Origin of the sequence: Amycolatopsis sp. lyj-108 (genome assembly GCF_046549005.1) — a bacterium.
Classification (GTDB): Bacteria; Actinomycetota; Actinomycetes; order Mycobacteriales; family Pseudonocardiaceae; genus Amycolatopsis.
In genome coordinates, this window is the sequence record NZ_JAJPWQ010000016.1 from 228,687 (window position 1) to 283,105 (window position 54,419).

Here is a 54,419-nt window from a genome sequence, read left to right on the forward strand (position 1 = left end):
CGGTTCGGTTCACCAGAGCCGCCAGCTCCGCGTACGTGACCTCCTCGTCGCCGCACAGCAACGCCGTCCGCTCGCCGGGGAGACGGTCCACGAAATGGGTCGCCAGGTTGAAGGTCATACCAGCTCCCGGATCGCTTCGACCAGGATGTCGGTGAGCACCGAAAAGGTCTTCTCGCCTTCTTCGGCGCTCGCCTGGGCAGGGGTGCCGCAGTAGGCCTCGGTCATCCCGGCCGAGGCGAAGTCCGTGACCCCGCCGCGCGCCAGGTCGACGTGGACCGCGGGCAGTGCGCGCTGGACGGCGGCGTCGACGAGGTCCGGCCGGTCGGCGAGCACCAGCGACGTCTCGTACTGCCCGGCGTGGCACTCGCCCGAGCGGAATTCGTCGGTGAGCCGGGTGGCGTACCGGCGGCGGACCAGGTCGACGAAGCCGGCGCCGCCGGCCTCTGCCACGCGCCGCAGCATGGCCAGATGCGCCGGTTCGAAATGGTTGTTGACCAGCAGGATCCGGGAGAGACCCTGCTCGGCGAGCGCCCCGCAGATCTCGGTCAACAGCGCGTACAGGGTCTCTTCGCCGATCGAGATGCCGCCCGCGAACCCGGCCGCGAACCGGGTCACGCCGTAGGGCACCTCGGGGAGGATCAGCACGCGGACGCCGGGGTCACCCGCCAGCCGGGCGGCGGCGCGCTCGCACATCCCCCGTGAGATCAGGGGGTCGGTGCCCAGCGGCGCGTGCGGCCCGTGTGGTTCGACCGCGCCCACCGGCAGCAGCAGCACGGGGACGCGCGCATCGGACGCGAGCGCGGCCACCTGACGCGAGCTCAACTCCGCGAAGTACGTCACCCGAATCAAGCTACACCGCAGCGGCCTGAGGTGTATAGAGTTGCGCGCATGCCCGAATCGGCCACACCGCACGGCGAGCCAGGCCCCCAGGAACTGGTGATGACGCTGCTCGGCACCTACGTGTCGCCGCGCGAGAGCCGTCGTGTCTGGTCCGGCGGCCTGGTCGCCGTGCTCGCCGGGCTCGGCTTCTCCGACGGCGCCGCGCGGATCGCGCTGGCCAGGCTCGCCCGCCGCGACCTGCTCGCGAGACACAAGGCCGGCAGGCTCACCCACTACTCGCTGACCCGCCGCACGATCGCGCTCCTGGAGGACGGCGACCGCCGGATCTTCTCCCTCGGCAGGCGCGAACGCGAGGTCGGGGAGTGGACCGTGCTGTGGCAGAGCATCCCCGAAAGCCGCCGCCAAGCCCGGGAACGGCTGGTGCGCCGTCTGCGCTTCCTCGGTTTCGGGCCGGTGCAGGACGGCACCTGGATCGCTCCGCACGACCGCGAGGCCGAGGTGCTCGCCCTGCTGGCGGAACTGGACGTCTCCGAGTACGCCGGGCTGATGCTCGGGAAACCGTCGGCGGGCCTCGACGTCCGGCGGTTCGCCGGCCGGGCGTGGAACCTCGACGGCCTCGCCGCGCGATACGACGCGTTCGTCCGGGATTTCGGCGGGTACCCGGGTGACCTGCCCGACGCGGAGGCGTTCGCCGTCCGGACCTGGCTGACGCACACCTTCCGCGCCTTCCCGTCGCTCGATCCGGAACTCCCGGTCGAGCTGGTACCCGCTCCGCCGAGCCGGGCGGCCGCGGTCGAACTGTTCCACGATCTTTACCAGGCACTGGCCCCGGCCGCGCAACGCCATTTCGATGAGGTGACAGAAAAATGAACGACACTCAGGCCGCATTGAGTTACACGTCCTACCTTTCGCTGGACGAATTGCTGGACGCGCAGCATCCCCGCTCCGACGAACACGACGAGTTGCTCTTCATCGTTATCCACCAAGTGTATGAACTTTGGTTCAAACAAGTTCTCCACGAGGCGCTTTACCTGCAGGAGCAGCTCGAGGCGGGTAATACCGCTCACTCCGTCCGCACACTGCGGCGAATCCTGACTATCTTCAAGGTGGTGGTCGCGCAGATAGATGTGCTCGAGACAATGACTCCGAGCCAGTTCACCAGTTTCCGTGCGCGACTCGACGCTTCGAGCGGGTTCCAGTCGGCTCAATTCCGCGTTCTGGAGGCCGTTCTCGGCCGCCGGGACGAGCGGGTGTTCGCGCATTACCCCGAAGGTGGTGAACAGCGCGCCCAGATCTCCGACGCGATGTCACGGCCGTCGCTCTTCGATTCCTTCGTCACCTACCTCGCGGTGAAGGAGTACGACGTCCCGACCGGGCGCGATGTCACCAAGCCACTCGAACCCTCTCCGGCGCTCCAAGAGGTTCTGTTGCGGGTCTACCGCGATGACACCGGGCCGTCCGTCGTGGCGGAGCACCTGGTCGATCTGGACGAAGGGATGCAGGAGTGGCGGTATCGGCACGTGAAGATGGTCGAGCGGACCATCGGAGACAAGACCGGGACGGGGGGTTCGTCGGGCGCGCACTACCTGCGTTCGACGCTTTTCTCCCCGATGTTCCCGGACCTCTGGGCGGTGCGGAGCAGGCTTTGACGAACCTCGACGAACTCCGCCGCGACCCCAACGCGCTCGCGGCGCACTACACGGAATTCGGCGTGGCGGACCGGATCCTGTTGACCGGGCACTCGCATCAGGCCTGGCCCGACGTCGCGCGGGAGGGCCTTCTCGATGCCTTCGCCGACGCGGCCGAAGAGGTCGACACGAAGTGGGACCGGGCCTTCGCGAAGGCCGACGAGATGCGGGCCGGGTTCCGGGCACTGCTCGGTGACCCGCACGGCGCCATCGCGCTCGGCGCCAGCACCCACGATCTGGTGATCCGGTTCCTTTCGGCGATGGATCTCCCACGCCGTCCGCGCCTGGTCACCACCGACGGGGAGTTCCACACGCTGCGCCGTCAGCTGGCACGGCTGGCCGAGGAAGGCGTCGAGGTCGTCCGCGTCCCGTCGACGCCGGTCAACACGCTGGCCGAACGCGTCGCGGCCGAGGTCACCGAAGACACCGCCGCCGTGCTCGTCTCGGCCGTGCTGTTCGAGACCTCCCGGCTCGTGCCGGGCCTCGCGCATCTCGCCGACGTCTGCCTTTCGAAGTCGGTGAACCTCGTCGTCGACGCCTACCACGCGCTCGGCGTCGTCCCGTTCTCGCTGCACGACCTCGGGCTCACCAACGCCTGGGTCCTCGGCGGCGGCTACAAGTACCTCCAGCTCGGTGAGGGCAACTGCTTCCTGCGGATGCCCGCGCACGCGCAGGAACTGCGGCCGGTCGTCACCGGCTGGTACGCCGAATTCGGCGCGCTCGCGGACGAGCGCCGTCCCGGCCAGGTCGCCTACGCCTACGGATCGGACAGGTTCGCCGGAGCGACCTATGACCCGACGAGCCACTACCGGGGTGCTCGCGTCTTCCGGTTCTTCGCCGAGCAGGGGCTCACGCCGGAGTTCCTGCGGGAGGTCTCGCGGCACCAGGTCGGTTTCCTCGCCGAGGGCTTCGACAAGCTCAGGTTGCCCGAAAAGGTCATCACGCGTGACCGCGAGACACCGCTGGACCGGATCGGCGGTTTCCTGTCACTGAAGTGCGCCGACGCGAGTGCGCTGCAGACCGCCCTCGCCGGACGCGGCGTCCGGACCGACAGCCGCGGCCCGTACCTGAGGTTCGGACCGGCGCCGTACCTGTCCGATCGCCAGCTCGACTCCGCGCTCCACGTCCTCCGAGAGGTCGTCAACGGCTGAGACGGCTCTGCCCCGGTTTGGCGAACGGACCGGGGCGATCTAGGTTTGCGATGTGGCACCGTCGCCGCCGGACGACCTTCGTCGGGGACTGTGCCTTGTTGCAGGAACTTCGCACGTGAGCCACAAGCCGCGTGCACTCCAGGACAAGGAGTCACCACAGTGACCGAAGTGTTCGGCCAGGGTACCGGCCATGAACAGGTCGTCTTCTGCCAAGACCAGGCCACCGGCCTGAAGGCCATCATCGGGATCTACTCGACGGCGCTGGGTCCGTCGCTCGGCGGAACCCGGTTCTACCCCTACGAGTCCGAGGAAGCCGCGCTCGCGGACGTCCTCGCGCTGTCGAAGGGAATGGCCTACAAGAACGCGCTCGCCGGGCTCGACCTCGGCGGCGGCAAGGCCGTCATCATCGGCGATCCCCAAAAACACAAGACCGAAGCGCTGCTTCGCGCCTTCGGCCGGTTCGTCCAGTCGCTGGGCGGCCGCTACATCACCGCCTGCGACGTCGGCACCTACGTGCAGGACATGGACATCGTCGCCCGCGAATCGGAGTTCGTCACGGGCCGCTCGCCGGAGAACGGCGGCGCCGGCGACTCCTCGGTGCTCACCGCCTTCGGCACCTACCAGGGCATGCGCGCCTCCGCGGACGCCGTCTGGGGCGTTCCGGACCTCGCGGGCCGCAAGGTCGGCGTCGCCGGGGTCGGCAAGGTCGGGCACATCCTGGTCGGGCACCTGATCGAGGCGGGCGCGCAGGTGGTCATCACCGACGTGTCGCCCGCGGCGATCGAACGCACCCGCGCGGCGTACCCCGGGGTCGAGGTCGTCGAAGACCTCGACACGCTGATCCGCACCGAACTCGACGTCTTCGCGCCGTGCGCGCTGGGCGGCGTGCTCAACGACGAGACGGTCGGGCTGCTGCGCAGCAAGATCGTCTGCGGCGCGGCCAACAACCAGCTCGCGCACCCGGGCATCGGCAAGCAACTCGACGACCGCGGCATCCTCTTCGCGCCGGACTACCTGGTCAACGCCGGTGGCGTGATCCAGGTCGACGACGAGCGGCACGGCTTCGACTTCGCGCGGGCCAAGCGCAAGACGACCGCCATCTTCGACACCACGAAGGCGGTGTTCGCGCTGGCCAAGGCCGACGGGGTCCCGCCGTCGACGGCGGCCGACCGGCTGGCCGAGCGCCGGATGGCCGAGGTCGGCGGACTGCGGTCGATCCTGACGGTGTAGCTCGCTGGAAACGCCATGAAAGGTCCTTTCCTTGCAAAATTTGCAAGGAAAGGACCTTTCATGGCACTGGGGACTTGGCCGCAGGGGTGCCCGGAGAGGGCCGGTGCGCCGCACAGGGCCGAAGGATCGGAAGCGGCGAAAGCCACTTTCGGGACACCAGGTGTCCCGAAAGTGGCTTTCGCGTCAGGTGCGTCCAGAGGCGCGGGAACTCAGCCGCTCTTGCGACGGAAGGTGCGCTTGTTCGCGGCCGGGCCGTGGGCGTGCAGGTTCTTGCCGCCGGCGTTCTCGTGTGCCGAGCCCGAACGGGCCTGGGCCTGCTTGCGCTCCAGGGCCTCGCGGAACTTGCGCTTGGTGTCGTCCTCTTCGCCATCCGCTGGGGACGGTGCCGGTTCAGTCATTACTACCTCCGAGGTGACGACATGTGACGTTCTCACCCTGTCAGGAACCATCCGGATTGGCGAGTCGATTTACGTCACCTGGGCGGCGTGGGCAGCCGGACCGGGCCGCCGAACCGGACCCGGTCGCGCAGCAGCGGCCGCCAGCAGTGGTCGCACAGCAGGATCGGCTTCAGCCGGTTGCCGCAGTCCACGTGCTCCAGCGTGATGTCCGGTTCCTGGCCCGGCACCTCGAAGCCCCGCGACCACTCGGCGATGAACGCCAGTGCGGGGAAGAACGCGAGCCCTTTCGCCGTCAACCGGTAGTCGTGCGCGTCGGTGCGGGTCTTCGCGGTGCCGGTCCGCAGCACGCCGACGTCCACGAGTTTCGACAGCCGTCCCGAAAGCACGCTCGGGCCGATGCCGAGTTCGCGTTCGAACTCCGAGAAGTGCCGTGCCCCGAGCAGCGCGCTCACCACGAGCCCGGTCGACCACCGGTCGCCGAGGAGTTCCATGGTGTCGGGGAAGAACATCAGCGGATCGCCCGCGAGAGACTCGGCGTCCTTGCGGCGGAAGCGTTTCGTCGCCGTCGCTTCGACGACGCCGGTGTCGTCGAGCCGTCGCGCGCGGACGTCGCGGGCGTCGACCCGGCGTTCGCAGGAGGCGCAGCCGAGCGGCGCCGAAGTGGGCAGTTCGCAGTCGAGGTGGATCAGCGTCGGCAGTACGGCACGCCGTCCCTCGACCCATTCCCGTTCCCACGCCCAGATCGAGATCAGCAGCGGCCACAGCGCGAGGCCGCGTTCGGTGAGCCGGTACTCGTGCCGGGTGCGGCGCGCGTCCCGGTACGGCGTGCGGACGAGCATGCCGCCGTCGACCATTTCGCGCAGCCGCCCGGACAACGCGGTGGGGGAGATGCCGAGCCGCAGCCGGAGTTCCTCGTACCGGCGGAAGCGCAGGAAGAGGCTCTGCAGGATCAGCAAGGTCCACTGGTCGCCGAGCAGTTCGAGCGCCCGGCGCAACGGATCGCCCGCCGGCCGGACGCGGTGCGCCGTCGCCTCTGTCACGTACGTGCCTCTCCGGTGATGTCGCTGTCAGCGTACTACTGACTACAGCAGCAGAAGTCTATTGACAGCTGACTACAGAAATCATAGTGTCTCGGCAATCGGTCAACGCGAACCAGCCGGGGAGAACCGATGACCAGTACCTCCGAGCAGCCGGTCCTGGTGGCAGCCGCCGCCGGAGAACCCGAGGTCAACCCGTACCTGCTGGGCGTCTACGCCCCGGTCGGCGAAGAGCTCGACGCGAGTGATCTCGAGGTCATCGGCAAGATCCCCGCGGACCTGAACGGTGTGTACCTGCGCAACGGCCCCAATCCGCGATTCGCGCCGGAGGGCCGTTACCACTGGTTCGACGGCGACGGCATGATCCACGCCGTCCACCTGGAGAACGGCAAGGCCCGCTACCGCAACCGCTGGATCCGCACCAAGGCGTTCGAGGCCGAATCCGAAGCGGGTAAGGCGCTCTGGAAGGGCGTCATGGAGTCGCCCAAGGGCAACCCGTTCGGCAACTCGCACGGCCTGAACGTCAAGGACAGCGCCAACACCGACCTGATCTTCCATCGCGGCAAGGTGCTCTCCACCTGGTACATGTGCGGCGAGCCGTACGCGGTCGACCCGTTGTCGCTGGAGACGCTGGGCGCGGAGGACTTCCTCGGCACGCTGGTCGGCGACATGATGGCGCATCCGAAGGTCGACGAGCGCACCGGCGAGATGTTCTGGTTCGACTACGGGCCGCGGCCGCCGTACCTGCGCTACGGCGTGATCAGCGCCGACGGCAGGGTCGCGAGCACGACCGAGATCGAACTCCCCGGTCCGCGCCTGCCGCACGACATGGCGATCACCGAGAACTACGCGATCCTGATGGACTTGCCGCTGGTGCAGGACATGGAGGCGGCGCGCAACGGCCGTCACAAGCTGGTGTTCGACCGGTCGCTGCCGAGCCGGTTCGGGGTTCTGCCTCGCTACGGTAACGGTAGCCAGATCCGCTGGTTCGAAGCCAGCCCGTGCTACATCTACCACGTCGTGAACGCCTGGGAGCAGGGCGAGGAAATCGTCCTCGACGTCTGCCGCGTCCAGCGGCCGCATGACCAATTGGCCGCCCCGGCGGCCGACGCACGCACCCCGCTCGCCAAGATGCTGTCGTACCTGCGGCTGGACGCCTCACCGCACCGCTACCGGTTCAACCTGCGGACCGGGCGGTGCCTGGAGGACCAGCTCGACGACGACAACACCGAGTTTCCGTCCGTCGACTCGAGGGTGGTCGGCGGCCGGAATCGCTTTTCCTACGCGGTGCACATCTCGCCGGATTCGACGCTCAAGTTCGACGGCCTGGTGTGCTACGACAATCGTGCCGGCGCCAAGACCGAATATCGCTTCGGTCCGGGCCGGTGGGGCAGTGAGGCGCCGTTCGCACCCCGCGACGGCGCGGCCGCCGATTCCGCTGACGGCTATCTGGTGACCTTCGTCCAGGACGAGCGCGAGGGGCGCTCGGAACTGGACGTCTTCGACGCCGCCGATCTCGCTGCCGGACCCGTGGCCAGGGTCCTTTTGCCCCAGCGTGTCCCGCTCGGTTTTCACGCGACCTGGGTCCGGGCGGACCAGCTGGAACCTTCCGGTAGCCGATGATCCCCTTCGCATCCGCCCACCGGAGGGGAGTGGGCAGGTGCGCGCACGCCGGGAAGCCGTGTCCGAGTCGCCCCTTCCAGGGGGTGGGGCGACTCGGACACGGCCTTTCGCACGGCACGCCGCACCGCCCCGGCGAGCGCGCCGATCGCGGTCGCGGCGGCGAACACGATCGCGGCGACACCGGTCTCGGTGGTGAATTGAAGCTCGCCCATCGTGCCGACGACGAATCCCGAATGGACACTCCAGGCGATCAGCGCCGTCCCGGCCGCCGCCGCGCGACTGGTCACGGCGCCGGTGACGAGCACGACGAAACCCAAGGCCACCAAGGAAAAGGCGTGATGTCGCGCGGAACCGAGTAGTCCGGCCACCGACGCCGCGACGACGACGGAGACACAACCGAACGGGAAGCCGAAGCACTCGGTTTTCCTCATCCGCCCAGTCAACTCCGCGTCACCGGACGTGCCGTCCGCGTGAACGGGTTCCCTACGCGTCGGCCGGGATTCTTGACGCCATAGTGAGGAGAAGGTCAAAGGTGTCGTGAGGCCGGTGGCCCTGGTCTGGGGCAAGCCCTCGTGAGTGGCGATTCGGGTTAGAACCCGAAACGCCACTCACGACCCCGGCACCGACCACGCCACCTTTGCCTTACCCCTCAAGCCTTCCGCGCGTGCGCGATGATCGCGTCGGCGATCGCGGGCCACAACTGCCGCGGCAGTTCGTGTCCCATTCCGGGGAACAGCAGCAGTTCGGCGTCCGGGATCGCTTCCGAGGTCGCCTTCCCGCCGCTGACGTTGATCAGCGGGTCGCTCTCGCCGTGGATGACGAGCGTCGGGACGTGGACCTCGCGCAGCTTCGCCGTGCGGTCACCCGAAGCGACGACGGCGGCCGCCTGCCGCAACGCGCCCGCGGGGTGATTGGCCCGGTCATAGTTGCGGGCTGCCTTCATCCGCAGGAATTCGTCGTCGGACGGGTGCCCGGGCGAGCCCACGAGTTTGAACCATTCGACGCCGTCCTCGATCGCCTGTTCCCGGGTAGCGGCCGGCGGGCGCGTCAGCCCGGCGAGCGCGGCGGGCTCCGGATGCCCGACCGAGGGATCCCCGGTGGTCGACATGATCGAGGTGAGGCTCAGCAGCCGTTCCGGTGCGTCGATCGCGAGCTGCTGCACGATCATCCCGCCCATCGAGGCGCCGACGACGTGCGCCCGCCCGAAGCCGAGCGCGTCGAACAGCCCGGTGACGTCGGCGGCGAGATCGGACAGCAGGTACGGCGCGGAGGTCAGGTCGCCCGCGGCGAGCGCGGCCAGATCCGGCGCGGGGAGATCGTCGAGATAGGACGAGAGGCCGATGTCGCGGTTGTCGAACCGGACGACGTGGAACCCGCCCTCGGCGAGCAGTTCGCAGAAGCCGGCTTCCCACGTCACCATCTGGGCGCCGAGACCCATCACCAGGACGAGTGGCGGATCCGCGGGGGAGCCGAAGGTGTCGTACTCGAGTTCGAGACCGTTCACACGCGCGCGGGGCATGCCACGATCCTGCCGGAACCCCCACCATCGGACCAGGCGAGGACGGATACGGTAGCCCGCATGCCGACTTTCTCCGAAGACGCGGGTTCCCGGCCGAGGTCGCGCGCGGCTTCCGGACGGCAGGCGGTCACCAAGGACCGCATCGTCGACGCGGCACTGGAGCTTTCGGCCGAGTCCGGCCTGGAGAACTGGACGCTGCGGCAGCTCGCGGCCGCCGTCGACGCCTACCCCGCGGTGGTCTACCACCACGTGGGCGACCGCGACACCGTCGTCGTCGCGGTGCTGGACCGGGTGGTCGGCGAACTGACCTTGCCCGATGAGACGTGGGCGTGGCGGGACTGGTTCGACGAGTTCCTGCCGACCGTGCGGAAAGTGTTGCGCCGCTATCCCGGTTCGGCGCGGCGGCTGGCCCTGTTCGGGCCGTCGGTCGCCGCCGCCGTGCCGACCATGAACGCCGGCATCGGCCGTCTGCTCGCGGCGGGCTTCGGCGCCGAGGCGCCGTTCGCCTACAACCTGCTGCTCGCCACCGCCTGCCAGTTCGTCGCGATGGAGGACGACCGCGAGAGCGCGATGGCGCTCCAGCTCGACCGGTCCGAGGGTTACGCGGCGTACCGCACCCGCGACGATCTGCCGGGCATGGCGGCGCTGGGCGAGTCGATTTCGGCGCTGGTCGCGGATCCCGATCTGGCGGCGGGTTACTACGAGCGGCTCTACGGTTACGCCGTGCAGCGCTGTCTTGATGGGCTCGAACATCGGCTCACCCAGTTGAACGCTCTCGGAAGTTTGACAGAGCCGTGACAGCGAATCGGCGTAGTGTGGAGGAATACCGGTGCTCGTCACCGGTCCCGAAGCCCCTGGCACCAACCTCCCCCTCGAGGTGCCGGGGGCTTCTTTAGCGCCTACCCGTGCCGCGGGGCGGCGCGCTGGATCTCGGGGAAGACCTCGCCGACCAGCGTGACCAGTGACTTGCTGAGCAGTGTGTGCACCTGCGCGCGGTTGAGCGAACCGCGGACGAGCCATTCGCGGCCCGCCGCCTTGACCATCCCGCCGAACGCGCGGACCAGCGCGTTCAGTTCCTGCCCGTGTTCACTTTCGCGGGAGAGGCCGACGGCTTCGAGCACCCGGTCGGCCGATTCGCGATCGGCCTCTTCGAGGATCCGTTCGACCTCGAGGTCCCGGCCGATGCCCTCCGGCGCGATCGCGGCCAGCCACATCTTCTCCTGACTGGTGACCATGTCCAGGAACCAGTCGATGGCGACGTCGGCGCGCAGTTCGAGCGGGCCCTCCGGCAGGATGTCGACGGCGAGCCTCGGCACGGTCAGCGCGCGGCGGATGATCTCCAGGTACAGCTCGCGTTTGGTGCCGAAGTAATGGTTGATCAACCCCCTGGCGACCCCGGCCGCCGCCGCGATGTCCGAAGTGGACACTTCCGAGTAGGGACGGTCCGCGAAAAGGCGGGCCGCGCAGGCGAAGATCTGTTCCTTGCGTTCGTCCGGTTCCAGTCTCCGCCATCTCGGCGCCGGCTCGGTGGTCATGCGGTCAATCTTCCCACGATCGATTCAGCGCGGCCGGACAACGGCCTTATTGCTGTGACATTCAAAAGCAAAGTGTCAGTTAATCCGGCGTGTACCGTCTGTTGGCCCGCTGGTCTTTACCGTCTTCATTCAGGTGGCATGCCGTGCGCGCTGTCGGGGCGCGTTTGCCTCCTACCGGCCCGGCCTGGCGAGTAACCCCCCCTAGCTCGCCAGGCCCGGGCCTTCTTATCGCGACGGGCGTTCCGCGGGCAGGAGCAGCGTGAACGTCGCCGGCGACGGACTGGTCAGCCGCAGCCGCCCGCCTTCCGCCTCGGCGAGGCTCCGCGCCAGCCGCAGCCCGATCCCGTGGCCTTCGCGCTCTTCGGATCGTTCCCCGGTCACGAACGGATCGTGACCGTCCGCGATCGTGCCCTCGTCGCTCACGTCGATGGCCAGTGCGTCCCCGGCGTCTCGGGCGAGGACGGTGACCGTGCCGCGTCCGTGCGTCGCCGCGTTGTCCAGCAGCACGGCGAGCACCTGCCGTACGGCCGCGTCCGCCGCCCGCGCCGGCAGGGCCTCGCGTCCGCTGATCCGCAGCGCGCGGCCGCGTCCGGCGAGCAGACCATGCCAGGTCTGGCGGACCTCTTCGAAAAGTTTGCCGAGGTCGAGCAGCGCACGCGGCGCCCTGGTCTGTTTGGCCAGCGCAAGCAGGTCGTCGATGGTGCGTTCCAGCCGGTCGGCCGACGCGATGCCGTCGCGGATCGTCGCGTAGGGGTCGCGGTCGGGGCTCTCCAGCGCCGCCTCCAGTTGCAGCCGCAGCCCGGTCAACGGCGTCCGCAGCTGGTGGGAGGCGTCGGAGGAGAAGGTCCGCTCGCGTTCGAGTGTCTCGCCGATCCGCTCGGACGTGACGTCGAGCGCTTCGGCGACCTGATCGATCTCGCGGATCCCCGTCCGGCGGGCGCGGACGGTGAAGTCGCCCTCGCCGAGGCGCTCGGCGGTCGCGGCCAGATCCTCCAGCGGCCGCGCCAGCCGGGTGGCGATCCGGCGCCCGATCAGCCAGCTCGCCCCGATCGCGAGCCCGGCGAGCACGATCATCTTGATCCAGGTCAGCCGGACCTGGGCGTCCAGTTCGGACCGGGGGTGGGCGGCGCGGACCACGCCGACCAGCGACTGCCCGCTGAGCACCGGGACGGCCAGGACGACCTCGTCTTCGCGGGTCCCGGTCGCCATGTCGGTGTAGTGCGCTTCGCGAACGTATCGGTCTTCGCTGGCCGGGCCGTTACCGGCCAGGAGCCTGCCGGTCGGGGTGTAGACCGCGACCCTGATCCCGCGGATGCGGTCCTTGTCCGGTTTGATCGGCCGGAGCTCCGGGACCCGGCCGTTGGCGAGATCGCCGGTCACGTCGAGCACGACCGTGTCGGCGACCCGCTCGAGGTCGTGAGTCGAGTTGCCCTTGTGGAACCTCGCGACCGCGATGGCCAGCGGCGCCCCGAAGAGGGTGATCGCCAGCACCGCGGCCAGCACGGTGAGGGTGACGATCCGGCGGCGCACGGACAGAGTGTGGCCGAAGAGGGAGAGGATCACCCACCCGACGCGATATTTTGCCGTCCGTTGACCTGAGTTCAAGGCGATGTTGACCCCGTTCGCTTTACCTTGGGGCCATGCGCCGACGTGCCGCCGTCATGGCAGGCCCGGGGCCCGGATCCGTCCCCCTCGTCCGGTTCGCCGTCCCGGGCGAGTGTGTGGCCGTGCTGCCCGCCGGAAGTGGCGACGCCCCCGCCGGTTCTCCCGGTGTCGGAGTGCTGCTCAGACGCGGGAACCTCTTCGGTCATCTCACCGTCGGGCAGAACGTGGTGCTGGCGGGAAGGCTCGCCGGCCGCCGCTCTCTGCGCGATGCCGGCGACCTGCTCGAACTGGTCGGACTCGCCGGCCGCGGCGACACCTATCCGGACACGCTGTCGCCGCTGGAAGGGGCGCGGGCCGGAGTCGCCGTCGCGCTGGCCGGGGCACCCGAGATCGTGGTCGCCGACGAACCGGCCGGAGAACTCGACGGGCTCGCCGCGCTCGAACTCATGGATCTGCTGTGCGCCGTGGCGGCCCGCGGGACGGCCGTCGTCGTGGCGACCCGTGACCACCAGATCGCGGCGGCCGCGCACCGGATCGTGAGAGTGGCGTGAGGCCGCCACTGGTCCGCACCGACGAGCTGGCGCACACCTATGGTTCCGGCCTGACCGCGGTGGTCGCCGTACATGGCGTCACCTGCGTGATCGGCGCGGAGACCCGCGCGGTCGTGACCGGCAGGGCCGGTGCCGGGAAGACCACGCTGCTGCACCTGCTCGCCGGGATGAAGAAGCCGACGGCGGGCACCATCGAGTGGCCCGCGTTCGAGCCGTCGCCGCCGGGGCCCGACCTGATCGGGCTGGTGCTGCAGGACGGCGGGCTGCTGCGCGATCTCGACGTCCGGCTCAACGTCGCCCTGCCGCTGGTCCTCGCCGGCCGCACCGGCACCGCGGTCCGCGACGCCGTCGACGGCGCGCTGGAGCTCGTGGGCCTCGCCGGTTTCGCCAAGAAGGCGCCTCGTGACCTGACCGGTGAGCAGATCCGGCTCGCCATCCTGGCCAGGGCGCTCGCACCCGCGCCGAAACTCATCCTCGCCGACGACCCGGCGGGCTGGCTGGACCAGCGCGCGGGGGAGCGACTCCTCGGCAGGCTCGTGCAGGCCGCGGACCGGCTGGCCGCCGGACTGCTGGTGGCCACCGCCGAACCGGCCCCGGCCGGGCTGTTCGGCGAACAGTGGGCGATGGTCGACGGGAAGCTGGTGCGGGACCGATGATGGCGGCGATGGCGTTGTGGGTCGGCGGGATCGCGCGTGTGCGCCCCGCCAGGCTCGGCGTGCCCGCGGCCGGGGTCGCGATCGTGACCACGTTGCTCGCGGTGCACGACTGGACCTGGACCCCGGCACCGCGCTGGATACCGGCGATGGTGCTCGTGGTGCTGCTGGCCACGCCCTCGGCGCGGGTGCTGCGGGCGGATCAGGACCTGCTGCGCGCCCGAGGCGCCACCGGCGGTCAGGTGTTCGGACTGGCCGCCGCCGAAGCCGCGGCGGCGGGCCTCGCCGGCGGCGTGGCCGGGGTGGCGCTGTCCCTGGCCTGTGGCTTCTCGACCGGCACCGGCGTAGCGGTCGTCCGGGAAATCGTTCTCTTGCTGGTCGCCGGGCTGCTCGTCGCGGCACTCGCCATCCTGCCCCCGGTGCTGCGCGAGTGGTACTTCGTCCCGGCCGACGGCGGGCCGCCCTGGTGGTCGCCCTACGGCCTCGACTTCATCCTGCTCGCGCTCGCCTTCTTCTGGCCGCTGTTCGGCTGGGCGGGCGGCACGATGCTGTTGTGGCGCTTGGTGGAGCTGGGGCTGCGGAAGGGGAAGCGGGTGATCGGCGGGATACTCCGGCCGCTCGTTTCGGGGCTGGCGGGCGTGATCGCGCTGTCCATTTCGTGGCGGAGCGCGCTCCTGGCGCGATCGGTGGTGCTGGTCGCGCTGGCGGTGGCCTTCGCCATTTCGACCGCCCTCACCAAGGACGGCTGCGGCGAGGCCGAGGTCGATCTGATCGCGTCGCTGATCCTCGCGGCCGCCGCGGCAGGCCCCTCGTTCGGAGCGGCGCTCAACGAACGCCGCCGCGATCTGCTGATCGTGAGCACGCTCGGCGGGAAACGGCGTCAGGTGGCGGCGTTCATCGCGGGTGACGCGCTGGTCGTCGGCGGCGGGGGCCTGATCGCCGGCCACCTGCTCGGCGTGCTGTTCGTCTTCGTCGCGCAGGTAGAGAGAACGCCTTCGCCGCACGGGTACTTCGGGTTGCTCGCGGTGGTGGTGATCGTTTCGTGCGTGGCGGCGTCGGCGCGGATCGCGCAGCTGGCCGCCCGGGACGAGGTCTCCGACCTGCGCGACTACTGAGCTTCGAAAGGCTGCTCGAGGCGGTACCCGTGGCCGCGCAACGTCGAAATCCGCGGCGCCTGCTCAGGCGTCGGCGCCGACTCGGTCAGTTTCCGGCGCAGCGCGGCGATGTGCACGTCCAGGGTCTTCGTGGAGCCGTACCAGTGCGCGTCCCACACCTCCGACATCAGGGTGTCCCGGCTGACCGCGACACCCGGCTGCTCGGCCAGCCGGGCGAGCAGGTCGAACTCCTTGGCCCGTAACGGGATCTCCCGTCCACCGACACTGACCCGCCGTCCGGCGGTGTCCACCCGCAGATGGCCGACGGCGATCGCGGGCCTGCTTTCGGGCGGAGCCGTCCCGCGCCGCAGATGCGCCCGCACCCTGGCGAGCAGTTCACCGAGGCGGATGGGTTTGGTGAGGTAGTCGTCGGCGCCTGCCTCCAGGCCGACGACGACGTCCATCTCCTCCTGCCGGGCGGTCAGGATGACCAGGACAGCGCCGGGCAGTTCCGCCCGCAGCCGTCGGCAGACCTCGACCCCGTCCAGATCCGGCAGGCCGAGGTCGAGCAGGACGAAGTCGATGTCGCCTTCCGCCGCGGCCGCGAGCGCGGTGCGGCCGTCGCGCTGCCAGGAAACCTCGTAGCCGTGCAGACGGAGCGTCGATTCGAGGACACCGCCGATCGCGTCGTCGTCTTCGACCACCAGCAATTTCGGCATGCGGGGCAGCTTAACCGTTGAACACTGTTCTTTTCGGCTGAGACGTTACGAACACCACCTCTTCCGTAACAGCGCGCTAACGGTTCCTTCGATATGTCCATAAAGGACAGAGTGCGGCCGCCGCGAGGCACAGCCAGGCGAACACGTCACCGACACGGCCGTACACGGTCTGTGTTCGCGGCTGCACCGGAAGATCCGCGACGAGCGTCTGCTGATCCGTGCGGTGGTAGTCGGCATGCCCGAGCACACGCCCTTGGCTGTCCACAGCTGTGGAATTCCCGTGGGTGGAGTGCCGGAAGAGCGCGTAACCGTTCTCCACCGCGCGGAAGGTGGCCTTTTCCGCGTGCAGCGAGCCGAATCCCGGCCAGTCATTGGCGGGGACGAGCATCAGCGAGGTTCCCTTGTCCGCGGCCTGGCGCATCAGGCCAGGGAAGTCCGCGTCGTAACAGATGACCGTCGCGAGCCGTCCGTACGGCGAATCCGAGGTGGGGACGATGCCCGGACCGGGAGTCATCGGTTCCATCGGCGTGGGATGCGTCTTGTCGTAGGTCCACGACACCTCGCCGGTCGGCCCGACGAGCACGGCCACATTGCGGATGTAAGGCGCTTGCGACGTGTAGAGCGCGTACGCGAGGCCGACGTGGATGCCCGCCTGTTTCGCTTCGACGCCGACTCGGCTCAGCAGCGCCGCCTGGTCACGTTCCAGCACCCTGGCGTGCGTTTCCGGCCAGAGCACGATCTTCGCCCCTGCCGACGCTTGCTGCCGGGTCCTGGTCACGAGATCCTCGGTGACCGGGGCGAAGGCGGCGCCGACCGCGGCCGGATCCGCCGCGCCGACTTCTTGTGCCCGCCAATACTTCACCCCGATCCGCTCCAGTGCGTCGGAACTCGACCGGTCGGCCTCGGCCGAGGGACTGATACCCGCGATCCGCACCGTCTTCGTCGTGGGAGCGTCGAACAGCAACCGCGCGCCGCCGGCGGCGAACACCAGGCCGAGCAGGCAAACGTGGACGAGGACCGTGCGCTTGGCCCGCGGCCACCCCTCCGCCCAAACCGTGTTCGCGACCGACGCGAACCACGCCAGGACGAAGGTGAGGCCGTACACGCCGGTCACCGACGCCGTCTGGAGCAGCGGCAGATTCCCGGACTGGGTGCTGCCGAGCGCGCCGAAATCCCCGAATCCGGTGATCACCGTGAAGAGGTACTCGCCCGCGACGAGCGTCACCGGGAACACCAGCGTCCTCAACACCCCCGCGCGGTCGGCGAGCAGGCGATCGGCCAGGAACGCCGCCGTCTGCACCACCGCGAGCAGGGCGAACGCGAGCAGCGCCGAGAGCACGAACAGCAGGCCGGTGACCCCGAGCCAGAAGAGTTGCCCGATCAGCAGGGACAGGCCCACCATCACGATCGCGCGCCGCACGGGCACCTGGCGGGCGTAGCGGAGCAGGAAGACCGGGAACACCCACGCCGCGAGCGGGACGTTCCAGTCGGTGTGGACGGCGAGCAGGAGCAGCGCTGTGCCCAGCCACCAGGGCAGCCGTGGTTTCATGCCACGAACGGTAGGAAACCACGGCCGCCAGGACAGCGGACCTTGGGCAGCGAGTGCCCCTTACTTTCGTCAGGAAACGTGGTCCCGGTAGGCCGTGATGGTCTCCGCGAGCACTTCGGCACCGGGACGGCGCCAGAGATCGGCGTCGAACACCTCGACCTCGATCGGCCCGGTGTACCCGGCGGCCTCGACGCAGGCCTTCAGACGCCGGTGGTCGATCGGGCCGTCACCGGGCAGCGCCCGGCCGAGCAGGGTGTCGGTCAGCGGCACCTTCTGGTCGCAGACGTGGAATCCGGCGATCCGCCCGGCCGCCGCGGCGATCGACTCTTCGATCCGCGGATCCCACCACACGTGGAACTCGTCGACGATCACGCCGACCTGTTCGGTGGGATGCTCCAGCGCGATCGCCAGTGCCTGCTCCACAGTGGACAGCACCGAACGTTCGGCGCACTGCATGGGGTGCAGTGGTTCCAGGCCGAGGCGGACCCCGCGCTCACCGGCGTACGGCGCCAGTTCGCCGACCGCGTCCGCGACCCGCTGCCGCGACGACGCCAGGTCGCCGTTCACCCCGCCCACGACCAGGACGAGGACGTCGGCGCCCAGCGCGGCGGCTTCGTCGATCGCCTCCCTGGTCTGCGCGACACCGTCCACAGGAGACCCATCCGGGGTGATCCCGGTGAAGAAACCGCCACGGCACAACGACGACACGCCGACGTCGTACTCCTTGAGCAGCCGCGCGGTCTCCTCGACGCCGGTCTCGGCGACCTTGTCCCGCCACAGACCGATCCAGCGGACACCCGCCTCGGCGCAGCCCGCGACGGCCTCCGGCAGTGACCACGCCTTGGTGGTGATCTGGTTCAGGCTCAACCGGTCCATCAGGCCACCCCCACCGCGGCGAGCAGCGGACGCATCCGCGCGACGGCGAGATCCGGGTCGGCGAGCGCCCCGGCGGCGTCGGCAAGGCGCAGCAGTTCGGCCAGATGCGTGATGGACCGGGCCGATTCGCGGCCCGCGACCATGCGGAAGTGCTCCTGGTGCCCGTTGAGGTAAGCGAGGAACACGACGCCGGTCTTGTAGTTCCTGGTGGGCGCACGGAAGATGGCGCGGCTCAGCGCCACCGTCGGGTCCAGCAGGCCGTGGAAGCCCGCCTTGTCGCCTTCGTCGAGCCGGGCGAGCGCGGCGCCGGCGACCTGCGCGACGGCGTCGAAAATGCCAAGAAGTGCTTCGCTGTGGCCCTGATCGTCCCCGGCGATCAGTTCCGGGTAGTTGAAGTCGTCGCCGGTGTAGCACTTGACGCCGTCAGGCAGCGCCCGGCGGAACTCGGTCTCGATCGACGCGTCGAGCACCGAAACCTTGACCCCGGCGATCACGCCGGCGTGCTCGGCGCAGAGCCTGCCCAGTTCCTTGGCGGCCGCGCGGACGTCACCGTGGCCCCAGTAGCCCGCCAGCGCCGGATCGAACTGCTCGCCCAGCCAGTGCAGCAGGACCGGACGGTCGGCGCCGGAGAGCAGTTTCCCGTACGCGGCATGGTAATCCGCAGGTCCGGACGCCGTCGCGGCCAACGCGCGGCTGGCCATCACGACCGGGATCGCCCCGGCCTCTCCGACCAGGTCGAGCTGCTCGCGCCAGGCGTCCACAATGGACTCGACGGTGGCCTCCCCACCGGGAAGCTGATCGGTGCCGACGCCAGCCACCCACGGCCGTCCGGCGGCGAGCGCCCCGGTGCGCCGGATGAGGTCCTTGGTGGTGTCCCAGTCCAGGCCCATGCCGCGCTGCGCGGTGTCCATCGCTTCGGCCACGCCGAGACCGCAGGACCACAGGTGCTCGCGGAAGGCGAGCGTGGTGTCCCAGTCCAGCGCCGCGCCTTCTTCGGGGTCGGCGGGGGCGAGCGGGTCGGCGACGACGTGTGCTGCCGCGTAAGCGATCCGGGAGGTCGGCGGCGAGGCCGGTTTCGCGGGCGTTTCCGCCCCTCGCGGCGTCCACTCCACCAGGCCGCCGTCGGCGGTGGGCAGGGCGATCAAGGTCATCGGGTCTCCGTGGCACGGGGGTGAGAAAGCGCTTTCTCGTGCCACGTTAAGTCACCTCGTGGGCCGCACACAAGGGTTTCAGCGAGCGGGAGCGGCGGTGCTGCGGCGCAGGACGACCTCGCCGGACATCCGCACCATCCGCGGCCGGGTGCCGGGGGCGGCCTTGAGTGCCAGGTCCATGGCCCGTTCGCCCAGCTTCTCCAGCGGCAGCGCGACCGTGCTCAGCGCCGGCGTGAGATCGCGCACTACCGGGATGTCGTCGAAACCGGCGATCGACATCTCGCCGGGGATGGAGACGCCGGCGTCGCGCAGCGCCGACATCGCGCCGATGGCCATCACGTCGGTCACCGCGAACACACAGGTCGGCCACTGTTTCCGCGGTTTGGCGAGGATCTTCTCCATCGCCTCGTAGCCGCCGTCGCGGGTGAACGCCGCCTCGGCGATGTCGTCCTCGGCCAGTTCGACGCCCCGCGCCCGCAGTTCCGCGGCGAAACCGTCGAGACGGTCTACGACGGTGGTCAGGCTCCTCGGCCCGGCGAGCGCGGCGAACCGGCGGTGCCCCATGTCCAGCAGTGCCTTCGCCAGTTCGGCGCCGCCGCCCCGGTTGTCGGGCTGGACGGTGTCCACTTTGAGCCCGCGGTGCCTGCTGACCGCGGCGACGTGCCCGCCGCCGCGCCGGTACGGTTCGAGTTCGGCGGCCATCGCCTTTTCCCACGCCTTGTCTTCGAACGCGGAACCGATCAGCAGAATGGCCGACGCGCGCTGGGCGCGCAGCGTCGAAACGTAGGCGACCTCCTTGGCCGGATCGCGGAACGTGCTCGCGAGCATCACCAGAAGATCGTTTTCACTCGCCACTCGCATGACCCCGCCGGCGATCGCGGCGAAATACGGGTCGCCGACGTCATGGCAGATCACTCCCACGGTGGGCTGTGAGCCACCGGCCAATGCCTGAGCGTGAGCATTAGGCGTATAAGACAGGTCGGCGGCCGCGGCGATCACTCGTTCGCGGAGATCTCCCCGGACGGTGGCGGTGCCGTTGAGTACGCGGGACGCGGTCGCGAGCGAGACGTCCGCGGTGCGGGCCACATCTTCCAGCGTCACGTGGGGGCGGGCCTTCATCGATCCTCCAAGCTGGCGTTTGGGGCATAGTGGCGGACATGCTCGGCCTTTACCCGGAAATCGAACCTTACGTCCAAGGGATGTTGCCTGTCGGTGACGGCAACGAGATCTATTGGGAGGAATGCGGCGACCCCGATGGCAAGCCGGTGATCTTCCTGCACGGCGGCCCCGGAAGCGGTTCGAGCGCCAGACATCGCAGACTGTTCGATCCCGCGCGGTACCGGATCGTGCTTTTCGATCAGCGCGGCTGCGGGCGCAGCACGCCGAACTGTGCCACGCCGGATGCCGATCTTTCGGTCAACACGACGTGGCATCTGGTGGCCGACATCGAGCGGTTGCGCGAGCATCTCGACATCGAACACTGGATGGTGTTCGGCGGCTCGTGGGGGAGTGTGCTCGGGCTGACCTACGCCGAAACCCACCCCGGGCGGGTCACGGAACTCGTCCTCCGCGGCGTGGCCACCTTGCGGGTGAAGGAACTGCAATGGCTCTACGGCGGGGGAGCGGCGTACCTCTTTCCCGAGGCGTGGTCGCGGTTCCTGGCGCCGGTGCCGTTTTCGCGCCGTCAGGAGAGCCTCATCGAGGTGTACCACGAACTGCTGAGCCATCCGGATCCCGCCGTGCACGGGCCCGCCGCGATCGCCTGGAGCCGTTGGGAGGGGGAGACGGTCAAACTGCGCCCGCGGGACGAGGTGATCGACGGGTTCACCGATCCCTCGTTCGCCCTCGCGATCGCGAGGATCGAGAACCACTACTTCCGGCACGGCGGCTGGCTGGCCGAGGATCAGCTGCTGCGTGACGCCGGGAAGCTCCGGGACATCCCGTGCGTTCTGGTACAGGGACGCTACGACGTGGTCACCCCGGCCATCACCGCGTGGGAGCTCAGCCAGGTGCTGCCGACCGCGGAACTGAAGATGATCGGCGACTCGGGTCACGCGTTCGACGAGCCCGGCACCCTGCACGAGTTGATCAGCGCGACCGACCGATTCGCGTCAAACTGGCAGGGCGCCGGTACACGCCAGGACGAGGAGAGGAACGCAGACATGCTTTTCGGTGACGAGCACGTCCGTCGCTACGAAGAGACCGACGGGGAGGTGGGCCACGACTGGGAGAAGGGCGCGCCCTGCCTCGTCCTCACCACCAAGGGCCGCAAGACCGGCGAGGACCGCAAGTTCGCGCTGATCTACCAGTTCGACGACGACGACAACCCGGTGATCGTGGCGTCCAAGGGCGGCGCGCCGGAGGACCCGGGCTGGTACAAGAACCTGCAGGCCAACCCCGAGGTCAAGGCCCAGGTCAAGGCGGACAAGTTCACCGCGCGGGCCCGGACCCTGGAAGGTGAGGAGCGCGCGAAGCTGTGGGAGAAGCTCGCCGCCGTCTGGCCGGACTACAACGAGTACGCGAAGAAGACCGACCGTGAGATCCCCGTGGTGGTCCTCGAGCGCGTGTGATCCGCGCCGCGTTCGCGCGTGGTTTCAGCCGAACCGGGCCTGGTTCGGCTACGAATTACGTCCATGGTGCTGAGACCCCGTGAACGCTGGACCGCGCTGAGCCCCGTTTCGGGTGACCTGCTGACGTTCCGCCAGATGATCGCCTTCGGCCGGCGCTTCGCCCGCGCCGGCCGGGGCGCCTGGTACAGCCTCGCGATCAACGTCGTCTGGCCGTTCCTGGTGCTGTTCACCCGGTTCCGGGTGCGCGGCGGTGAGCACCTGCCCGCGTCGGGTGGCTTCCTCGTCGCGTCGAACCATCTGTCCTTTGCCGACCCGACGACCGTGACCGCGTACTGCCTCGCGCACGGCCGCGTGCCGCGCTACCTGGCGAAGGCGAGCCTGTGGGACGCGCCCGTCATCGGCTCGGTCATGCGCTCCGGCAAGCACATCCCCGTCTACCGCGGGGCGGCCACCGCGTCGGACGCGTACCGCGACGCCGTCAAAGCCGTCCGTGAGGGTGAATGCGTCGCCATCTTCCCGGAAGCCACCTTCACGGATCACCCGGACGGGTGGCCCATGCGCGGCAAGACCGGGATCGCCCGGATCGCGCTGGAGACCGGGGTCCCGGTGATCCCGCTGGCGAACTGGGGCACGCACCACCTGCTGCCGTCGGACGCCGTGCTCCCGCGCGCCTTCCCACGCAAGACGGTGAACCTGGTCGCCGGTCCGCCGGTGGATCTCTCTGATCTCCTGACGCACACGCCGTCGCGCGAGGTGCTGGAGGAGGCCACGCAGCGGATCATGACCGCGGTGACCGACCTGCTGATCGAGATCCGCGGTTCCCGCCCTGAGTAGGCAGTCTCACCCTTCGGACCGTCCCGGTCAGGGGTAGGTTTCGAGGTATGAGCGCACATTATGACGTCGTTGTCCTGGGCGCCGGGGTCGGCGGTTACGTGGCCGCCATCCGGGCGTCGCAACTGGGGCTGAGCGCGGCGGTCGTGGAGGAGAAATACTGGGGCGGGGTCTGCCTCAACGTCGGGTGCATCCCGTCGAAGGCACTGCTGCGCAACGCCGAACTCGCGCACATCGTGACCAAAGAGGCGAAATCCTTCGGGATCCAGGTCGAAGGCAAGGTCAGCTTCGACTACCAGGCCGCCTTCGACCGCAGCCGCAAGGTCGCGGACGGTCGCGTCAAGGGCGTGCACTTCCTGATGAAGAAGAACAAGATCACCGAATACGACGGGCACGGCACCTTCGTCGACGCCAACACCATCGAGGTCAACGGCGAACGGATCACCTTCGACAACTGCGTGATCGCCACCGGTGCCACCGCGCGCCTGCTGCCGGGAACCACGCGCAGCGACCGTGTGGTCACCTACGAACAGCAGATCATGGAAAACGAACTGCCGGAAAGCATCATCATCGCCGGCGCGGGCGCGATCGGCGTCGAATTCGCCTACGTGCTGCACAACTACGGCGTGAAGGTGACCATCGTCGAATACCTCGACCGCATGGTCCCGCTCGAGGACGCCGAGGTCTCCGCGGAGCTCGCGCGCCGCTACCGGAAGCTCGGCATCGAGGTGCTGACCTCCACCAAGGTCGAGACGATCGACGACACCGGCGAGCAGGTCCTGGTGACCGTGTCGAAGAACGGCGAGCAACGCGTCCTGGAAGCGGACAAGGTGTTGCAGGCCATCGGTTTCCAGCCGCGGGTCGAGGGCTACGGCCTGGACAAGACCGGTGTGGAACTGACCGACCGCGGCGCCATCGCCATCGACTCGCGCGGCCGCACCAACGTCCCGCACATCTTCGCGATCGGCGACGTCACCGCGAAACTGATGCTCGCGCACGCGTCGGAGTCCATGGGCGTCGTCGCCGCCGAAACCATCGCCGGCGCCGAGACCATGGAACTCGACTTCGTGATGATCCCGCGCGCGACCTACTGCCAGCCGCAGATCGCCAGCTTCGGCTGGACCGAAGAACAAGCCCGCGAAAAGGGCTTCGACGTCCAGGTGGCGAAGTTCCCCTTCACCGCCAACGGAAAGGCACACGGCCTCGGCGAGGCCGTCGGCTTCGTGAAGATCCTGAGCGACGGTGAACACGGCGAGCTCCTGGGCGCGCACCTGATCGGCCCCGAGGTGACCGAACTGCTGCCGGAACTCACCTTGGCGCAGCAGTGGGACCTGACGGTGCACGAGATTTCGCGGAACGTGCACGCTCACCCGACTTTGGGGGAAGCGGTCAAGGAAGCCGTGCACGGTCTTGCCGGACATATGATCAACATGTAAGCGTGAACCTGCCCTGACCTGCGGGTTCGCGGGTCAGGGCAGGTGTCAGGCCGTGGCCAGGCCGTCATGCGGCTTGGTCATCAGAGGCAGGGTCGCCGAGCGTGTCGTCGAAGAAGTCGTCGACGGCCTTCCGCGTCCGGGCGTGGCTACTCGGCAGGAGATGCGTGTACACCCGGAGCGTGAAGCCGGGGTCGGTGTGGCCGAGGTACTGAGACAGCGCCTTGATCGACTCGCCAGCGTCGAGCAGGACCGAGGCGTAGAGGTGCCGCAGCGCGTGCACGCCGTCCGCCCTGGTCGGCTTCTCTACCCCGGCGTCCTTGAGCGCGGGCAGCCCAGAAGTTCACCCGGAACCGCTCCGCCCGTACCCGTTGACCATGAGCAGACGGACCGTGGTGGCGGGTCATAGCGGAGGTGGCGGCCGATCTTGCGTACCGGCGGTCCCTCGCCGAGCCATTTCCATTGGTAGAGCGTCTTTACTGGTACGCGGAGGCAGTCTGCGACGTCTTCGAATGACCACAGTGGATCGATGCTGTCCATGCCTTCCTGGTTTCCTAGGCCAGGTACCGGTTCTGCGCCTTACGAGACGAGGGAAGCGTGTGAGGACGTGTTTGTACGCCGCACGTCCCCACGCACGTTTTCCCTACGGCTGTTCAGTTCTCAGCTAGCTTCCGTCTTGTTCTTCTGGATCTGCGCGGCCACCTCCTCCGCCTTGCGCTCCTCGTAGCCCACCCAGTAACGGAGTTCGTGGTGGTGTGCGCGGTCCACATCGGACACTTCGCGATACATGCGCGCGTTGGCCTGGTGGAACTTCAGCCACGTCGTCAGGTTCGACCCCGGTTTCGGGCGACGAGCGGAGGCGACGAGGTGCGCGTCCTGAAGCGTCTGCGGCTCATTCCGGCCGGGCGTCGTCATCGCGCACCGTCGCGTGTTTGCCGAGGAACACGGCCAGTTCGTCCGCGCTGTCGCGGATTTGGCGAAGGAGCCGGATGAACTCCGGCCACTCGGCCGGATCGGACGGCGGCAGGATCGCCAGGCTGTCCGGGTCGAGGTAGATCACCAGAGCTGGGTTCGCCGGACCATTGCCCTGCATCCCCGCGACCGCCTGCCGCCCCGGCTTCCACATCGCGTTGAACGCCACGGCCCTGACTCTCCTCGCTGTAGGCGCGCATCTCCCACGACCGCGCGTTGTCCTCGAATCCCTCGGCCGCCGCCGACACCGCAGCCAGCACCCACCACGGCAACTGGCCTTGAACTGCCAGGTCTCGCCATGCCGACGCCACCGCCAAGGAAGCGACGGCCATGTCATGCGCCGCCAGGGCATCCCCGCCCTGCGCAGTTCGTTGCGTCATCGCGCTGTAGTGGCGGTAAGCGGCTTCCCAGGTTTGGACCAGGTGCGGGGATGCCACCCCCAGCGCCCCGCCCGTCATCACGCCGCCTTGGGCGTTGACTCGGCAGTGGCGGAGGCCCGGCCCGACTTCGCTCCGCCACCGGACGCCGCAGCCTTGAAGCCGGTCGCGCGGAACATGTAGGACTGGTATTTGAACTCGCCTTGACCAGCCACCTTCGGCTCAGCCGTCAGGCCCTCCAGTTCGATCGGCCGCATACCCGGCAACACCTCCGACGTCGTTGGCACCGGCTGCACATCGGCGAGCAGCGTGATCTCGAACGACGCGCGCTTAGCCTTCGTCTCGTCCGGGTCGGTCACGGTGACCTTCCATTGACGCTTGCCCGTCACTTCGTCGACCCGCTGCCGAGCCGGACGACCCGCAGCACGGTCTTCCCGCGACTGGTACTCGTTGTCCGGCGAGACTTCGCCGACCATCACGAGGCCCTGCCCGAATGCTTCGTCGAAGTCGATGGCGAAGCGATGTCCTTTGTAGATAGCCATGTCGTTAGTTCCCTTGCTTGTCTGTGTCTGTCGGCACTTCGTCGCCGTCTTTGCCCCTTGCGGCAGCCGCGCTCAGTGCGGCCTGGACCTCTGCGAGTTCTCTTCCCAGCACCGCTATCGCGTCGGAATCGACGAGCAGGACCACGGGGAACGCCTTGCCGAAACGGATCTCCGCCCGGTTGGCGTAGGTGAGCACGCGGACGCGGATCGGCAGGTCTGCCGTGACGTGGATCTGGACCGTGTCGCGCATCGGGCGCTCAGATCACGAACCGGCGAGCTGTCCACGTTCCCGAGCCGCGTGCGGACGCTGCCCGACCGGCGGTTGGAGTCGTCATGCCTGCCTCCCTCTTGGTGTCGAGGTGCTGGGGCGAGTCCCCGGCAACCTGGCACCTAATCTCCGCCAAAACGCGGGACGTGATCACCACGTGGCGGGACATCTAGGGACGTCCCTGGTACGGTCGAAGACGTCCCTACAAGTCCCTGGAGGGCTGATGCCGAACGAACGCCTGCGGGACGCCCTGCTGCGCAACGGCCTTACGCCGAAGCAGGTCGCCGACGCCACCGGGGTCGATCAGAAGACCGTGGAACGGTGGATCACCAAGGGGCGGACGCCGTACCCGAAGCATCGGCACAAGATCGCCGCGATGGCGCGCGAGTCCGAGACCTACCTCTGGCCGGACTCGGTGGCCCCGGAACGCAAGGCCGAGACGGCCGCCGCCGAGGTCGTGCGCGTGTTCCCGCACCGCAACGCCATTCCCGTCGAGCTGTGGGACCGGCTGATCAAGGAAGCGTCGGACACCGTCGAGGTGCTGGTCCACGCCGCGCTGTTCCTGGTGGAGCGCCCGCGGTTCATCAAGGACCTGACAGCAAAAGCCCAGGCCGGGGCCAAGATTCGGCTGATCTTCGGAGATCCCGAAGGGGAGAGCGTCGCTCTGCGCGGCGACGAGGAGCAGCTAGGCGACGGGACGCTTGCGGCGCGTATCCGCAACGCGCTGGCGTTCTACCGGCCGCTGATCGGGGTAGACGGGGTGGAGATGCGCTTCCACAACACGACCCTCTACAACTCGATCTTCCGCTTCGACGACGAAATGATCATCAACACGCACGTCTACGGCTTCCAGGGAGCACACGCCCCCTCCCTGCACCTCCGCCGGCTATCCGCCGGGGACCTCTTCGAGACCTACTCGGAGAGCTTCGAAGCCGTCTGGAACCTCGCCAAGCCCGCCACCTTCTAGGAGGCCACATATGGCACGCGTCGACTACTACAACGACCCGAACGCTCCGAAGGCAAACAGCATCGCGGTCGCGGTGTCCGCGTTCATCCAGGACGACGAAGGTCGGATTCTCATGATCCGGCGCACCGACAACGACCTGTACTCGATCCCCGGTGGGCAGCTCGAACTCGGCGAGACCCTGTCGCAGGCTGCCGTGCGGGAGGTTCGCGAGGAGACCGGCATTGAGTGCGAGGTGACCGGGGTGATCGGCCTGTACTCGAACCCCAGTCATGTCATTGCCTACGACGATGGCGAAGTGCGGCAGGAGTTCTCCATCTGTTTCCGCGCGGTCTCGATAGGTGGTGAGGCGCGCGTGAGCAACGAGAGTCGAGAGGTTCTATGGGTGGAGACGGGTCGAATCGCTGATCTAAATATCCATGACTCGATCCGTCTTCGAGTCGAGCATTCGCTACAGGGGAGCGAGAAAGTCTTCTATAGCTAGTAGGCCCTGCCTTGCGTGATGGATAGCCCTGGTCTGAAAAGCATCGGAATCTTGTAGCTGGAGCCTGTTGCTCCAAGGAAGCCGATGAGCTTCAGATATTTAACCTTCTCTAGGTAATTTTCGCCGAGAAGTTCTTTAAGTGTCGCATCGTTATGTTCGGATTTGCTCCCCCGAAATAATTCGATGGCTTCGCCAAACTCTCCGGATTCCGCTAGTAGCGTGTCCTCGACGCGTTCTTCACTTAGGGCTACCAGGCCCTGCTTCAGGGCGTCGGAAGTTATAAGTGGTACGCCTTTTTGGTATGTTCGGGGCTCCCGGTCCTCTTGGCGAAGTTGCGCTTCTCTTGCTTTTTGGATCAAGTCAATCAGGTTTCGGGGCGGCTTAACGCCATTAGCGTCCGCGATGCGCCCTAGAATCCATGTCCATGTATTGGGCTTCCGATTTCCTTGGTCTACCTGAGTCGGAAACAAGGCTTGAAAAACAGTTTCTGGGTCAGTTGAGTCTACGTCGAGGCTTCGCATGGCACTGCGATTCTCGACAAGTCTCTTATGTAAGAGACTGTAAAGGTCGGCGTCATCCCAAGCTATCTCAATCTTCCTTGAATTGACATGAGTGAGATTGACAAAGCCTCTTGCGATAATTCGGCGAAAGAGGTCTTTGCGCACGAACAGCTTCACTCTCACATGGTCGAATTCCTGCATGTCAAGATAGGCGCGAAACAGTGCTCTTAGTACTGGTTGCTCCAAAGCAGGCCTGCTTTGAAACGCTTCGTCCAGCCGGTCAAGGGTAAGCCAGATCTTAACTGGAACCTCTTTCAGCACTTCGTTTAGTAGTCTTAAGGCTTCGTCATGGTGTAAATCACTTGTGTTGGCCTTTCCGGTGTCTATGGCAAATTCGACTCGCGCTTGTATTTCTGCGGGCCCTAGCTTTGCGGAACCTTCTGCGTTGGTTACTCGTAGAGAGCTACCGATCCAAGATATTACCTTCTTAAATACGCCGCTTGGGCTATCGTCGGTAGTTCTAAGATGCGCTTCGCTTAGGAGGGTATGAAGTCGATTCATCTGATCGGTGTAGTCGCCGTCGGCAAATTCAAGAATCCAGTTTCCGGCGAGCGCCAAGAAGTACGACTTCCAAACTTTGATGTAGTCAACCTCGTTTAAAATGTCGCCCTCTTCGAGCCTCTGGAAAATTGGCATCCCCACTGGATTAAAGGCTGATACGACCTCAACGTCGACCAGTTCATCGATTTTACTATATCGCATGCTGAGTATGCGATATAGGGCACTCTTTCCAGTGCCCTTGTCTCCGGCTACGACGTCATCGCGATCTTCTACGACAGCGCGAAAAGGTTCAGTCTCCACGAAGTAGTTTTCTAGCAATTTGTCATGCTCGGCAACAGAAGAACCGACGTCAAGATTTCGCAGAATATCCTTGATTAAAGTCAATGCTCGTCCTTGCTAGTCTTTTGCCGAACTTGGCTCTATGGGATCAAGGCGCGCCACCGTCGGCGGCGCGCTGGTCACCTTGCGTCCGCGTCTCGCCTGCGGGCGCACCTTGCCCAACACAGCGGGCTGCCGCTCCGCTCCGCCCACCGGCCGGGCGGTGCGCCCGCTGCCGCCGTGGACAGGTGCAGCCGCCGCCAGCGGCGCGCAGGTACGCCAAAGAGCACGTCGGCCTCCTCGCTCAGACGATCGTGCCCAGAGGTCGCGAACGGACCAACGGCTGTTACGCGGAGCCGCCGCCCCGATGCCAGATCGTCACAACGGCCGTCACGACGCGTCAAGGCGGGAAAGCGTGCTTTGACCCGACGCGACGGCCGCGTGGATGGTTTCGTATCGGGGAGATGGGGGAGGAGTGGCCAGGCCGTCTCCAGGCCGTCGGACGTCGGGTAGGGGTGAGAACACGCGAGAAGTGTCCAGCCCTGTCCGCGCAGGTCAGCGGCCAAAAGCGGCGATCATCACGAGGTCAGCGAAACCCCGGAATCATAAGATCAAAAGACGCTGAGCGGGGAAGATTTGGGACGTTCAACGTCCTAAATCTTCCCCGCTCAACGCCACACCGGCCGGCGTGACCTTGATCAACGGAGGATCGGGGACACTCAACGTCCCCAATCCTCCGTTGATCAAGCCAAGGCTCCCGACGATGCAGGAATCGCGAAACGTCCCAATTCCTACATTGCCAACACACTAAAGCGTGTGAGTGGCGATCAGCTGGCCGATAGCCCGGATGTCCGACCCGCGGAACTCCAGCCGCACGTTCCCCAGCCCGCTGAACCAGAGGTCCAGTTCGGCATCGAGGTCGAAGGTGCCCGCGGTTTCGATCGAGAAGGCCTGGATCCTGTTGTACGGCAGCGAAGTGAAGTCCTTCTTCTTGCCTGTCATGCCCTGGACGTTCACCGCGATCAGCCGCTTGTTCGTGAACACCACGAAATCGCGCACCGCTTTGAACGAGGAGATGATCTGTTCCCCGGGGATGATGATCGGCTGCACCGTCGGCGCGATGTCCTTCGGTTTGCAGGGCGTGAGCTTGAAGACGGTGTCCTTGGAGAAGTCAATCATGTAGTCCAACATACGGATGAACGCGACACGGGGACCCGTCCCCGGCGGGGTCCCGCATACTGCCGGGGTACTGGAGGAGGCACGATGAAGCGGCTCACGACGGCGCACGAGAGTTTGGCGCTCGGCGTGCCACCGTCGGCTCCCGGCGCGGTGTTCGCTCTCACGCTCGCGGGTGGCGTGTCCGTCGATCCGGGTGAGGGCGGCGAGATCTCCTTCGGGCGCAATCGGCCGCAGGTCGACGTGTGTGTGGGCGAGAACGACGTGCAGGTCAGCCGCAGGCACGGGCTGCTGAACTTCACCGGCGGGCGGTGGTGGGTCAGCAACACCGGCCAGTTGCCCATCCGGATGCCGAATTCCCGCTGGCTTTCCCGGGGTGAGGAGCCGATCCCGCTATCGGATGGGTACACGCCGCTGTTCGTCCGCGGCTCGGGCAGGCGGGAGCATCTGCTCGAGTTGTACGTCGCCGGTCCTGACGGTGGGCAGCCCGCCACGCGGCACGACGACGTCACCGTGCCGCCCCGCCGCTGGCGCCTCAGCGCGGAAGAACGCCTGGTCCTGGTCGTCTTCGGGCAGCGTTATCTCCTGCACGACCTCAATCCGCAGCCGTTGTCCCGTCAGCAGACGGCCGAGATCCTCGCGGAACTCCGTCCTGCCGAGACGTGGACCAGCCGCCGGGTCGAGCACGTCGTCATCGACGTCCGGGGGCGGTTGTCCGCCGGCGGCGTTTACGGTTTGCGGCGCGAAGAGGTCGGCGAACCGGTCGGCAACGCGTTGAACGACAACCTGTTGCGTGAGCTCGTGCTGTCCACGACGCTCGTCCCGCCGGACCTCGCCCTGCTCGACGCGCTCGACTGAGTTGTCCATAGAGGACGGTCAGTTCACGCCTTCCATCGCCGCCTTCGCGACGTCGCTGCCCCTGTCCGCCTCGCCCGCGACCTTCACCAGCGCCGCGGTCGCTTGATCGCGGCTTTCCTCGGCTTTCACGCGTCCCGCCGAGGCCGCGTTCACGCCGAAGAAGGCGCCCACCACGGTGCCGATCACCGTTCCCGCCGCGGTGATCACCGCCGTGACGTCCGACGTGTTCGGGTACCGCATGACCGCCGCCACCGCGATGACCGCGAGCGCGCTCAGCCCCGCAAGCACCGTCATGAATCCGTAGTTCTTGCCCATGGCCCGCTCCCTTCAGGCTCCACGCGCCATGCTTCGCCCGAACGCCGCCCTTCGTTACGGCAAAAGGCCGGACCGTTATCCGCCGATGTCGAAACGTACGTCGTGGTCCTGATCCGGCACTACGAATTGCAGCAGCCGCGCGCCCTCTTCGGCGATCGATTCTTGATCCCGCAAGGGTTTCGGTGATTCGATCGTCAGTGTCGCCCCTTTGATCGCCCAAACGGCCAGGAATTCACCGTCGACGAGCAGGGTGCCCCGGCGGCCGCCGTTGCCCGGTGGCAGCGGCACGCGGCGGCCGTCCGGGATCACCCGTACGCGGTCGGCGTGGGAGAGCAGGACGTTGTCGTACTCGGGCAGGAACCGGGGCGGTGCCGGGGTTTCCGGGTCGGGACGCGGCGAGTCGGGGAGGTCGAACAGTTCCTTCCCGTCGGTGCCGGTGAAGGTGCGCAGCCGCGGCCGGAGCCGCTCGAAGACCTCCTTGAGTTTGGTGAGCCCCGACCAGACCTGCGCGTCGCGGACGGTCGCCGGACCGAATGCCTTGAGGTAGCGCAGCACCAGATCGTCGAGCGGGATGCCGTCGGTGACCGGTGCGCCGACCCACTCTTCGAGCAGGGCGAACGCGGCCGGGCCGGTCTGGCCCCACAGGCCACGCGGGGTCACGTGCGCGAGGGGGAGAAGGCTCTGGATCGCGTAGGCGAGGGTGGTCGGGTCGGCGTCCGGCCACCGGTCCGTCAGCGCGGCGCGGATCTCGGCGCGCGTGCGGGGCCGCTCGGCAAGCAGGGCCCGCCCCGCTTCGGCGATCGCGGCGAGATCGAGTCCGGCGACCTCCCGCGAATAGTGGCCGAGGAAACCCCGCTCGATCACCGGTTTGATGGTGGGCCACAGCGCGAGGCAGTCCGAGGCCGTCACCAGGTGCACCGTGCCGCGCATCAACGTCGACCGGACGACCTCGCGGGCCGCCAGCGGTTTCGCCAGCTCGTCCACTTCGAAATCCCGGAGCCGCGACCACAGCCCGACGTAGGACGCGTCGGGTGCCTGCGCCTGGAGGCCGGCCAGTCGCTCGATCGCGGTGACGGCGGGCAGATCGGCGCGGTCGAGCAGGAGCTGCCTGGCCAGGGTCGCGCGGTTGAGGGCCCGGGGGCTCAGAAGTTCCATCGTCAGACGCACTTTCGCAGGAAGGAACGGAGGTCTTCGGCGAACAGGCCGGGGACCTCCATCGCGGGGAAGTGGCCGCCGGTGTCGTACTCGGCCCAGTGTGCCACCGGCCCGTCCTGGAAACTCCGGATCGTGGTGTCCCCGGCGAAGACGGCGATCCCGCGAGGCGGGCCGGCGGGCGCCTCGCTCCACTCGCCTTGGGACAGCTGCCGGTAGACCTCCATGCCTTCGTACACGGCGTGCGCGGAGGAGGCGCCCGCGCCGGTGAACCAGAACAGGCTCACCGAAGTCAGCAGGTGATCGCGATCGACGGCGTCGTCCGGCAGTTCCTTGGCCGGATCGGTCCACTCGGCGAACTTCTCCACGATCCACGCGAGCTGGCCGGTGGGGGAGTCGTTCAACGAGTAGGCCAGCGTCTGCGGCCGGGTCGCCTGAAGGTGCAGGTAGCCGAGGCCGTCGGATTGGAACCGGTTGAAGCGCTCTCCGCGTTCGCGGTCCTTTTCGCTGAGGCCGTCCAGTTCGACAGCGGGCCCGAACGGCATACCCGCGCTGGTCCCGGTGAGGTGCACGCCGACGACCCGGTGCGGGGCGATCATCGCCAGGATGCCCGCGACCCCGGCACCGGCGTCGGTGCCGTGGACGCCGAAGCGTTCGTAGCCGAGGCGGTCCATCAGCGTGGTCCACGCCTGTGCGACGCGGAAGAGGTTGCCCCAGCCGGGGCCGCGCACCGGGTTCGAGAATCCGTAACCGGGCAGGGACGGGATGATCAGGTGGAACTCGTCGCTGAGCTCGCCGATGACCTGCCGGAACTCGAACGGCGAGCTCGGCCAGCCATGCGTCAGGAGCACGGGTAGCGCGTCCGGGGCGGCTGAGCGGATGTGCAGGAAGTGGATGGTCTGGCCGTCGATTTCGGTGGTGAATTGCGGGAACTCGTTCAGTTCCGCCTCATGGGCACGCCAGTCGAAGCCGTCGGCCCAGTACTCGGCGAGGTTCTTGAGGTACGCGACCGGGACACCTCTGCTCCAGCTGCCGGTGACCTCGCGCGGCCAGCGGGTGCGGTTCAGTCGGTCCTTGAGGTCGTCCAGTTCGGCCTGGTCGACGGCGATACGGAAGGGCTTGATGTCGGTCATGGGGCTAGATTAGGAACAATTGCGGAAAGGTTCGTTCCGCGATTGCGGACAAGGTGGGATCCATGGCGGAAACTTCGGCGAGACTGCTGCGGCTCCTGTCGTTGCTGCAGGCCAGACGGCACTGGACGGGTCCGGAACTGGCGGAGCGGCTCGACGTCACGACCAGGACCATTCGGAACGATGTCGAGCGGCTACGCGGCCTGGGCTACCCGGTCGACGCGACTCCCGGTGTCTCCGGCGGGTACAGCCTGGGCGCCGGCGCGGCCATGCCGCCGCTGCTGCTCGACGACGAGGAGGCCGTCGCGGTGGCGATGGGCCTGCGCACGGCCGCGGGCGGCACGATCGCGGGAATCGAGGAGACGTCGGTCCGCGCGCTGGCGAAACTGGAGCAGGTGCTGCCGTCGCGGCTGCGGCGCCGTGTCGAGGCGCTGAATTCCGCGACGCTCGCGGTGCAGGGCGGTGGCCCCACGGTCGACGCCGAGGTGCTCTCGGTCATCGCCAACGCCTGCCGTGACCGCGAGACCCTGCGGTTCGATTACATGGGACACAACGGATCCGAGACGCGGCGGCAGGTGGAGCCGCACCGCTTGGTGCACATGAGCCGCCGGTGGTACCTCGTCGGATGGGACGCCGACAGGCAGGACTGGCGCACGTTCCGCGCGGATCGCGTGCGGCCGCGTACGCCCAACGGACGTCGTTTCGAGGAACGCGAACCACCCGAAGGCGGCGTGGTCGCGTACCTCCAACGTGGTGTGGGCGCGGCGCTGTGGCGGCACCACGCGACGATCCGGCTGCACGCCCCGGCCGCCGAAGCCGCGGCGAAAGTGCCGCCCGCCGTCGTCGTCGAAGCCGTCGACGAGCGGACCTGCCTGCTCAAGGCTGGTGCGGACACGCTGGAGTACCTGGCGCTCTACCTGGGCATGCTCGACACCGACTTCGACGTCGTCGACTCCCCGGAATTCGCCGGGCACCTGCGCAAACTGATCGGGCGGTTCAGCCGCGCGGTGGACTCTTGACGTCGAAGACCAGGTCCGGGCGCTCCCAGGTGATCTTCGGCGGGCTGGGCGGCACGACCCCGACACGACGGGCGCCCATCCGCTCGTAGAACCCGGCGGCGGGCGGATGGGAGACGACGCGGATCTCGGTCATGCCGAGGTCCGCGGCCTGCTTGAGCATATGCTCCACCAGCCACGCGCCGATGCCCGTGCCCTGTGCGGAATCGGCGACGAACAGCAGGTCCAGCTCGGCCGGGTACTCGATGAGGCTGTAGAAGCCGACCACGTCCCGCTGCGCGTGGGCGACGAACGCGGGATGGGTGGCGAGGTAGTCCTCGGTGACCCGGTAACCCTCGAGGATCGACGCGTACTCCCCTTGATAGGCGGCCGATTCGTGCATCAGCGCTGTCACCTTGCCTGCGTCGGAAGCGCTTGCCCTGGAGATGCGGTAGCTCGTCACGAGCGCAGCTTAGAACGTCACACCGACAGTTCTTGACCTCCACCTATCTGGAGGTATGAAGCTGAGCGCAGTCAACTGGGGAACGAACTGGAGGAACGAGATGAAAGCGGCCGCGTTCACGGAAGCCGGTGGCCCGGAAGTGCTCCGGGTGCTGGAGCTGGAGGAGCCGCACGCCGGGGCGGGAGAGGTCCGGGTGCGGGTGAAGGCGGCGGGCGTGCAGCCGTACGACGCGGCGGTGCGGGCGGGCTGGGAACCCGCGGGGTTCGAGCTGAGCTGGCCGCGTGTCCCGGGGAACGAGTTCGCCGGGGTCGTCGACGAGGTCGGTTCGGGGGTGACCGGCCTCGTCGCCGGGGCCGAGGTGCTCGGCTTCACCGCCGTGCAGGCGTACGCCGAGTACATCGTGGTGCCCGCGGAGAACGTCACCCCTAAGCCGGCGGAGATGCCGTGGGAGGTCGCGGGCGGCTTCACGGCGGGGACGCAGACCGCCTACCTGGCGCTGGACGGCCTGCGGGTCGCCCGCGGCGAGACGTTGCTGGTCAATGGGGCCGCGGGTGCGGTGGGCACGGCCGCGGTCCAGCTCGCCGTGTTGCGTGGGGCGAGGGTGATCGGAACGGCGAGCGAGGCGAACCAGGATTACGTCCGCTCGCTCGGCGCCGAACCGGTGGTCTACGGCGACGGCCTCGCCGACCGGGTGCGTGCCCTCGCGCCGTCCGGCATCGACGCGGCGCTCGACGGCGCGGGCGGGGTCGCCTTCGACCTGTCGCTGGAGCTGGTCGGGAATCCGGACCGCGTGCTCACCCTGGTCGAGCACGCCCGCGCGCCCGAGGCGGGAGCGCGAATGGTCACCGGGACGCGGTCGGCGGAGCGGCTGGGGATGCTGGCGTCGTTGTACGCCAAGGGGGAACTGCGGTTCCTGGTGCGACGGACGTATCCGTTCGGCGAGGCCGCGGCGGCACATCGGGAGATCGAGACCGGGCACGGGCGGGGCAAGGTCGTGCTGACCTTCCCGTGAGCCTCGTGACCTTTGCTCGCCCCGCCGCTGTGGCTGCCGAGACTGGTGGTGTCGCAGGGGCCTCGGGTGGCGAGCGCGTAGTCCGTGAGGGCCTCCTTCCCTACCTTCAGGGTAGGCAAGGAGGCCCTCACGGACCTGCGACCAATGCCGCCACATTCAGCAGGTGCCTGAGACACCCTTGGCTCTAACCGTCCTGACCACTCACGAGACCTCAGGATCCCCGCAGCTTCCGAACCACCCCGCGCACCACGAGCGGCGCGACGATCGCCACGAAGAGCACCAACGCCGCCCAGCCCCCGAACCCGCCGAAACCACCCTCGTCGTAGGCCGCCGGTGCGGCCTCCCGCCAGTTCTTCGAGCCGCCGCCCGCCGACTCCTCGTCGGGGTTCGCCGTAGCGGTCGCGGTCTTGTCGCCGGCGACCGGGCCGGCGCTGGGCCCGGCGGAGGTTTTGGGACCCGAGGTGCCCGCCTTGGGTTTGCCGTCCGGGTTGATGATCCCGCCGGTCACCAGCGGGTCGGGCGGGCTGGCGGCGCCGGCGCCCAGGCTGCCGTGGAAGGTCGGGTTGCCGCAGTTACCCGCGTTGAGCTGCTTCGCCGGTCGCCCGGTGAGCCGCGCGTTGGAGTTCATGATCTCCTGCGACAGGTTCGGCGGCAGCGGCGAATAGCCGATCCTGGCCATGTTGATCTGGCCGTCGCAGGCGACATGCTCTAGGAACGCGGTCATCGTGTCGGTCTTGCCCGGGTCACCGTAGCCGCCGCGGCAGGTGTCGCGGCCGCTGGTGCACGGCATCATCACGTACGAGTACGCCGAGATCGGATACGACTTCGGATCGGTGTTCGAGTAGACCTTGTCCAGTTTCTGGCTCAGGTCCGGCCGCAGTTCCGCGTGCTTCAACGCGGCCGCGATGTTCTCCGCGTAGGGCTGCGTGTACTGGCCCGCGCCGTTCTGCACCCACGCCGCCGGCACCTTGTACAGCTGGGCGTAGGCGAATTCGTCGTAGGCGATGGAGAACGGAATGCTGCCCGAACCCACGGACTTCGCGATCTGGTCGGAGTCCGCGAGCAGCCGGTACCACTCGGCATCCGGCCCCTGCCCGGGAAGCTGGATGGGACGCACACCCGCTGGCAGGTTCCCCATGCCGTTCCCGACGTTGCGGGAGACGAACCGGTTGTAGGCGGCCGGTGCGGCGTGGGCGATGAAGTCGTAGAACAACGCCGTCGTCCCGGATTGCCCGGTCCTGCCGACCAGCGTGATGGGCTGATCGGGCAGCGGCTTGCCGCCGTTGGTCGCGGTGATGGCCTGATCGCTCCACCGGGTGATGTCCCGGCTGAAGATGCGGCCGATCACCTCCCGGGTGAGGTGCAGGTAGTCGACGCGCTTCCCACCCTGGTCGGTCACGTTGTACATCACGGCGACCGCGCCCGCGACGTCCGGGACGTACTGGTAGCCGCGGGTCTGCGCGGAAAGGCCGCCGCCACCGGCCGCGATGAGCGAGGACACCTCGGCCTCGGTCCCGCCGAAGTCCACCGTCCGGTCGCCGTACTGGTTGACCCCGGCGGGGGAGTTGGTGGCCGAGTAGTTGACCGGGATACCGCGTGACGTCGCGCCGTTCTGCCAGTCGTTCATCGCCGGGCCCACGTAGCTGGAGCCGGAGCCGGTGACCCTGGACAGCGCCGCGGCGCCGGGAGTGATCACCAGCGACAGCAACACCGTGACCCCGCCCAGCGCGGCCAGCCGCCGGATCATCCGAATCGCCCGTTCACGTAGTCGAAGGTGCGCTCGTCCGACGGCGCGTTGAAGATGGTGTCCGTCGGACCGTGTTCGATCACCCGGCCGGGTTCGTTCTCGGCCGCGAGGAAGAACGCGCAGTGATCCGAAACCCGTTGGGCCTGCTGCATGTTGTGCGTGACGATCACGACCGTCACCTCGTGCCCGATCTCGGCGATGGTCTGCTCGATCCGCCGGGTCGACGTCGGGTCGAGCGCGGAACAGGGCTCGTCCATCAGCAGCACGTTCGGCTGCACGGCCAGCGAACGCGCGATGCAGAGTCGCTGCTGCTGCCCGCCGGACAGCGCGCCGCCGGGGGAGCTCAGCCGGTCGCGGACCTCGCGCCACAGCCCGGCTCGTTCGAGGCTCTGTTCGACGAGCGCGTCCTTGTCACCGCATTTGACGCCGGCGAGCTTCAACCCGGCCAGCACGTTGTCGCGAATGGACATCGCCGGGAACGGGTTCGGCTTCTGGAACACCATGCCGATCCGCAGCCGCACCTGCTGCGGACGCGTCCCGTCGGCGTAGATGTCCTTGCCGTCCAACAGGACCTCACCGGTCAGCGACGCCGACGGCACCAGCTCGTGCATCCGGTTGAGGATGCGCAGGAAGGTCGACTTGCCACAGCCGGACGGGCCGATGAGCGCGGTCACCTCCTTGGCGGGCATCCGCAGCGATACCCCTTCGAGCACCAGCCGGTCACCGAACCAGGCGCCGATCTCGCGGGATTCGAGTTCCGCCGCGCCGGGCGGCGGACCGCCGGTCAGTGCCACCAGCGGGCGCGCCGGACTGTCCACGTAGGACACTTCAGTGTCGGTCACCGGTTCTCCTGTGTCTTGACGATGGTTCTCTTCGCCTTGCGCTTGGACCGGTCGCGGCCCACCACACGGGCGATCGCGAACAGGCCGAAGATGAGCAGGATCAGCACGAGCGCGCCGACGTAGCCGCGCTGCTGGACGTTCTCCAGCGGCTGTTTGATGAAGCGGTAGATGAACAGCGGGATGCTCTCCTGCGGATCGGAGAACGGGTTGGCGTTCATCCCCAGCGCGCCGAACGAGGTGAACAGCAGCGGCGCGGTTTCACCCGCCACCCGGGCGATCCCGAGGATCACGGCGGTGGTGACGCCGGTCCGCGCGGTCGGGAGTACCACCGACCACACCGTGCGGGCCCGGCTCGCACCGAGCGCCAACGACGCCTCGCGCAGGCCGTCCGGGACGAGCCGGAGCACGACGTCCACGGTCCGCGTGACGGTCGGCAGCATGACCATCGTCAAGGCGAGCGTGGCCATCATCCCGTTGTAGCTGAACAAGCCCACCCCCGCCTGGATGCCAGGGATGATCAAGGCCGCGTAGACGAACAGACCGGCCACAATGGACGGAAGGCCACTCATCGCGTCGACCATGATCCGCACCGGGCGCCGGAATCGTGACCGCGTCTCGTTCAGGAAGACCGCGGTGAGCACGCCCAGCGGGACGACCAGGACCAACGTCAGCGCGGTCTGCTGCAAGGTGCCGATGACGGCGTGCAGGCCGCCGGTGTCGGTCACCGGATCCGTCGGCGCGACCGTGGACATGTCATGGGTGAAGAACGCCAGCCGCAGATACGGCGCGCCCTCCGCGACGATGTAGATCAGCAGGGACAGCAGCGGCGCGAGGAGGATCAGCGCCCCGCTGACGACGACGGTGGAAACCAGCCGGTCCGACGCGGCGAGTTTGCCCAGCCGGTCGCGGGTGACCAGGTAGAGCATCGACAGGTACAGCAGGTACGCGACGACCAGGTCGGCCAGCCAACCGGGGGAATCCAGCAGCAGATGCATGACGAACCAGGTGAGCAGCGTGGCCGACACCGCGCAGCCGAGCGCCGCGAGCCGGTCCTGCCTGGTCGTCTCCGACGGACGGCGTTTGACGAGTTTGCGCGGGGCAGGGGTGACAGGGGGAGTCAAGGTCGTGGTCACGCGTCCACCCCCGCGCCCGAACGGCTCCTGGAGATGATCACCGACGCGGTGAAGTTCGTCGCCAGGGTGAAGACGAACAGCACCAGGCCCGCGGCCATCAGCCCGGACAGCGCGAGCCCCGACGCGCCGGAGTTGTTGGCGATGAAGCCGGAGATCGTCGCGCCGCCGAACTGGAGGACATGCTTCGTGATCTCCGGAACCTGGGGCAGCAGCAGGGAAACCGCGATCGTCTCGCCGAGCGCGCGGCCGAGCCCGAGCATCGAGCCACCGATGACGCCGCCCCGCCCGAAGGGCAGGACCACCGTCCTGACCATTCCCCACCGCGTGCTGCCCAGCGCGAGCGCCGCCTCCTTCTCGCCGGGCGGCGTCTGCGCGAACACCTCCCGGGTCACCGACGTCGTGATCGGGAGGACCATCAGCGAGACCACCAGACCCGCGATGAACATGGACTGGATGTACAGCGCGTTCTCCTTCGACGAGAACAACGGGAACCAGCCGAGGTTTTCGGTGAGCCACAACGAGACGGGCACGATCTGCGGGCCGAGGAAGGCGAAACCCCACAGCCCGTACAGCAGGCTCGGGATCGCGGCGAGCAGGTCGACGAGCCCGGTCAGGAACCCGCGGATCCGCCCGCTCGAGTACTCGGTGATGAACAACGCGGCCAGGATGCTCAACGGGACCGCGATCAGGATGGCGATCAGCGCGACCGCGATGGTCCCGTAGAGCAGGCCGAGCACCCCGAGGACGCCCGAGGCCGGGTCGAACCGGATCGTGGTGAAGAACCCGAAACCGCTCGCGTCGAAGGCAGGCCCGGATCGGTAGACGAGGAAGAAGCCGATGACCACGAGGATCGCCAGCATGGTCAGCCCGGCGCCGGTGGTGACGCGGCGGAAGGCGCGGTCTGCCCGTGACAGGACTTCGGTGATCACCCGCCGCACCGGGGTTCCGGGTGGGGACGGGTCGGGCCGGGGTGGCGCGATGGTCACGGGCGGCCTTCCTTCGTGTTGGCAAGTAAAGGAGTTCAGGGCACACCACGTCGCCCCTCGATGCGGCCAGTATGTGGTGCCCGCCGCCGGGAAAGGTGTCCACTCGGGGAACGCCCGACGGGGCGTTTGTGAATCAGTGCGGCCAGACGGTCCGAGCCGGTTGACCCCGAACGGGTGACTCGTGGACGTTGGATCCCGTGAAATCTGGGGAGTCGTCCGTGTTCCTGGTCCGTGCGAGACGAGCCGGGGTCGTGCTGATCTGCGGGATACTGGCGGTCGCGGGGGTGTCCGTCCCCGCCGCGCAGGCGCAGGCGCCCGCCAATCCGCCGTACAAGCTCAAGACCGAGCCCGCCGATCTGTCGGCGGTGCAGAACGGCGATCCACTGCGGATCACGCTCTCGGGCCTGCCCAAAGGGGCGAAGGCGAAACTCGTCGTCTGCCCGAAGGACGTGCCGGACAACCTCATGAAGAAGGTGTACGTCCCGCCGTGGAGCAAGGACAGCACGCTGCTCACCCGGGTGCAGGCCTACTGCCAGGACGAATTCGGCGACGAATTCACCGGCAAGGCCGCGGGAATGCAGTCGATGGAAAGGGTGCGGAGCAGCACGACCGGCGACATCGTCTTCGACACGACGATCCCGCGCGGTACCTTGCGCCCGCATGCGGTGGCCTGGGATCCGCTTTACACCACTTATGAGAAAGCGGTGAATCCCGGCGACAAATTCCCGAAGGTGCCGTGGGCGGACAATCCCGTCGTCGTCGATCCGGTGACCGGCGCGAAGACCAGAAGGCAGTTCTCCTTCACCTGTGACGAGAACAATCCGTGCACCGTCACGATCCAGATCACCGCACAGGACGCCGCGGGCAAGACGGTGACCTGGGTCGACGAATCCCTCAAGTTCACGCCGTACCTGCCGGGCATCGGGGTCAAGGGCTGCAAGGGGATCGGCCGGAACACGCTCAACGCCAGCATGCCGGAGCGGCTCGGCCGGACCGCGGTCGCCTGGAACCAGGCGCTGTGCGCTCCCACGCGGTCCGACCAGCCCACCAACATCGTGAGCGAGACCGAGGACATCGGGCTGACCGCGTTCGACAAGGGCGCCTCCGATCTCATGATCACCGGCAGTGGGAACGCGCTCGCCGCGCAGTCCGTGCGGTCCAGGGAATACGTCCCGGTCGGGATCAACGCGGCGGTGATCGCCGCGGTCGGCTGGTCCCCGACCGACGTCAACGACGGGGGCAGCCCGCTCAATTCGAAGTTCACCGGAACCCTGTCCTTCGCCTACGACGAAGTGGCGAACATGTTCACGAAGGGCGGGCAGGTCCCCGACGCCGACGGGCGCGGCGGCATCTTCAAGAACGGTAGCCCGCTGGTCACCAGGAATCCGGCGCTCGCGGCCATCAAGGACGGCCAGCCCGCCGGGGTGATCGCGGTGAACGCCCGGTCCGGTTACGGCGGCAACACCGACTTCTTCGGCGCGACAGGGGAGTCCGGACCGGGCACGGTCCCGTTCGCCCTGAGCCGGGCCCTCGTCCGATCGGCACCCGAAGCCTGGGTCTTCCCGGAGAAGGGCAAGGGCTACTTCGGTGCCCTGGACGGGAAGTCGCCGGGGGTGATCGCCGATCTGAGCGCGCTGGACCCCGGCAAGTTCCGGATCAACAACGTCGACGCGAAGACCGGTCAGCTGTCGGTGCGCAAGACCGTCGACAACGCCGTCGTCGGCAGAGGCGCGGACTGCGCCGGCGGCTGTATGAACTGGGTGATCACCGATCTCGCGACGGCCACGGTCAACCGCTGGACGCCGGTGGCGCTCCCGGACGGCAAGGGGAACTTCGTCGCGCCGACCGAGCAGAGCCTGCGGCTGGCGGCCGACGCGATGAAGATCGGTCCCGACGGAACGGCCGAGACCGGCACCGTTTCCCAGGACGGCGCGTACCCGCTCACCTTCGTCGAATACATGGCCGTTCCGGTCAACCCGTTGATCGACGCGAACTGTCAGCCGATGAAGGAGAAGCAGGAGCAGCTGAAGTCGTTCGCCGGCCTCGCGGCCGGATTCGGGCAGGCGCTGCTTCCTCCCGGAATGGTCCGGTTGAGCCCCGGGCTGGCCGCCACCGCCGGCGAGCGCATCGGCAAGATCGGTACCGGAACCGCCGAAAAAGCCTGTCAGGAAAAGGAAGAGGCGAAGAACCCGCCGCCGCCGGGCGCGACCGGTGCCACGCAGGCCGCCAATTCTTCCTTGGGCGGCCCCTCCGGGGGACCCGGTTCGTCCGCCGGCACGCCGGTGGCGGCCGCCACCGGCCCGGCGCCCGCGGTCGCCCCGTCCCCGGAAAGCGTGGCCGCGGCGAAGAACCTCGCCGAGTCGATCGACATCCCGAAGTTCGCGGGTGCGGGCGCGCTCGGAGCCCTGATTCCCTTGGTGGCGCTGGTGATCCTGGCGACCTTGCCGTCCGCGACGGCGTATCTCGCGGCCGGACGGCCGGTGCCGTCCTGGCTGACCAGGGCGCTGGCCGGGATCGGTGCCGCGTTCGCCATGCTGTTCGCTCTCCTGCGCCGTAAGTCCTCGGGTGGCGTGGCGTGAGCACGGAGGTCGAAGAAAGGGAGTTCCTGCGGTTCGGCCCCGGCTGGATCGGGGCCGTCGTGTTCGCGTGGCTGGTCACCACCCTGGTGGCGCTGGCGCTGGTCGTCTACGCGCTGGGCCCGATGCTGCAGTCGAGTGATCAGCGGAAGGCGCTGACGGAGATCCGCGCCGAGATCGGCGTGGCGCTGGGTGCCAGCCAGAGCCTGTTCGGCGCGGCACCGCCCGCCAAACCCGTCGAGTTCGGCAAGCCGGTGGCCGTCATGGAGATCCCGGCCCTGAAGGTGCAGCAGGTCGTCATCGAAGGCGCGTCGAGCGGGGAAACCGCGTCCGGACCCGGACACGTCCCCGGGACGGCCGGGCTGGGGCAGCCGGGCAACGCCGTGATCGCCGCCCGCAACGCCGGGTTCGGCGGCCCGTTCGGCTCACTCGACGCCTTGGCGAAGGGTGACGAGATCGTCGTCGCGACGACACAGGGCAAGTCCGTCTACCGGGTGACCGACACGGCCACCCGGCCCCTCGACGAGGGCGCCGACTTCGGCAAGACCGAGAACGATCGGCTGACGCTGGTGACCTCGGCGTCGTGGTGGCCGCTGGCCTCGGCCGAAGCGACGGTGGTGACCGCAGCACTGGAGGGCAGGCCGTTCCGCCCGACCCCGCAGAACGGCAAGGCGGACGCACAGGACGGCCGGACCGGCGACGGTGACGCGTGGGCCGGGCTGGTGCTGGCCTTCGGCGGATTCGTGGCGGCGGCGGCCGGGGCGACTTTCCTTTATCGCCGGTGGCGTCCGGTTTCGACCTATGTCATCACCGGGCCGGTCCTGCTCACTTTCGCCGCGCTGGCGGCATTGGCGCTGTGGCGGCTCTTTCCGGCTTGGGCGTAATCCAGGATTTCGGTCTTTTCGGACCGAACCCGCTCTCAGGATGTGGATCTTCGCCCGTTCCCGACTTTGGTCGGTGGACTGATCACCGACAGCTCTTTAGATTCTCCCCATTACACCCGGTCAGGGGTAACTCATTCGGGCAACCGAAGGAATTCTTCTGACGGAGTGTCATGCCACCAGCGTGCTTTAGCCGGAGCGCGACTGGATTGCTGAAACAGGGAGAGTTCGATGAGCAGATTCAGCCGGGTGGTCACATGCTCGGTTCCGGTCGCGGTCGGCGCTTTGCTGCTGTCGACCGCGGTGTCCGGTGCCCAGCCGTCGGAGGAGGCGCGCACGCAGACCGGGATCACCGCACTGCAGAGCATCAAGAAGAGCCTCACCCCGGCCGAGCGCAAGCAGTCGAGCCAGCTCGTCATCGAGAAGCGCCTCCGCGCCGACAAGGGCCTGGCGGGCAAGCTGCCCGAGTACCGGACCGGGCTGGGCGTCAGTGACGCCGGCACGGTCGCGGTGGACATCAAGGGCGCCGGCCAGTCACTCGTGGACGCCGTCAAGGCGGCCGGTGGCACCGTCCGCCACGCCTCTCCCGCCGGTGCGATCCGCGCCGACCTGCCACTGAACGTCGTCGACACGATCGCCGGACGCGGGGACGTCGCCGAGGTCAAGGCCGCTTCCCAGGCCATGACCTGGAACGAGTCCGCGCCGCAGGACCGGCGGCAGGCCGCCGCCAAGCAGACCGCCGCCGCGCTGCAGGTCGCCGAGGGCGACAAGGCGCACGGCAACGACACCGCCCGCACCAAGTACGGCGTCACCGGCGCGGGCCAGAAGGTCTGCGTGCTCTCGGATGGCATCAAGTCGCTCAAGGCGTCCCAGACCGCCGGCGAACTGCCCGCCGTCGACGTCCTCCCCGGACAGGCGGGCAGCGGTGACGAGGGCACCGCGATGCTGGAGATCATCCACGACATGGCGCCCGGCGCCGCCCTCGGTTTCGCGACCGCCTTCACCAGCGAGCAGAGCTTCGCCGACAACATCCGCGCGCTGCGCACGACCGGCAAGTGCACGATCATCGTCGACGACGTCTCCTACTTCGACGAGTCGCCGTTCCAGGACGGCCCGGTCGCGCAGGCCGTCAACGACGTGACCGCGGCGGGCGCGCTCTACTTCTCCTCCGCCGGGAACTCGGGCAACCTGACCGACGGCACCAGCGGCTACTACGAGGGCGACTTCCGAGGCTCGGCCAGCAAGATCTCCGGGATCACCGGGACGCCGCACGACTTCGACCCGAGCAGCACGACCCAGCTGTACAACGCGCTCTCGCCGAACTCGGTCGGCCGCTACGTCACCCTGTTCTGGTCCGACCCGTGGGGCAAGGCCACCAGCGACTACGACCTGTTCGTCCTGAACTCGTCCGGCTCGGTCGTCGCCTCCAGCGAAGGTTCGCAGAACGGCACCCAGAACCCGTACGAGATCGCCCAGGTCCCGGCCAGCGGCTCGGGCTTCAAGGTCGCCGTGGTCAAGTACAGCGGCTCCGACCGGTTCATCGCGCTCAACGTCATCCGCGGCCGCTTCGTCACTTCGGGTGCGCTGAAAGCCTTCAGCACCAACGGTGTCACCTCCGGCCACTCGGCAGCGGTCAACGCCTTCAGCGTCGCGGCCGCCCCGGCCGCCGGTGCCTTCGGCCGCGCGCTCGAGACCGGTGACCCGGCGAACCCGGCAGGCCCGTACCCGGGTCTGTTCACCGCCGCCAGCAAATGGGAGCGGTTCACTTCGGACGGTCGTCGTCACCAGTTCTACAATCCGGACGGTTCGGTGATCACCCCCGGCAACGTGTCCTCGACCGGTGGTGCGACGCGGAACAAGCCGGACATCACCGCGGCCGACGGCGTCGCGACCTCGGTGACCGGCTTCCAGCCGTTCTTCGGGACCTCCGCCGCCGCGCCGAGCGCCGCCGCCATCGCCGCGCTGCTGATGCAGGGCAAGCCGACCGCCACCCCGGCGGAGATCCGCACGGCGTTGACGTCGACCGCGATCGACCTCGGCGCCCCCGGCTTCGACCCGGTGACCGGGGCGGGCGTGATCATGACCGATCCGGCGCTCGCCGCCCTCGGCGTCGCCCCGAAGTAGTTATCGAGGGGTAAGGCAAAGGTGTCGGGTCGCGGGGATTCGCTCGCGGGCCGTGGTCGAGATGTGTCGCGAAAGCCACTTTCGCGACCCCAGGCGTCGCGAAAGTGGCTTTCGCAACCCCCCCAACTTTGCCTTGCCACAGACCAAGGGCGAAGGCGTCCTTCACTGCATCGGACGCGGCGAAGGACGCCTTCACCTCACCGCCGGCCCCACCTCACGACCACGCCACCTTTGCCTTACCCCCTGAGTAACACCTTTCGCGTGTGAAGGCCCCCTTCCCTCGTCCAGCCATGCCCCCGCCACCGCCCTCAACGGACGTGCTGGGCGCGGCAGAACTGGACTCCACCGAGGGAAGGGGGCCTTTCACGCGCTAGGAGGGGGTCAGGACTTGACGCAGGACAGGCCGTTCGGGCCCGACACGGTCAGGAAGCCGTACCGCTGGATCGTGGCGGCGAGCTGGCCGCCGCACAGCGGGCTGGCGGTCGAAGCCGAGTCACCGTCGTCGAAGCCGACGGCGCGCTTGGCCTGGTCGTAGCTGGGGGTGCGGGAGTCGACGATGTTGTAGACACTGCGCGAACCCAGGAACGCCGTGGTGAAGGCGGGGGTGTAGTTGCCGGCGGAACCGGAGACCGGGGAGCCGTTGAAGCCCGCCCCGGTCAGCGGGTTGACGGTGAAGCCCGCCCGCTTGTCCGCGACGACCGTGTTGCCCTGCGCGATCCACTGCGCGATGGAGAACGGCGCGATGGCGGTGGCGCGGTCGCCTGCCGGGATGGAGTTGCCGTCGTGCTCCTGGAACCGCTTGATGGTGACCGGTTTGGTGGTCGGGTCGAAGCCGAGGACGGTGCCGGTGAAGAAGCTCAGCGTGCCGGAACCGGTCTGCGGCAGGTAGACCGCGATGGGGGAGTTGGCGCCGCCGACCTGGTTCCAGTTGGTGATGGAGCCGTCGTAGATGCCGCGCAGCTGCGCCAGCGTCAGGCTCAGGCCCGCGCCCGAACCGGTGGCCGAGGAGGCCCAGGTGACGCCGTCGGTGGCGAAGGCGAAGTACTCGAAGGTGGCGGGGTCGGACGAGCCGCGGGCCGAGGACGACCGCGCGATGTCGATCTTGCCGTCGCCCGCTTCGGCCGACGCCTTCAACGCGGCCTTGCCCTGCGAAGAACCGTTCGGGGCGGGGTTGCCGGCGCTGTAGACGACCTCGTCGGCGAACGGGTCGGCCGGGACGGTGAACGTCTGGGTGCCGGACAGCAGCGGCGGCACGTTGACGAAGTTGTCGGGGTCGCTGTTCCAGGCGCCGCCGTTCGCGTTGGCCAGGATCGCACCGGTGATGTCGACGGTGGTGTCCGAGCCCGCCGCGGCGATGACCTCACCGAGGCCGTTGGCCGGGGCGACCGCCGAGGCGGTGCCGGTCAGGGTGAGGCAGGCGCACGCGGCGATCGCGGTGGCGCCGAGAAACCGAGTGGTACGAGCACGCATCTTGTTTGCACTCTTTCTCTAGTCCCCAAGTCGTCACGGGATTCCGTGACTTGCTGCCAATCCTCGCTCCGCAACACTGTCCGGCGGCGGTGCTCCGCGTTCCCGCCCGACGTCCTGGTGGTTAATGTCCGGGTAACGCACTTTCCGTGATCAGCCGTCACCGAGAACGATTCGGTGAATATCCGTCGGAATCACGGCGGTATTTCCGGCGCCAATCGGTTATGGTCTCGATCCCTTCGCCGATGGAGGCTTCGGTGGTGGCGGACCGGAATCGGTCGAGCCCGCGTTGAGCCTCGATACGCCGCCCGTAGGCGTGGCTGGCGATCGCGACGATCCGGTCTTCAGTATGCAGGCGCCAGCGCCAGCGGCCTCCGCTGAGATGGCTGAAATCGCTGGTCAGCTCGGTGATGTTCGCGCTGAGCCAGGTGATGGCGGCGAGGCATTCCTCGGCGCGTGGACAGTCGGCGGGCGCCGAACCCAGCGACACGTTGTTGCCGCCGAGCAGCCGCCATCGGATGGTCCGTTCGCCGGTCTGGACCAGCTGGAAACGTGGATTCTTCGTCACTGTTCACCGCTCCGGCGACGAGGTGAACGGTGTGAATTCCCCCTGGGCACATCCGGTGAATCGCCGCGATGTGGTGAAGGGGTTACCAGTTTTCCTTAAGGGGCGACGGCCGCCGGGTGAACGTTTTCCGTTGACGGCGGCGCGCTAGCCTGAACGGACGCGGGTAATCGGAAAACGATGACCGAGCCGGTTCGCTCCGGCACGGTCTGCGAGGAGGATCGATGGGCAACGGCAGGACCGCGGTCGTCACCGGAGCGGGTTCCGGGCTCGGCAGGGAGATCTCCCGCGCGTTACTCGGCGCCGGCTACCGCGTCGCACTCGCGGGCCGCCGCGGCGACGCGCTCGCCGAGACCGCCGGCGGCGACGCGAACGCGCTCCCCGTGCCTGCCGACGTCGCCGACCCCGATTCCGTCGCCGCGTTGTTCGAGACGGTCCGCTCGGAATGGGGGCGGCTGGACCTCCTGGTGAACAACGCGGGTGTGTCGGTGGGCGGGACCGTCGACGAACTGTCCTTCGCGGACTGGAAACGTGCCGTCGACACCAACCTGACCGGGATGTTCCTGTGCGCGCAACAGGCCGTGCGGCTGATGAAGGCGCAGGACCCGCGCGGCGGCCGGATCATCAACAACGGCTCGATCTCCGCGCACGCCCCGCGCCCTGCGTCCGTCGCCTACACCGCGACGAAACACGCGGTCACCGGGCTGACGAAGTCGATCTCGCTCGACGGCCGGGCCTGGAACGTCGCTTGTGGACAGATCGACATCGGCAACGCCGCCACCGAGATGACGCTGCGGATGGCGAACGGGATCCCGCAGGCCGACGGCAGCGTCAAGGTCGAGCCGACCTTCGACGCCCGGCACGTCGCGGACGCCGTGCTGTACATGGCCGGGCTGCCGCTGGACGCGAACGTCGGCTTCCTGACCGTCACGGCGACCGCGATGCCGTACATCGGGCGGGGTTAGGGGATCACCTTCGCCTTCCGGAATTCGTCGAACAGCCGGAAGAACATCGCCGAAGTCTCCGCGTACTCGTGGAAACCGGCCCGCCGGGCCTTCGAGCCGTCGGCGAACATGTCGTAGTCCCAGCCGAACACGAAGTCCGCGAACGCCCACGACGACGAGACCCTGCTGTAGGGCACATCGAGGCCGTACTTCGCGGCGATCGACGTCCAGAGTTCCTCCTTGTCCGCCATGACGACGTCGAGCGACATCGGCAGCGGCGGCGCCACCTCCAGGTCGAAGTACCGCGCGATCCGCGGCCAGAGGTCGCTCCACCGGAACAGGTCGCCGTTCGCGATGTTGTACGCCTCGTTCTCCGAGCCGGTGGCCCAGACGGTGGCCTTCGCGAGCAGTCCGGCGTCGGTCATCTCCAGGAGGCTGTCGTACGCGCCGGGTTTGCCGGGGAAGCGCAGTGGCAGGCCGAGTTCCTTCGAGATCGAGGCGTAGACGGCGATGGCCAGCGCCAGGTTCATCGGGTTGCCCAGCGCGGTGCCGCCGACCACCGACGGCCGGATCGCCGACCATGTCCAGGATTTCCCGGCCTGACGGCGTTCCAGGAAGTCCTGCTGGTCCACATTGAACTCGGGCGGCATATGGCCCGCGTCGTCTTCGCGCGCCGGGGTCTTGAACGGGCCGAGGTGGGCGCCGTAGACCTTGTACCCCTGCATGAGGCTGATGTGGCGCAGCCCTGGCGCGGCGGGCTCGATGGCATCGACGAGGTTGGTCAGCATCGCCAGGTTCGGCGCGACCAGTTCGGCCCAGGTCGGCTTGTCGACATAGGCCGCGTAGAACACGTGGGTGACGTCGTCCAGGCCGCCGAGTTTCGCGCGAGTGTCGTCCGCGTCGAGCAGGTCGACGGCGATCTGGCCGGGGCCGCCGCGTCGCGACAGGCCGACGACGCGCCAGCCCGGCAGGGTCTCCAGGTGTTCGATCAGGTTCTTGCCGATGACCCCGTTGGCCCCGGCGACCAGGGCGACCTTGCGTTCTTCGTTCATGTCTTCAAGCCTGGACCCGGCATTGCGATAAGTCCAAGGCATAGATATCACCGCTCCGATAAACTCTCTTCATGACCAGCCTGCGCCAACTCGAGTACCTGGTGACCGTCGTCGACACCGGCTCCTTCACCAAGGCCGCCGAGTTGCTGCACGTGACACAGCCCGCGCTGTCGCATCAGATGCGCGCGCTGGAGAAGGGCGTCGGCGGACCACTGCTCGAACGGTTGCCGCGCAGCGTCCGGCTCACCCCGATGGGGCGGGCCATGCTGCCGCACGCCCGCGCCACCCTCGCCGACGCCGAACGCGCGCGATGCGCGGCCCGGCAGGCGTCCGGGCTGGAAGCCGGGGAATTGCAGATCGCCACGGTCTATTCGGTCGGCCTCGGTGTCCTGCCCGCGGCGTTGCGGGTGTGGCGCAGGGAGCGGCCGGACGTCGACGTCCGCCTGGTGGAGTTCCGGCACGCGGACGAACTCCGGGAGGCCATGGCGGCGGGGGAGGCCGACGTCGCGGTCGGCCCGGTCCCGCCGGGCTGGGACGGACCGGTCCGCGACCTCGGTACCGAGGAGTTCGTCGTGGTCCTGCCGATCGACGGGCCGCGCGAGGACGACGGCTCCGGCGTCGTCGACCTGGCGACTCTCGCCGACTGCGCGTGGGTGCACTACGCGCCGGGCAACGGTCTGGCCGACCTCGTCGACCAGGCGTGTGCCGCGGCGGGATTCCAGCCGAGGGCCGCGGTCCGGACCGAACAGACCGCGGCGGCGCCGGTGCTCGCGGCGGCGGGACTCGGTCCCGCGCTGGTCCCGGCCAACGTGCTGCCCGAAGGTTTCCACGGTCGTGTCCTGCGGCCCGAACCGGCGATCCGGCGCACGCTCGCCGCCTACTGCCGCAGTACACCCGACCCGCTGACCTCGGCTTTCATCGACGTCGTCGCGGGGGAGTGCACGCTCGGCTCACCGCACCGAAACGCCTGACAGGTCCACGCCCCCGAACGGCGTCGCCTTCACCTCGCCGACGCGCTCCGCCCAGACGGCGTGCCCGTGCCCGGACCACAGCGGCGCGACCGGGAGATCCCGCAGCAACTGGTTCTCCACCAGCCGGTAGATCTCGCCGCTTTCGGCGGAGTCGGTCTCCTCAGCCGATTTGAGCAGGTCGGCGAACCCGTCGCTGGTGTACCCGGTGGCCTTCACGATCTCGGCCAGCGTCTCCTGCGGGCTCGGCGTCATCAGGGCCACGTCGATCGCGAACGGTCCCTCCCCGGGTTCGGTGGCCAGCGGGACACTGACGGACGCGCTGACCTGATCCGCCAGCGGGCGCAGCCAGCTCGCCTGTGACTGTCCGAAGTGGACGGGCGTGTTCGGGAACTCCGCCTGCGTCAACAGGGACTTCCCGGCTCCGGCGTCGAAGGTGCAGGGGCGGCAGGTGCTGCTGCGTTCACCGGGGGCGACGGCGGGCGGCAGGAGGGACTTCGCCGGGTCCACCTGCTTGCCGAGAGCACCGGCCTCCAGTGCCGCGCGGTCGATCCCGAGCGCGAAACCGTGCCGCACCGTCGCGTCGGAGAAATGCTTCGCGGTCAAGGGAAACCCGAGGTAGGCGGTGGTCGGCAGCGCCCACATCACATGCCGCTGCGCGAAATCCGCGTGCATGGCCTCGTGGCGATCACCGGGGACGAACGTGGAGAGGTCGAGCTTCCCGGCCTTGACCTCGTCGTACTGCGCCGCCGCGTCGCCGGTCTTCAGTTCGATCACGCGCGCCTTGCCCGGCGCGTCCGCCGTTCGGATCAGTTTGCCGCCGGACGGCTGCCAGGCGCCGTCCAGCCGGAACGGCCCGTTGCCGACGGGCCGCTGCGCGAACCCCGGCCAGTCGCGCGACTTCAGCACCGACGCGGGCAGCGGGACGAGCGCCGGCGACGAGAGCAGCGCCGGGACCTGCCCGGACGGCCGGTCGAGCACGAGCCGGATGGTCAGCGGATCCGGCGCGGTGATCTCCTTGGCCCGCAGGAGATCCTTGACCACACGCGACGCCTGCCACCGCTCCGCGCCGATCGCCTGCCAGGTGTCCACATAGGACTGAGCGGTCACCGGCGTGCCGTCGTGGAACTTCCCGCCGTCCTTGAGCTTGACCGTCCAGGTGATCCGGTCGGCGCTGGTGACCGATTCCGCCGCGCGCGGTGTCAGCTTTCCCGTCGCGGGGTCGTAATCGGAGAGCGGCGTCCACAACGCGCCGGCGAGCATGCGTCCGGGCTGGTCGCGGACGTCGGGCAGGAGCGTCGCCGGGGCGGCCAAGCCCACGCGAAGAACGTCCGGCGCGGGTGGTTCGCCGGATTCCGTGCAGCCCGCCGCGGCCAGTGCGGTGGCGAGGAGCGGGGCCAGAAGTCGCAAGCGCATGGTCATGTCATAGCAGTCCGGCACCGACCATCGGTGGTTGTGCGGGCAAAGTGGTGATCTTATGGTGAGGGGACCAGCCTGGGAGGTTTCTGTGCGAGGAAACTGGTTGCTCCGTTCGTGCCTGGCGCTCACCACGGTCACCGCGACCTTGATCGCCACCGGCCTGCCCGCCGCCGCGTGCGGCGAAGAGGACAAACCGGCCAACGAGAAGGTCCGGGTCGCGGGTGCGCCCGGCGCGGTGAAGAACGTCAAGGCCGTCGGCAACGTGCCTGACGCGCAAGGCGCCATCGCGATGGGATTCCTGCAGTACGGCAAGCGCGACGTCATGGCGGTTTCCGGCGAGTTCGGCCTGAAGGTCTACGACCTCACGAAGAATCCCACGGCACCGAAGCTGATCGGCGAGGTCAGCCTGCCCGGCCTCTGGGAGACCGAGGACACCGAGGTCGACGTCAAGCGCAAGCTCGTCTTCCTCGCGCGGGACCCGCGGGCCTACGGTGGCACCACGCAGACCGGCGAGTCCGGCATCTACATCATCGACCTCAAGAACCCGGACAAACCGGCCATCCTGAGCTACACCAAGGTGCCAGCCGGCCACACGACCAGCTGCGTCGACGACTGCCGCTACCTCTGGACCGGCGGTCCCGCGAAGGCCGCGAACCAGCCAGCGGACTGGGGCGGCCGCCCGATCTGGGTGACCGACATCCGCGATCCGCGCAACCCCAAGACGTTCCCGAACCCGATCGAACTCGCGCGCAACGACGGCAAGACCGACTACGTGCACGACGTCCAGGTCGACGACGAGGGCGTGGCGTGGGTGTCCGGACGAGGCGGTGTCCGCGGCTACTGGACCAACGGCTTCCACCGCGACCCCGTCCAGGGCAAGGTCCGCCGCGCGACGGCATTCGACCCGGTGCCCTACGCGGGCGGCGGGGTCGAGGAGACGGCGGCGCCGTCGAAGTTCATGCACAACAGCTTCCACCCGGCGGGACACCGCTCGGCCGACGGTGCCGACTCGAACCGCTGGCGCGGCCGCGACCTCATCTACGCCACCGAAGAGAGCTTCCTCGACGGGTGCGCCGGTGACGGCGTGCTGACGATCTCGTCGCTGAAGAACTCGTACAACGGCGAGGGCTGGCGCTCGACGCCGGAGAAGCCGTTCCGCCTCGAATCCGTCGGCACCTGGAGCGTCGCCGGTCAGGAGGGCAGCGACCCGGCGTCGGGCGACTGCTCCGCGCACTACTTCGACATCCGCGGCAAGGTCCTCGTGCAGTCGTTCTACGGGCAGGGCACGCGCTTCCTCGACGTCAGCGACCCGACCGACCCGAAGCAGATCGCCTACTTCCGCCCGGCGGACGCCAGCGCGTGGGCGCCCTACTGGCACAAGGGTTACGTCTACGTCGCCGACAACACTCGCGGAATCGACATCCTGAAGCTCACCGTCTGAGCGAAGATGTCCCCATGCGCACCATGGGGAAGACCTTGGGGAGCCTGGCCGCGATCGTCCTGATCGCGGCCTGTGCCCCGGCACCGCCGGAAAAGATGGCCGTCCGCACCGATACGGCGCCGGTTGCCGAGGAC

Annotated in this window: 57 protein-coding genes (2 of these 57 cut by a window edge); 24 read left to right on the forward strand and 33 right to left on the reverse strand. The window is 68.3% G+C overall.

Annotated features, from left to right (window positions below):
- Both ACLJO0_RS41080 and ACLJO0_RS41085 read right to left on the reverse strand, forming a co-directional pair.
- Positions 1-118 carry the start of a benzoate-CoA ligase family protein gene (locus ACLJO0_RS41080; protein ID WP_410585317.1) on the reverse strand. Its footprint begins 1,385 nt before the window's first position, so only the first 118 of its 1,503 coding nucleotides appear in the window; its start codon is at positions 116-118; its stop codon lies beyond the left edge, outside the window.
- Positions 115-840, reverse strand: coding sequence for a creatininase family protein (locus tag ACLJO0_RS41085; protein WP_410585318.1), 726 nt, complete (start codon positions 838-840; stop codon positions 115-117). The genes ACLJO0_RS41080 and ACLJO0_RS41085 overlap by 4 nt, the downstream gene beginning before the upstream one ends.
- A 48-nt stretch (positions 841-888) precedes the next feature.
- Here ACLJO0_RS41085 and ACLJO0_RS41090 point away from each other — a divergent pair, with 48 nt between their 5' ends.
- From ACLJO0_RS41090 to ACLJO0_RS41105, 4 genes are all read left to right on the forward strand, one after another.
- The gene (locus tag ACLJO0_RS41090) at positions 889-1,710 is read left to right on the forward strand and encodes a PaaX family transcriptional regulator C-terminal domain-containing protein (RefSeq protein ID WP_410585319.1); all 822 of its coding nucleotides are present in this window, start codon (positions 889-891) and stop codon (positions 1,708-1,710) included.
- A complete protein-coding gene (locus ACLJO0_RS41095) occupies positions 1,707-2,489 on the forward strand; it encodes a tryptophan 2,3-dioxygenase (RefSeq protein ID WP_125797149.1) in 783 nt (260 codons plus the stop codon). Before ACLJO0_RS41090 ends, ACLJO0_RS41095 begins: the two co-directional genes overlap by 4 nt.
- Complete coding sequence (locus ACLJO0_RS41100; protein WP_410585320.1) at positions 2,486-3,679, forward strand: kynureninase; 1,194 nt, start codon at positions 2,486-2,488, stop codon at positions 3,677-3,679. Before ACLJO0_RS41095 ends, ACLJO0_RS41100 begins: the two co-directional genes overlap by 4 nt.
- A 159-nt stretch (positions 3,680-3,838) precedes the next feature.
- Positions 3,839-4,909 carry a Glu/Leu/Phe/Val family dehydrogenase gene (locus ACLJO0_RS41105; RefSeq protein ID WP_410585321.1) on the forward strand — a complete coding sequence of 357 codons (1,071 nt, stop codon included), beginning with the start codon at positions 3,839-3,841 and terminating at the stop codon, positions 4,907-4,909.
- 209 nt (positions 4,910-5,118) lie between these two features.
- On the opposite strand, the gene ACLJO0_RS41110 is transcribed toward ACLJO0_RS41105, so the two are convergent.
- Positions 5,119-5,307 (reverse strand): DUF5302 domain-containing protein, encoded by a 189-nt coding sequence (locus tag ACLJO0_RS41110; RefSeq protein WP_076164687.1) that lies wholly within the window; start codon positions 5,305-5,307, stop codon positions 5,119-5,121.
- Positions 5,308-5,381: 74 nt separating this feature from the next.
- Positions 5,382-6,347, reverse strand: coding sequence for a winged helix-turn-helix transcriptional regulator (locus tag ACLJO0_RS41115; RefSeq protein WP_125797152.1), 966 nt, complete (start codon positions 6,345-6,347; stop codon positions 5,382-5,384).
- Between the two features lie 129 nt (positions 6,348-6,476).
- Between ACLJO0_RS41115 and ACLJO0_RS41120 the strand changes: the two genes are divergently transcribed.
- Positions 6,477-7,967, forward strand: coding sequence for a carotenoid oxygenase family protein (locus tag ACLJO0_RS41120; RefSeq protein ID WP_410585322.1), 1,491 nt, complete (start codon positions 6,477-6,479; stop codon positions 7,965-7,967).
- On the opposite strand, the gene ACLJO0_RS41125 is transcribed toward ACLJO0_RS41120, so the two are convergent.
- Positions 7,916-8,398: a hypothetical protein gene (locus tag ACLJO0_RS41125; RefSeq protein ID WP_410585323.1), complete on the reverse strand. Its 483-nt coding sequence runs from the start codon at positions 8,396-8,398 to the stop codon at positions 7,916-7,918. The genes ACLJO0_RS41120 and ACLJO0_RS41125 overlap by 52 nt on opposite strands.
- Positions 8,399-8,616: 218 nt before the next feature.
- Positions 8,617-9,486, reverse strand: coding sequence for an alpha/beta fold hydrolase (locus ACLJO0_RS41130; protein WP_410585324.1), 870 nt, complete (start codon positions 9,484-9,486; stop codon positions 8,617-8,619).
- 60 nt (positions 9,487-9,546) lie between these two features.
- Between ACLJO0_RS41130 and ACLJO0_RS41135 the strand changes: the two genes are divergently transcribed.
- Positions 9,547-10,284, forward strand: coding sequence for a TetR/AcrR family transcriptional regulator (locus tag ACLJO0_RS41135; protein WP_410585325.1), 738 nt, complete (start codon positions 9,547-9,549; stop codon positions 10,282-10,284).
- Between the two features lie 101 nt (positions 10,285-10,385).
- Here ACLJO0_RS41135 and ACLJO0_RS41140 read toward each other — a convergent pair whose 3' ends face one another.
- Positions 10,386-11,021, reverse strand: a complete 636-nt coding sequence (locus ACLJO0_RS41140) for a TetR/AcrR family transcriptional regulator (RefSeq protein ID WP_125797157.1) — start codon at positions 11,019-11,021, stop codon at positions 10,386-10,388.
- Positions 11,022-11,246: 225 nt separating this feature from the next.
- On the reverse strand, positions 11,247-12,584 hold the full coding sequence (locus ACLJO0_RS41145) for a sensor histidine kinase (protein ID WP_410585326.1): 1,338 nt from the start codon (positions 12,582-12,584) through the stop codon (positions 11,247-11,249).
- Between the two features lie 77 nt (positions 12,585-12,661).
- Between ACLJO0_RS41145 and ACLJO0_RS41150 the strand changes: the two genes are divergently transcribed.
- The 3 genes from ACLJO0_RS41150 to ACLJO0_RS41160 are packed head-to-tail and all read left to right on the forward strand — an operon-like array spanning position 12,662 to position 14,945.
- The gene (locus ACLJO0_RS41150; protein WP_233611861.1) at positions 12,662-13,177 is read left to right on the forward strand and encodes a lipoprotein ABC transporter ATP-binding protein; all 516 of its coding nucleotides are present in this window, start codon (positions 12,662-12,664) and stop codon (positions 13,175-13,177) included.
- Positions 13,174-13,833 carry an ATP-binding cassette domain-containing protein gene (locus ACLJO0_RS41155; protein WP_410585327.1) on the forward strand — a complete coding sequence of 220 codons (660 nt, stop codon included), beginning with the start codon at positions 13,174-13,176 and terminating at the stop codon, positions 13,831-13,833. Before ACLJO0_RS41150 ends, ACLJO0_RS41155 begins: the two co-directional genes overlap by 4 nt.
- A gap of 8 nt (positions 13,834-13,841) precedes the next feature.
- Positions 13,842-14,945 carry an ABC transporter permease gene (locus tag ACLJO0_RS41160; protein ID WP_410585328.1) on the forward strand — a complete coding sequence of 368 codons (1,104 nt, stop codon included), beginning with the start codon at positions 13,842-13,844 and terminating at the stop codon, positions 14,943-14,945.
- Here the strand turns inward: ACLJO0_RS41160 and ACLJO0_RS41165 are convergent.
- The 5 genes from ACLJO0_RS41165 to ACLJO0_RS41185 all read right to left on the reverse strand — a co-directional run bounded on the left by ACLJO0_RS41165 (position 14,939) and on the right by ACLJO0_RS41185 (position 20,338).
- Positions 14,939-15,643 (reverse strand): response regulator transcription factor, encoded by a 705-nt coding sequence (locus ACLJO0_RS41165; RefSeq protein WP_410585329.1) that lies wholly within the window; start codon positions 15,641-15,643, stop codon positions 14,939-14,941. The two genes, ACLJO0_RS41160 and ACLJO0_RS41165, sit on opposite strands and share 7 nt — an antisense overlap.
- 76 nt (positions 15,644-15,719) lie before the next feature.
- Positions 15,720-17,192, reverse strand: coding sequence for a nitrilase-related carbon-nitrogen hydrolase (locus ACLJO0_RS41170; protein WP_410585330.1), 1,473 nt, complete (start codon positions 17,190-17,192; stop codon positions 15,720-15,722).
- Positions 17,193-17,261: 69 nt separating this feature from the next.
- A complete protein-coding gene (locus ACLJO0_RS41175) occupies positions 17,262-18,068 on the reverse strand; it encodes a sugar phosphate isomerase/epimerase family protein (RefSeq protein WP_410585331.1) in 807 nt (268 codons plus the stop codon).
- A complete protein-coding gene (locus ACLJO0_RS41180) occupies positions 18,068-19,219 on the reverse strand; it encodes a dihydrodipicolinate synthase family protein (RefSeq protein WP_410585332.1) in 1,152 nt (383 codons plus the stop codon). The genes ACLJO0_RS41175 and ACLJO0_RS41180 overlap by 1 nt, the downstream gene beginning before the upstream one ends.
- A gap of 78 nt (positions 19,220-19,297) precedes the next feature.
- Positions 19,298-20,338: a LacI family DNA-binding transcriptional regulator gene (locus ACLJO0_RS41185; protein ID WP_410585333.1), complete on the reverse strand. Its 1,041-nt coding sequence runs from the start codon at positions 20,336-20,338 to the stop codon at positions 19,298-19,300.
- 38 nt (positions 20,339-20,376) lie between these two features.
- On the opposite strand from ACLJO0_RS41185, the gene pip reads away from it, so the two are divergent.
- The 3 genes from pip (at position 20,377) to lpdA (ending at position 24,056) form a co-directional block, all read left to right on the forward strand.
- Complete coding sequence (gene pip / locus ACLJO0_RS41190; RefSeq protein ID WP_410585334.1) at positions 20,377-21,789, forward strand: prolyl aminopeptidase; 1,413 nt, start codon at positions 20,377-20,379, stop codon at positions 21,787-21,789.
- A gap of 63 nt (positions 21,790-21,852) precedes the next feature.
- Positions 21,853-22,623, forward strand: a complete 771-nt coding sequence (locus ACLJO0_RS41195) for a lysophospholipid acyltransferase family protein (protein WP_410585335.1) — start codon at positions 21,853-21,855, stop codon at positions 22,621-22,623.
- 47 nt (positions 22,624-22,670) lie between these two features.
- Positions 22,671-24,056, forward strand: coding sequence for a dihydrolipoyl dehydrogenase (lpdA, locus tag ACLJO0_RS41200; protein ID WP_410585336.1), 1,386 nt, complete (start codon positions 22,671-22,673; stop codon positions 24,054-24,056).
- A 64-nt stretch (positions 24,057-24,120) separates the two neighbouring features.
- Here the strand turns inward: lpdA and ACLJO0_RS41205 are convergent, their stop codons facing one another.
- The 6 genes from ACLJO0_RS41205 to ACLJO0_RS41230 all read right to left on the reverse strand — a co-directional run bounded on the left by ACLJO0_RS41205 (position 24,121) and on the right by ACLJO0_RS41230 (position 26,194).
- Complete coding sequence (locus tag ACLJO0_RS41205) at positions 24,121-24,336, reverse strand: tyrosine-type recombinase/integrase (RefSeq protein WP_410585337.1); 216 nt, start codon at positions 24,334-24,336, stop codon at positions 24,121-24,123.
- A 23-nt stretch (positions 24,337-24,359) separates the two neighbouring features.
- Positions 24,360-24,593, reverse strand: a complete 234-nt coding sequence (locus ACLJO0_RS41210) for a helix-turn-helix domain-containing protein (protein ID WP_410585338.1) — start codon at positions 24,591-24,593, stop codon at positions 24,360-24,362.
- A 120-nt stretch (positions 24,594-24,713) separates the two neighbouring features.
- Entirely contained in the window at positions 24,714-24,968 is a 255-nt protein-coding gene (locus tag ACLJO0_RS41215; protein WP_219145314.1) for an AMED_5909 family protein, read from the reverse strand.
- Positions 24,946-25,194, reverse strand: coding sequence for a hypothetical protein (locus ACLJO0_RS41220; RefSeq protein WP_410585339.1), 249 nt, complete (start codon positions 25,192-25,194; stop codon positions 24,946-24,948). Before ACLJO0_RS41220 ends, ACLJO0_RS41215 begins: the two co-directional genes overlap by 23 nt.
- Before the next feature lie 288 nt (positions 25,195-25,482).
- On the reverse strand, positions 25,483-25,944 hold the full coding sequence (locus ACLJO0_RS41225) for a hypothetical protein (RefSeq protein ID WP_410585340.1): 462 nt from the start codon (positions 25,942-25,944) through the stop codon (positions 25,483-25,485).
- 4 nt (positions 25,945-25,948) lie between these two features.
- Positions 25,949-26,194, reverse strand: a complete 246-nt coding sequence (locus ACLJO0_RS41230) for a hypothetical protein (RefSeq protein WP_410585341.1) — start codon at positions 26,192-26,194, stop codon at positions 25,949-25,951.
- Between the two features lie 241 nt (positions 26,195-26,435).
- Between ACLJO0_RS41230 and ACLJO0_RS41235 the strand changes: the two genes are divergently transcribed.
- Entirely contained in the window at positions 26,436-27,179 is a 744-nt protein-coding gene (locus ACLJO0_RS41235) for a DUF5919 domain-containing protein (RefSeq protein WP_005162385.1), read from the forward strand.
- Positions 27,180-27,189: 10 nt separating this feature from the next.
- Positions 27,190-27,660, forward strand: coding sequence for an NUDIX hydrolase (locus tag ACLJO0_RS41240; protein ID WP_410585342.1), 471 nt, complete (start codon positions 27,190-27,192; stop codon positions 27,658-27,660).
- Here the strand turns inward: ACLJO0_RS41240 and ACLJO0_RS41245 are convergent.
- Both ACLJO0_RS41245 and ACLJO0_RS41250 read right to left on the reverse strand, forming a co-directional pair.
- Positions 27,657-29,105, reverse strand: coding sequence for a P-loop ATPase, Sll1717 family (locus tag ACLJO0_RS41245; RefSeq protein ID WP_410585343.1), 1,449 nt, complete (start codon positions 29,103-29,105; stop codon positions 27,657-27,659). The two genes, ACLJO0_RS41240 and ACLJO0_RS41245, sit on opposite strands and share 4 nt — an antisense overlap.
- Before the next feature lie 741 nt (positions 29,106-29,846).
- The gene (locus ACLJO0_RS41250) at positions 29,847-30,218 is read right to left on the reverse strand and encodes a PH domain-containing protein (protein WP_125787591.1); all 372 of its coding nucleotides are present in this window, start codon (positions 30,216-30,218) and stop codon (positions 29,847-29,849) included.
- Positions 30,219-30,302: 84 nt separating this feature from the next.
- On the opposite strand from ACLJO0_RS41250, the gene ACLJO0_RS41255 reads away from it, so the two are divergent.
- Positions 30,303-31,073 (forward strand): FHA domain-containing protein, encoded by a 771-nt coding sequence (locus tag ACLJO0_RS41255; RefSeq protein WP_410585344.1) that lies wholly within the window; start codon positions 30,303-30,305, stop codon positions 31,071-31,073.
- A gap of 18 nt (positions 31,074-31,091) precedes the next feature.
- Here the strand turns inward: ACLJO0_RS41255 and ACLJO0_RS41260 are convergent, their stop codons facing one another.
- The 3 genes from ACLJO0_RS41260 to ACLJO0_RS41270 all read right to left on the reverse strand — a co-directional run bounded on the left by ACLJO0_RS41260 (position 31,092) and on the right by ACLJO0_RS41270 (position 33,673).
- The gene (locus ACLJO0_RS41260; RefSeq protein ID WP_101605833.1) at positions 31,092-31,388 is read right to left on the reverse strand and encodes a hypothetical protein; all 297 of its coding nucleotides are present in this window, start codon (positions 31,386-31,388) and stop codon (positions 31,092-31,094) included.
- A 75-nt stretch (positions 31,389-31,463) separates the two neighbouring features.
- Positions 31,464-32,543: a winged helix DNA-binding domain-containing protein gene (locus ACLJO0_RS41265; protein WP_410585345.1), complete on the reverse strand. Its 1,080-nt coding sequence runs from the start codon at positions 32,541-32,543 to the stop codon at positions 31,464-31,466.
- Between the two features lie 2 nt (positions 32,544-32,545).
- A complete protein-coding gene (locus tag ACLJO0_RS41270; protein WP_410585346.1) occupies positions 32,546-33,673 on the reverse strand; it encodes an epoxide hydrolase family protein in 1,128 nt (375 codons plus the stop codon).
- Positions 33,674-33,735: 62 nt separating this feature from the next.
- Between ACLJO0_RS41270 and ACLJO0_RS41275 the strand changes: the two genes are divergently transcribed.
- On the forward strand, positions 33,736-34,689 hold the full coding sequence (locus ACLJO0_RS41275; RefSeq protein ID WP_410585347.1) for a helix-turn-helix transcriptional regulator: 954 nt from the start codon (positions 33,736-33,738) through the stop codon (positions 34,687-34,689).
- Here the strand turns inward: ACLJO0_RS41275 and ACLJO0_RS41280 are convergent.
- Positions 34,667-35,128, reverse strand: coding sequence for a GNAT family N-acetyltransferase (locus ACLJO0_RS41280; RefSeq protein WP_410585348.1), 462 nt, complete (start codon positions 35,126-35,128; stop codon positions 34,667-34,669). The genes ACLJO0_RS41275 and ACLJO0_RS41280 overlap by 23 nt on opposite strands.
- A gap of 100 nt (positions 35,129-35,228) precedes the next feature.
- Between ACLJO0_RS41280 and ACLJO0_RS41285 the strand changes: the two genes are divergently transcribed.
- The gene (locus tag ACLJO0_RS41285; protein WP_410585375.1) at positions 35,229-36,140 is read left to right on the forward strand and encodes an NADP-dependent oxidoreductase; all 912 of its coding nucleotides are present in this window, start codon (positions 35,229-35,231) and stop codon (positions 36,138-36,140) included.
- A gap of 211 nt (positions 36,141-36,351) precedes the next feature.
- On the opposite strand, the gene ACLJO0_RS41290 is transcribed toward ACLJO0_RS41285, so the two are convergent.
- From ACLJO0_RS41290 to pstC, 4 genes are read right to left on the reverse strand one after another with little or no spacing between them, the layout of a single operon-like run.
- Positions 36,352-37,887 (reverse strand): substrate-binding domain-containing protein, encoded by a 1,536-nt coding sequence (locus ACLJO0_RS41290; protein WP_410585349.1) that lies wholly within the window; start codon positions 37,885-37,887, stop codon positions 36,352-36,354.
- The gene (locus ACLJO0_RS41295) at positions 37,884-38,681 is read right to left on the reverse strand and encodes a phosphate ABC transporter ATP-binding protein (RefSeq protein WP_255433378.1); all 798 of its coding nucleotides are present in this window, start codon (positions 38,679-38,681) and stop codon (positions 37,884-37,886) included. Before ACLJO0_RS41295 ends, ACLJO0_RS41290 begins: the two co-directional genes overlap by 4 nt.
- Before the next feature lie 44 nt (positions 38,682-38,725).
- On the reverse strand, positions 38,726-39,862 hold the full coding sequence (gene pstA / locus ACLJO0_RS41300) for a phosphate ABC transporter permease PstA (RefSeq protein WP_410585350.1): 1,137 nt from the start codon (positions 39,860-39,862) through the stop codon (positions 38,726-38,728).
- Positions 39,859-40,848 (reverse strand): phosphate ABC transporter permease subunit PstC, encoded by a 990-nt coding sequence (gene pstC / locus ACLJO0_RS41305; protein WP_410585351.1) that lies wholly within the window; start codon positions 40,846-40,848, stop codon positions 39,859-39,861. Before pstC ends, pstA begins: the two co-directional genes overlap by 4 nt.
- Positions 40,849-41,066: 218 nt before the next feature.
- Between pstC and ACLJO0_RS41310 the strand changes: the two genes are divergently transcribed.
- The 3 genes from ACLJO0_RS41310 to ACLJO0_RS41320 all read left to right on the forward strand — a co-directional run bounded on the left by ACLJO0_RS41310 (position 41,067) and on the right by ACLJO0_RS41320 (position 46,429).
- Positions 41,067-43,427 carry a hypothetical protein gene (locus tag ACLJO0_RS41310; RefSeq protein ID WP_410585352.1) on the forward strand — a complete coding sequence of 787 codons (2,361 nt, stop codon included), beginning with the start codon at positions 41,067-41,069 and terminating at the stop codon, positions 43,425-43,427.
- Positions 43,424-44,308 (forward strand): sortase, encoded by an 885-nt coding sequence (locus ACLJO0_RS41315; RefSeq protein ID WP_410585353.1) that lies wholly within the window; start codon positions 43,424-43,426, stop codon positions 44,306-44,308. The genes ACLJO0_RS41310 and ACLJO0_RS41315 overlap by 4 nt, the downstream gene beginning before the upstream one ends.
- Positions 44,309-44,536: 228 nt before the next feature.
- On the forward strand, positions 44,537-46,429 hold the full coding sequence (locus ACLJO0_RS41320) for a S8 family peptidase (protein WP_410585354.1): 1,893 nt from the start codon (positions 44,537-44,539) through the stop codon (positions 46,427-46,429).
- Positions 46,430-46,810: 381 nt separating this feature from the next.
- On the opposite strand, the gene ACLJO0_RS41325 is transcribed toward ACLJO0_RS41320, so the two are convergent.
- A complete protein-coding gene (locus tag ACLJO0_RS41325; protein ID WP_410585355.1) occupies positions 46,811-47,899 on the reverse strand; it encodes a substrate-binding domain-containing protein in 1,089 nt (362 codons plus the stop codon).
- Between the two features lie 157 nt (positions 47,900-48,056).
- Positions 48,057-48,464, reverse strand: a complete 408-nt coding sequence (locus ACLJO0_RS41330; protein ID WP_410585356.1) for a DUF1508 domain-containing protein — start codon at positions 48,462-48,464, stop codon at positions 48,057-48,059.
- A gap of 221 nt (positions 48,465-48,685) precedes the next feature.
- On the opposite strand from ACLJO0_RS41330, the gene ACLJO0_RS41335 reads away from it, so the two are divergent.
- Entirely contained in the window at positions 48,686-49,426 is a 741-nt protein-coding gene (locus ACLJO0_RS41335; protein ID WP_410585357.1) for an SDR family oxidoreductase, read from the forward strand.
- Here the strand turns inward: ACLJO0_RS41335 and ACLJO0_RS41340 are convergent.
- Complete coding sequence (locus ACLJO0_RS41340) at positions 49,423-50,457, reverse strand: SDR family oxidoreductase (protein ID WP_410585358.1); 1,035 nt, start codon at positions 50,455-50,457, stop codon at positions 49,423-49,425. The genes ACLJO0_RS41335 and ACLJO0_RS41340 overlap by 4 nt on opposite strands.
- A 71-nt stretch (positions 50,458-50,528) precedes the next feature.
- Between ACLJO0_RS41340 and ACLJO0_RS41345 the strand changes: the two genes are divergently transcribed.
- Complete coding sequence (locus ACLJO0_RS41345; protein ID WP_410585359.1) at positions 50,529-51,428, forward strand: LysR family transcriptional regulator; 900 nt, start codon at positions 50,529-50,531, stop codon at positions 51,426-51,428.
- Here ACLJO0_RS41345 and ACLJO0_RS41350 read toward each other — a convergent pair.
- Positions 51,408-52,847 carry an ABC transporter substrate-binding protein gene (locus tag ACLJO0_RS41350; RefSeq protein WP_410585360.1) on the reverse strand — a complete coding sequence of 480 codons (1,440 nt, stop codon included), beginning with the start codon at positions 52,845-52,847 and terminating at the stop codon, positions 51,408-51,410. The genes ACLJO0_RS41345 and ACLJO0_RS41350 overlap by 21 nt on opposite strands.
- Positions 52,848-52,947: 100 nt before the next feature.
- Between ACLJO0_RS41350 and ACLJO0_RS41355 the strand changes: the two genes are divergently transcribed.
- On the forward strand, positions 52,948-54,285 hold the full coding sequence (locus ACLJO0_RS41355; RefSeq protein WP_199749209.1) for an LVIVD repeat-containing protein: 1,338 nt from the start codon (positions 52,948-52,950) through the stop codon (positions 54,283-54,285).
- Positions 54,286-54,299: 14 nt separating this feature from the next.
- Positions 54,300-54,419: the start of a hypothetical protein gene (locus ACLJO0_RS41360; protein ID WP_410585361.1), read on the forward strand. The gene runs 318 nt beyond the window's last position; only the first 120 of its 438 coding nucleotides appear in the window; the start codon lies at positions 54,300-54,302; the stop codon falls past the right edge of the window.

Coding starts and splice junctions, on each gene's coding strand:
- ACLJO0_RS41090 (WP_410585319.1), top strand. CDS start 889: ATGCCCGAATCGGCCACACCGCACGGCGAGCCAGGCCCCCAGGAACTG.
- ACLJO0_RS41095 (WP_125797149.1), top strand. CDS start 1,707: ATGAACGACACTCAGGCCGCATTGAGTTACACGTCCTACCTTTCGCTG.
- ACLJO0_RS41110 (WP_076164687.1), bottom strand. CDS start 5,307: ATGACTGAACCGGCACCGTCCCCAGCGGATGGCGAAGAGGACGACACC.
- ACLJO0_RS41120 (WP_410585322.1), top strand. CDS start 6,477: ATGACCAGTACCTCCGAGCAGCCGGTCCTGGTGGCAGCCGCCGCCGGA.
- ACLJO0_RS41125 (WP_410585323.1), bottom strand. CDS start 8,398: ATGAGGAAAACCGAGTGCTTCGGCTTCCCGTTCGGTTGTGTCTCCGTC.
- ACLJO0_RS41130 (WP_410585324.1), bottom strand. CDS start 9,486: ATGCCCCGCGCGCGTGTGAACGGTCTCGAACTCGAGTACGACACCTTC.
- ACLJO0_RS41135 (WP_410585325.1), top strand. CDS start 9,547: ATGCCGACTTTCTCCGAAGACGCGGGTTCCCGGCCGAGGTCGCGCGCG.
- ACLJO0_RS41140 (WP_125797157.1), bottom strand. CDS start 11,021: ATGACCACCGAGCCGGCGCCGAGATGGCGGAGACTGGAACCGGACGAA.
- ACLJO0_RS41150 (WP_233611861.1), top strand. CDS start 12,662: ATGCGCCGACGTGCCGCCGTCATGGCAGGCCCGGGGCCCGGATCCGTC.
- ACLJO0_RS41160 (WP_410585328.1), top strand. CDS start 13,842: ATGGCGTTGTGGGTCGGCGGGATCGCGCGTGTGCGCCCCGCCAGGCTC.
- ACLJO0_RS41165 (WP_410585329.1), bottom strand. CDS start 15,643: ATGCCGAAATTGCTGGTGGTCGAAGACGACGACGCGATCGGCGGTGTC.
- ACLJO0_RS41170 (WP_410585330.1), bottom strand. CDS start 17,192: ATGAAACCACGGCTGCCCTGGTGGCTGGGCACAGCGCTGCTCCTGCTC.
- ACLJO0_RS41175 (WP_410585331.1), bottom strand. CDS start 18,068: ATGGACCGGTTGAGCCTGAACCAGATCACCACCAAGGCGTGGTCACTG.
- ACLJO0_RS41180 (WP_410585332.1), bottom strand. CDS start 19,219: ATGACCTTGATCGCCCTGCCCACCGCCGACGGCGGCCTGGTGGAGTGG.
- ACLJO0_RS41185 (WP_410585333.1), bottom strand. CDS start 20,338: ATGAAGGCCCGCCCCCACGTGACGCTGGAAGATGTGGCCCGCACCGCG.
- pip (WP_410585334.1), top strand. CDS start 20,377: ATGCTCGGCCTTTACCCGGAAATCGAACCTTACGTCCAAGGGATGTTG.
- ACLJO0_RS41195 (WP_410585335.1), top strand. CDS start 21,853: ATGGTGCTGAGACCCCGTGAACGCTGGACCGCGCTGAGCCCCGTTTCG.
- lpdA (WP_410585336.1), top strand. CDS start 22,671: ATGAGCGCACATTATGACGTCGTTGTCCTGGGCGCCGGGGTCGGCGGT.
- ACLJO0_RS41210 (WP_410585338.1), bottom strand. CDS start 24,593: ATGGACAGCATCGATCCACTGTGGTCATTCGAAGACGTCGCAGACTGC.
- ACLJO0_RS41215 (WP_219145314.1), bottom strand. CDS start 24,968: ATGACGACGCCCGGCCGGAATGAGCCGCAGACGCTTCAGGACGCGCAC.
- ACLJO0_RS41225 (WP_410585340.1), bottom strand. CDS start 25,944: ATGGCTATCTACAAAGGACATCGCTTCGCCATCGACTTCGACGAAGCA.
- ACLJO0_RS41230 (WP_410585341.1), bottom strand. CDS start 26,194: ATGCGCGACACGGTCCAGATCCACGTCACGGCAGACCTGCCGATCCGC.
- ACLJO0_RS41235 (WP_005162385.1), top strand. CDS start 26,436: ATGCCGAACGAACGCCTGCGGGACGCCCTGCTGCGCAACGGCCTTACG.
- ACLJO0_RS41240 (WP_410585342.1), top strand. CDS start 27,190: ATGGCACGCGTCGACTACTACAACGACCCGAACGCTCCGAAGGCAAAC.
- ACLJO0_RS41250 (WP_125787591.1), bottom strand. CDS start 30,218: ATGATTGACTTCTCCAAGGACACCGTCTTCAAGCTCACGCCCTGCAAA.
- ACLJO0_RS41255 (WP_410585344.1), top strand. CDS start 30,303: ATGAAGCGGCTCACGACGGCGCACGAGAGTTTGGCGCTCGGCGTGCCA.
- ACLJO0_RS41260 (WP_101605833.1), bottom strand. CDS start 31,388: ATGGGCAAGAACTACGGATTCATGACGGTGCTTGCGGGGCTGAGCGCG.
- ACLJO0_RS41265 (WP_410585345.1), bottom strand. CDS start 32,543: ATGGAACTTCTGAGCCCCCGGGCCCTCAACCGCGCGACCCTGGCCAGG.
- ACLJO0_RS41270 (WP_410585346.1), bottom strand. CDS start 33,673: ATGACCGACATCAAGCCCTTCCGTATCGCCGTCGACCAGGCCGAACTG.
- ACLJO0_RS41275 (WP_410585347.1), top strand. CDS start 33,736: ATGGCGGAAACTTCGGCGAGACTGCTGCGGCTCCTGTCGTTGCTGCAG.
- ACLJO0_RS41285 (WP_410585375.1), top strand. CDS start 35,229: ATGAAAGCGGCCGCGTTCACGGAAGCCGGTGGCCCGGAAGTGCTCCGG.
- ACLJO0_RS41290 (WP_410585349.1), bottom strand. CDS start 37,887: ATGATCCGGCGGCTGGCCGCGCTGGGCGGGGTCACGGTGTTGCTGTCG.
- ACLJO0_RS41320 (WP_410585354.1), top strand. CDS start 44,537: ATGAGCAGATTCAGCCGGGTGGTCACATGCTCGGTTCCGGTCGCGGTC.
- ACLJO0_RS41325 (WP_410585355.1), bottom strand. CDS start 47,899: ATGCGTGCTCGTACCACTCGGTTTCTCGGCGCCACCGCGATCGCCGCG.
- ACLJO0_RS41335 (WP_410585357.1), top strand. CDS start 48,686: ATGGGCAACGGCAGGACCGCGGTCGTCACCGGAGCGGGTTCCGGGCTC.
- ACLJO0_RS41340 (WP_410585358.1), bottom strand. CDS start 50,457: ATGAACGAAGAACGCAAGGTCGCCCTGGTCGCCGGGGCCAACGGGGTC.
- ACLJO0_RS41345 (WP_410585359.1), top strand. CDS start 50,529: ATGACCAGCCTGCGCCAACTCGAGTACCTGGTGACCGTCGTCGACACC.
- ACLJO0_RS41350 (WP_410585360.1), bottom strand. CDS start 52,847: ATGACCATGCGCTTGCGACTTCTGGCCCCGCTCCTCGCCACCGCACTG.